Consider the following 56391-nt stretch of genomic DNA (forward strand, 5'->3'; position numbering starts at 1 on the left):
CGGTTCGCTCCAGCCGGTGCGGCGAAGCAGGCCGTAGAGGATCGAAAACAGCAGGAGCGCCGCGCAGAACCACATCGGCCCTGTTTCGGACAGCCACTCGCCGTTCCTGATATGCGTCAGCCATTGATGGCCGAAGCCGCCGTTGCCCCAGGTCCAGGACAGGAAATACTGGGTCAGCGGCCCGATCACCAACATATAGAGCAAGGTCGGCACGCCGAGCCTGAGACATCGATCGCGGACGAACAGCGCAAGGCCCTTCCGGTCATAGGCTGCGGCCGCGAAATAGCCGGCGATGAAGAACAACGCGGCCATGAAGAAGGCCTGCAGGAAGCTTTGATAGACGCCGAAGAACACCGCTGTGCCGAGCCCGCTGGGCGGCCGGTCGACATAATACCAATTGCCGAACGGGCTGTAGGTGTCGCTGGCGTGCATCGAGAGCACGAGGACGATCATCGACCATCTGATGTTGTCGATGAACAGCAGGCGGGACGCACTGCGAACCGGCGCTGCAGCGGTGGAGGTGCTCAGGGAGATGTCAGCCATCGCGCATCATCTCCCCGGTCCGTTGCGCGCCTAGAACCGCGGGATATCCGGAAACGCCAGCTTGCCGGCGTGGACGTGGACGCGGCCGAGTTCGGCACAGCGATGCAAGGTCGGAAACACCTTGCCCGGATTGAGCAGGCCCTGGGCGTCGAAGGCGCATTTCAGGCGCTGCTGCTGGTTCAGATCGATCTCGGTGAACATTTCCGGCATCAGGTCGCGCTTCTCGATGCCGACGCCGTGCTCGCCGGTGAGCACGCCGCCGAGTTCGACGCAGCAGCGCAGGATGTCGGCACCGAACGCCTCGGCGCGTTCGATCTCGCCGGGCTTGTTGGCGTCATAGAGGATCAGGGGATGCAGATTGCCGTCGCCGGCGTGGAACACGTTGGCGACGCCAAGTTGATATTTTTCTGACAGCTCGCGGATGCGTAACAACGCCTTCGGAAGTGCGCCGCGCGGGATCGTGCCGTCCATGCAGAGATAGTCCGGCGAGATGCGCCCGACCGCCGGGAACGCCGCCTTGCGGCCGGCCCAGAACAGATTGCGTTCGGCCTCCGAGGTGGATATCTGGCAGGAGGTCGAGCCACAGCCCAGCGCGATCGCCTCGACCCGCTTGATCAGCTCGTCGACCTCGACCGACGGGCCATCGAGTTCGATGATCAGGAGTGCCTCGACGTCGAGCGGATAGCCGGCATGGACGAAAGCTTCCGCGGCGTGGATCGCGGGCTTGTCCATCATCTCCATGCCGCCCGGGATGATGCCGGCGCCGATGATCGCGGCCACGCATTCGCCGGCGGCCTCGACTTGCGCGAAGCCGACCATCAGCGCGCGCGCCGTCTCCGGCTTCTGCAGGATGCGCACCGTGATCTCGGTGATGACGCCGAGCAGGCCCTCGGAGCCGGTGATGATCCCCATCAGGTCGTAGCCGGAATTCTCCGCCGACTTGCCGCCGATGCGCAGGATCTCGCCGCTCATCAGCACGATCTCGCAGCCGAGCACGTTGTTGGTGGTCATGCCGTATTTCAGGCAGTGCACGCCGCCGGAATTCTCCGCGACATTGCCGCCGATCGAGCAGGCGATCTGCGACGACGGATCTGGCGCATAATAGAAGCCGGCATGCGCGACCGCCTGGCTGATCGCGAGATTGGTGACGCCGGGCTCGGTGACGACGACGCGGTTGTCGAAATCGATCTCGCGGATGCGCTTGAACTTGCCGAGCCCCAGCAGCACGCCATCGGCGAGCGGCAGCGCGCCGCCGGACAGCGAGGTGCCGGAGCCGCGCGGCACCACCTTGATGCCTTCCGCCTGGCAATATTTGAGGACCTTTGCGACCTGCTCCGACGTGTCGGGCAGCACCACGACCATCGGCGGCTGCCGATAGGCGGTCAGCCCGTCGGATTCATAGGCCAGCATCTCGGCCGCAGAGTCGATCACGCCCTCGCCCGGAACGATCGCGCGCAAGGCTGTTATGATTTCGCCGCGGCGATCGAGCACGGCCTGATCGGCCGCCGGCATCATGATGGACATCGGTATTCCCTCGGGAGTTCGCCGTTTGCCGATTTGTTACGACAAATCAAGCATGTCTGCACCTGTTTCGATCACCCGGCCGAAGGTCGGATTGCCTTCGCCACGCCGGCTGAGTTCTCTCTGAGGCAAGCGGTCGATCATGAAGCCTGTCAAAGTTTCGTGGCTTGTCCGGTGTAAGCCGGCCATGCCACAAACGAGTCACACCTCCCGGGACGAAACGAAGAGCACCCCATGAAGATACTGACTTTGAGCGCGCTGGCGGTCGTCACATCGCTGGCTTTCGCATCCTCCGCGCTGGCGCAGGATGTCGCCGCCGGCAAGACCTCGTTCAACAAGTGCCTGGCCTGCCACGCGATCGGTGAAGGCGCCAAGAACAAGGTCGGCCCCGAGCTCAACGGCCTCGACGGCCGCCATTCCGGCAGCGCGCCGGACTACAATTATTCGGACGCCAACAAGAATTCCGGCATCACCTGGAACAAGGACCAGTTCCTCGAATACATCAAGGACCCCAAGGCCAAGATCCCCGGCACCAAGATGGCCTTCGTCGGCATCAAGAACGAGGCCGAGGCCAACAATATCTGGGCCTACATTTCGTCGTTCGACAAGGACGGCAATCAGAAGAAGTAGCTTCGCCTGAAGTCGCGTCCGCCCTGGCACGGATGTCAGGGCGGACTTGCTCTCGCGTCACTCAGCGCGGCAGCAGATTGGTCTTGGCCAGGTCGACCACCTCGTCGCCGCGGCCGCTCATCACGGCGCGCAGCACCCACAGGCTGAAGCCCTTGACCTGTTCCAGCGTGATGGTCGGCGGCATCGACAGTTCCTGCGTCGCGGTGACGACGTCGAGCACAGCCGGACCATTATGCGCCAGCACGTCGCGGATCGCGCCCTCGAGTTCGCCGGGGTCCTCGACCCTGATACCATGAATGCCCATGGCGCGAGCCATCGCCGCAAAATCGGGGTTTTGCAGTTCGACCCCGGTCTCGACGAAGCCGGCGGCCTTCATCTCCAGTGCCACAAAACCGAGCACGCTGTTGTTGAAGATCACGATCTTCACCGGCAGCTTCATCTGCGTCAGCGTGATGAGGTCGCCCATCAGCATGGCAAAGCCGCCATCACCGGACATCGACACCACCTGCCGGCCGGGCTGTGCCGCCTGCGCGCCGATCGCGTGCGCCATCGCATTGGCCATCGAGCCATGGACCCAGGAGCCGATCAGACGCCTGCGGCCGTTCATCTTGAGATAGCGCGCGGCCCAGATCGTGGGCGTGCCGACATCGGCGGTGAACACCGCATCCTCGCTGGCCTGCTCGCTGAGCAGGCGGGCGAGATATTGCGGATGGATCGGCTTCTGGCCCGGCTTGCCGCGCGCGAGATCATCGAGCCCGGCGCGGGCATCCTTGTAATGCGCGAGGCTGGCGTCGAGATGCTTGCGTTCGGTCTTTACGGTGAGCTTCGGCAGCAGTGCGGCGATGGTCTCGCCGACATCGCCGACGAGGCCGAGGTCGAGCTTGCAACGGCGGCCGAGATTTTCCGGGCGGATATCGACCTGCGCGATCTGGATGCCGGTCGGCAGGAACTGCTTGTAGGGAAAATCGGTGCCCAGCATCAGTAGCACGTCGCAGGCGTGCATCGCTGCATAGCCGGAGGAGAAGCCGATGAAGCCGGTCATGCCGACGTCGTACGGATTGTCGTATTCGACATGATCCTTGCCGCCGAGCGCGTGCACGATCGGGCTCTTGAGCGCCTCGGCGAGCTTCATCAGTTCGTCATGCGCGCCAGCGCAGCCGCGCCCGCAGAACAGCGTCACGCGCTTGGCGCCGTTGAGGAGATCGGCCAGCGCCGTCAACTCGGCCTCAGCCGGCCGGACCACCGGCGCAGCCGGCAACAGGCCGGCGTTGGGTGATATCTCGCGTTTCGGCGCTGACTTGAGCGCGACGTCACCCGGAATCACCAGCACGGCGACACCACGCTTGCCGACCGCGGCGCGAATGGCATTTTCCAACATGTAGGGCAGTTGCACCGGATCGGACACCAGCTCGCAATAGTGGCTGCATTCGCGGAACAAGTCCTGCGGATGGGTTTCCTGGAAGTATCCGCCGCCGATCTCGGCCGACGGAATCTGCGCCGCAATCGCCAGCACCGGCGTGCGGCTGCGATGCGCATCGAACAAACCATTGATGAGATGCAGATTGCCGGGGCCGCACGAACCGGCGCAAACCGCAAGGTCGCCGGTGATCTGGGCTTCCGCAGCGGCCGCGAACGCAGCCACTTCCTCGTGCCGAACATGGATCCAGTCGATCGTCTGGCGCTTGCGCAAGGCCTCGGTCAGCCCGTTGAGGCTGTCGCCGACAACGCCGAAAATGCGCTTCACACCGGCCTGAGTGAGCGTCTCTGCGATGAGGTCGGCGACATTGTCGATCCGCATGGGGCTTGTCCTTTTGGTGAGGAGATCCGAAACCGGGAACCGCATGATGTTCGGCGCCACGCGACGGCGCAAGGCTCGCCGGATCACATTTCGCGCCGGCCACGACGGCGCGATCGGTCCACGGTCGCTATTGCGCCGCCGCAACCGGCCGCATCATGCGGCCGGCCATCGTCTCGATTTCGAACACCACGAGATCAGGCGCGGCGTCCTGCACCATGTGGCCGACGCCTGGTAGCACGATGAGCTTCGCGTTCGGCGCGGTGGCGGCAAGCGGACGCGAGTGGATGTCGATCCAAACCGTCTCGTCGGCGTCGCCCGAGATGATCGTGATCGGCGCCGTGATCTCCGAATAGCGCGGCGCCTGCGCGGCGACGGCGGCCTTCAGCGTCACGAGGTCGCGCGCATTGGCGATGAATTCGCGTGGACGCAGCAACAGCGGCGTCGCGGTGTCCTGGACAAAATGATCGGGCATCGCCTGCGGCGCAAATACGCCGCGCGCGCCTGATTCAGCGACCAGATAGCCCAGCGGCAGCGTGATCGTGTAGGCGAGCAGCGGCCCGATCAACGGCGTCGAAATCACCTCATTGTAGAGTCCGACGCCGCCGGTCCAAGGATAGGCGACAGGGGCGAGCAGCACGAGACCTCCGACACGGTCCGGATCGTCCAGCGCCATGCGCAAAGCGAGCGCGCCGGCCCAGGAATGCGCGACCACGATCGCCTTGTCGACGCCGAGCCTGGTCAGCGCCTCCATGATCATCCGGCCCTGGATCGCGGGCGTCGAGTCTTCCACGCGGTCGCGCGTGCTCCAGCCGTGGCCGGGACGGTCGATCAGAATCACGCGGCGGGCTTTGGCCAGCCTGTCGCCGAGCGGATGCTGCATCACGCGGAGATTGGAGCTTGCGCCATGCAGCAGCACGACCGGCGGCCCGGCGGCATCGCGCGGCCCGAGCTCGACGACGTGCAAGACCGCGCCCGACACCTCGATCATGCGGCCCTCGGGCGGAAAGGCACGTTGAATCGGCAGGACGCCTGCCTGGGTCGCCAGCGCCAGACCTGCCAGCGCCAGCACGACGATCACAATCAGCATGGGGGCAATCCTGGGCACCGGGGAGTTACGGCAGCATCAAGGGTCGGTTTCGCGCGCCGGCTGGTATCTCGCCCGGGCATCACCTTGTTGGGACAGCCGATTGCCACTTTTTCCGGTTCGTGCCTGCGGATGGTTTTCCACAATGCGGCCAGCCTGTGGATAGCGGGTTCATACCAGCGTCATTAGCTATTTCCTACATTGTCGGCGCCAATTTCGCCATGAGGCGCGATGCTTCATCGAAGCCGGAACGGTTCCTTGTTCTGTCCACGATATTCACAGGAACCGAGGGTCCAGACGACGAGTTCAACGGGAATATTCGGAGGAGTACCCATGATTTCCGACCCAAGCGAGACGGCCATCGATCAAATCGTGGCAAGCTGCAATGGCGACCTGCGTGGCGCCTTGAAGGCACTGCTGCTCGTCAATGAGCATCTGGAAGCTGAGCTGCAGCAGTTCTATGCGGCCGCAGCCCAGGACAGCGCGCCGCGCGGCAGGTTCCTCCATTAGTGGCTTGAGGCGCCTCAGCGGCTTGAGGCGCCTCAGCGTTCAATGCATCTCGGGTCCTTCGTTGGCGGTCGCCAGCGCCGCGCTCGCGGCGAGCGGTCCGCCATCAGATATCGCGGCCTTCGACCTTTTCGGAGAGCTGCTTGACCAATTCAGGCACCTTCTCGAGATACGGGTCGACCGCGAGCGCCTTGCGGAAGGCATCCAGTGCACGTTTGTCGTCGCCGACCTCCTGCAGGATCATGCCGAGGCCCGCGAGCGCGCCGAAATGGCGGGGCTCGCGGATCAAGACCTGCTGAATGTCTTCGATCGAATGGGCGTAGTCGTTCTTCAGATAATAGAGCGTCGCGCGCCGGTTCCAGGCTTCGATGTAATCGGGCCGCAGCTTGATCACGGCATCGAGCAGCTTCAACGCGACGTCGATGTTCTGGGCGTCGGTCGCGGCCTTGGCCCGCATCATCAGAAGCGCCGCAGTATCGCTTGGTGTCTGCAGCCAGAGCGCCCAAATCCGCGCCTCGACATGGCGGGCGCTGGTTTCATCGGGGGCGGCCTTCAGCGCCCCGAACAGGAAATCCAGCCCGCGGGTACGGTCGGCGGGAACCGTCGGCAGCTTGCTCGGAGCTTCCGGCAGCTTCTTCTGCGCTTTCGGCGGCGGGATGACCCGGGGATCACCTTGTGCCGCGGCGGCGGCCGGCATGGCCAGCAGCACCGCGATCACGATCGCCAGCCGGTTGTTGAGCCCTAGGAGTCTTGATCCCATCGAGGAAGTCTAAACGCACAAAGCCGCGCTGCAAAGCAGCACGGCGTCAAAGAGCTGTGAAAGAGCGCTAGTTCCGGGACCGAAAAAGGCCGATCGGCCTCCGGTCAATCGTGCATCAGCCTTGGCGCGGATCAGCCTTGGCGCGCCTTGAAGCGGCGCTGGACCTTGTTGATCACATAGACCCGGCCCTTGCGGCGGACCAGACGATTATTGCGGTGGCGGCCACGCAGCGACTTCAGCGAGTTACGGACCTTCATGGGACAATCCTGTTAATTCGAAAGGCCCGTGTTGGAGGCCGTGCCTGATCAATGCCCAAAGGCAAAATGGGATTTATCCCGACAAGCGGCCTGCCGCCCGGGACGGGGCGGTTTCTAAGCCATCGGACCGCCAAATGTCAACCGAAACGGGCCGGTCTTCAGCCCGCACAAGCCAGTGGGAACCGGGCGAGCACTCGGGTGTGCCATTGGAATCACAGGAAAAACCGGCGGCAGGGAGATCGACCAGCCCAACCTCCCTGCCGCCAGTGCCACCATCCGCCGGAAGGGAGGTGTCCCGGCGGCACGCCATGGCGGCGCCTAGAACACGGCGAATCGTGCGGTGCCCTGCAGCCGATGCACCGTGTAGAGTTCGGTCTGCCCCGGCGGCGGCCCGAAGATGGCGAACTTGTGCAGGGTCGTGATGCCCTCGGTCGAGATGTTGACGACCTCGGGTCCGGTCAGGCGTACGCCCGGAAGCAACACCGTGAACGATGTCGACGGCCCGTCGATGGTCCGCATCAGGAACACGCTGACCAGCGTGCCGAGCATCGAGGTCTGGATCTGGATCTCGTCGCCGATGAAGGTCTTGGTCTGAGACCCGTCGTGATAGCTGAAGGCCGGCTTCCCCGTGATGCTGGTCGTCGAATAGGTGACGTGAATGCCGTGGCCTGAAAGCTCGTAGAGATTGGGTTCGGTATTGGCCATGATGAAACTCCTTCATATGGAAATGATTAGCAATCAAAAGTTGTATTCTGACACAATCATTACCCCACCCGTATGATCTGCTTCACAGCCCGCGTCCGGCCGAACACGATTTCGCGATGTCCGGGATGACGACGGGACCGCCGCCCCGCCACGTGAAGCTGCTTGCGAAAATAATTATATAGTATAATCAATTTGCCGGACCCAACAATCAAGCCGCCGGGGGAAACCGCCATGCCCAAGCTGAAACTGCCCGATATCGAGAAAGTCGTCGCGATCGACATCCACACCCATGCTGAGGAGCCCTGCGGGATGCATGGCGACGACGGCTATGACGACTTCCAAGCGCAGATGGCGGACTACTTCAAATCGCCGCACAAGCACCCCCCGACCGTGCCGGAGACTGCGGCCTATTACCGTTCGAAGAACATCGCCGCGGTGATCTTCCCGGTCGACGCCGAGCGCGAGACCGGCTTCCGCCGCTACAACAATCACGAGATGCTGGAGATCGCTTCCGAGCATCTGGACGTCCTGATCCCGTTCGTCTCGATCGACCCGCACAAGGGCAAGCTCGGCGTGCGCGAGGCGCGCAAGCTGATCGAGGAGTACGGCGTCCGCGGCTTCAAATTCCATCCGACCATGCAGGGCTTCTACGCCAACGACCGCATGGCCTATCCGCTCTATGAGGCGATCAGTGACGGCGGGGCGATCGCGCTGTTCCACACCGGCCAGACCGGCGTCGGAAGCGGCATGCCTGGAGGCATGGGGATGCGGCTGAAATACTCCAACCCGATGTACATGGACGACGTCGCGGCGGATTTTCCCGACCTCAAGATCATCCTCGCGCATCCCTCCTTCCCGTGGCAGGAAGAGGCGCTGTCGGTCGCGACCCACAAGCCGAACGTCTATATCGACCTGTCCGGCTGGTCGCCGAAATATTTCCCGCCGATTTTGGTGCGCTACATCAACTCGATCCTGCAGGACAAGATGCTGTTCGGTTCCGACTGGCCGGTGATCACGCCGGACCGCTGGCTCGCCGACTTCGCAAAACTCGACGTCCGCGAGGAGATCCGCCCCAAGGTGCTGAAGGCCAACGCGCGGAAGATTTTGGGCATCTAGAGGACATCACGCCATCATCGAAACGGCGCCCGAGCCGCCCGCATTGCCGAGACTGTCGGCAAGGTAGCTGGCAAGCTCGCCGACGACGCGGGAATTGCTACGCCGGCCGTAGGCGTAAACCAGTTCGATAGTTGGCAGTTGCGGCAGTCGCAGGCCGTGACGCACCACGCGCAGCGGTGGCGCCACCAGTGCGCGCGCGAGCACGGTAATGCCCATCCCCTCGACCGCCGCCGACTTGAGGCATTCGAAACTCGGGCTGACGAAGCTGAGGTGCCATGGTCGCTTGTGATCCTTCAGTGCGGCCATCGCGACGCGCCGATAGGCGCAGCCTTCCGGAAACAGGATCAACGGCACCGACTCCTGTGCGCCGGGCGCAAAATTCGGCCCGCTAACCCAGACCAGTTGCTCACGCAGCGCGACGGTGCCGAGCTTCGCACCGGTCTCTTGTTTGAAAAACGCCAAATCGAACTCGCCCCGCGCACAGCGTTTCTGCAGGTTTTCTGACTGGTTGGCTTCGACTTCGAGCCCGACCATCGGATGCCTGTTCTTGAAGCGCGCAAGCCACGCCGTGAAGTCGCGGCCGAAAAAATCGAGCGGCACGCCGAGCTTGACGAAGCCGGAGAGAACATCGTCCGACATCGACGCATAGGCTTCGTCGTTGAGCTGCAGGATCCGCCGGGCGTACTGCACGAGCTTGCCGCCTTCGGACGTCAGCTCGATCACGCGGCCCTTGCGGCGTGTCAGCAGGCCCTTGCCGATTTGCGTTTCGAGCTTGGCGATCTGCAGGCTCACGGTCGACTGCGAGCGGCCGACGCTCTCGGCAGCCCGTGAAATGCTCATCGTATCGGCAACGACCAGAAACGACCGCAGACAGTCGATATCGAAATTCATGCTGCCGCTCCATTATCGAAAATTGCGATATCGATCATTGTTATTATTCATTTTGCCACTTCACCACCGAGCCGTAAAGACGTAGCGCCCGTCTTGCGCATGACCGCGCACGCGGATGGGCCAACCCACGTCAACGCGGGACGCAAGACAATAACCGGCAGGGAGGGGACGATGGTTCGCAACAGCGCCTCGCTTGAGGCTGCGCATGCCTTGGTCAGGCAGTTGATCGCAGAAAAGCTCCGATATCTGGTGCCGATGACGATTATCTTCATGGTCGGCTATATCGGCCTCACGATACTCGCAGGCTTCGCCAGGGGCCTGACGGGCACCAAGGTGATCGGCTCGGTCAATTTCGGCTTTGTGCTGATCGCACTGAACTACCTGCTGTCGTGGGTGCTTGCCATCGTTTACGGGCGCATCGCCGGCGAGGTGTTCGATCCACTGGCCGCAAAGGCCGCGGCAGAAATCGGGGCGCAAGACTGAGATGAGCATCACCCTCGGAATATTTGCGATCATTCTCCTGGTCACACTCGGCATCACATATTGGGCGGCGAAGCGCACCGCCACCACCAGCGACTTTTATGCCGCCGACAGCCAGCTCACTGCCGCACAGAACGGGTTTGCGCTGGCTGGCGACTGGTGCAGCGCCGCGGCGTTCCTGGGATTTACCGGGTTGACCGCGCTGTACGGCATGGACGGCGCATTCTACGCACTCGGTCCGCTGGTCGCCTTCTGCACCGTGCTTTTCCTGATCGCCGAGCCGATGCGCAACACCGGCAAATATACACTTGGCGACGTCATTCGCAGCCGGATGCAATCGCGAACCTCGCTGCTTGCGGCGATCGCGGGAACGGTGGTCGTCAACTTCGCCTATCTGATGCCGCAAATGGCCGGCGCCGGCGCGCTGGTGCGGCTGCTTACCGGCATCTCCTACGACTGGGCCGTGATCTTCGTCGGCGTCAGCATGATCATCTACGTCGCCTTCGGCGGCATGTTGGCCACAACCTGGGTACAGATCGTCAAGGCCGCGCTGATGTTGAGCGCCGGCGCGATCATGCTGGTGCTGATCATGTCGCTGGTGCATTTCAATCCGTTGACACTGTTTGCCGACGCCGAGCGGAAATACACCGCACAATATCTGATGCCCGGCAATTACCTGAAGAATCCGTTCGACCAGGTTTCACTCGGGCTCGGCTATGTGCTCGGACTGGCAGGATTGCCGCACGTGATGACGCGGTTCTACACCGTCCCGGACGCGAAGACGGCGCGGCGCTCCGTAGTCTGGGTCATGTTTCTGGCGGGGGCGTTCTTCGCCGGCACCACCCTGTTCGGGCTGGCCGCCGCGAACTTCGTCGGCCAGGACGTTATCCGCGCTGCGGACAAAGGCGGCAATCTGACCCTGCCGCTGCTTGCGCAATATCTCGGCGGTGGCAAGGGCACTTTTGGCGGTGACTTGATGTTGGGCTTTGTCGCAGCCGTCGCGGTGGCGACCATCCTTGCAGTCGTGTCGGCGTTGACCTTGTCAACGTCGGGCGCGATCGCTCACGATTTCTACACCAACTGGGTCAAGCACGGTCAAGTCGACGGCAAACAAGAGGTTTGGATCGCGCGCATTGCCGCCGTCGTGATCGGGGTGCTCGCCATCGCACTCGGAATCCTGGCGCAAGGCGTCAACGTCGCGGTGCTGGTGATCCTGGCGATCTGCGTCGCCGCCAGCGCCAACTTTCCGGTGCTGATCCTGTCGCTGTTCTGGCGGCGCTTCAACACCGGCGGCGTGGTCGGCGGCATGACCGTTGGCCTCCTCTCCTCGGTCGTGCTGGCGATGATCGGGCCGGCGATGCGCGGCGCCGACGCCTTGTGGCCGCTGGTCAACCCGACCGTGGTATCGTTGCCGCTTGGCTTCCTCGGTGCTTATCTCGGCACGCTGATCGCCGGGCGCGACATCGAGAACGAAAAGCGCTTCGATTCATTCCTGTTGCAGGTTCACACCGGCGTCGTTCCGAAATAGAACGAGGATAACGAAGTCGCCATTTCCCGTAACTAAGCCGCCCGGCCAAAACAAAAAGAGCGCCTGCCATGACCATCAAAGCAATTGTCTTCGACGCCTATGGCACGCTCTACGACGTCCAGTCGGTGGCTGACGTCACCGAGGACGCCTTTCCGGGCTATGGCGATATCATCACGCAGGTCTGGCGCATCAAGCAGCTCGAATACTCCTGGATGCGTACGCTGATGCGGCGCTACCAGGGGTTCTCCGTCGCCACCCGCGATGCGCTGGCCTACACGCTGCGCAGCCTCGGCTTGGAATATGATGAGGCGACCTTCAGCCGCATCATCGACAAGTATCAGCATCTCGATCTCTATCCAGACGCCGTCACCGCGCTCGAGGCGATGAAGGACCGCAAGCTTGCGATCCTCTCCAACGGCAGCCCCGATATGCTCAACGCGCTGGTGCGCAATAGCGGGCTCGACCGTCTGCTCGACGCAACCATTAGCGTCGATGCGAAGAAGGTGTTCAAGCCGGCGCCTGAGGCCTACATGCTGATCGAAGAGGTATTGGGCGTGCCGCCTGCGGAGGTGCTGTTCATCTCCTCCAATCCATGGGACGCCTGCGGCGCAAAGGCGTTCGGCCTCAACGTCGCATGGATCGAGCGGGTGACGCCGGAAGCGATGGCGCTCGCCTGCGTCGACAGCGAGACGGTTGCCCCATTGACGATGTTCAAGGCCCTGCGTACCCAGATGGATGAACTCGGCGTCGTGCCGGATCACCGTATCCACGGTCTCTCCGAACTGCCTGCCCTGGTGTCTGCCAGATCCTGAATTGTAAGGGTCCTGAACAATATGAGTCTCGAGTCCGTCCGTGCCTTCTTCGCCGAGAAGGCACCCGATATTTCCGTGATCGAATCCACAATAAGTTCCGCAACCGTCGTGCTGGCGGCGGAGGCCTATGGCGTCGAACCGGCGCGGATCGCCAAGACGCTGAGCCTGCGTGTCGGCGACCGCGTGGTGCTGATCGTCGCCAGCGGCACGTCACGGATGGACAACAAGAAGGTGAAGGCGCTGTTCGGCGGAAAACCAAAGATGCTCGGCCTCGACGAAGTCGCCGAGATCACCGGCCATGAGGTCGGCGGCGTCTGCCCGTTCGGGCTGAAGACGCCGCTACCGATCTATTGCGACGTGTCGTTGAAGGCCTTCGACGTCGTCGTGCCGGCGGCGGGCTCGACCCACAGCGCGGTGCGCATCACGCCCGACCGGATGGCGGAGCTGACATCGGCCGAATGGGTCGATGTCTGTGAGGTCAGGTCCTAAAGTCAGGTCCTAACCATCATTCGTCGTCATCGTCGTCGGAGGACGGCCGCGACGGCGCGATCGGGACCGGCTGCGCGGCGTGCGGACGCTGTATCGTCTGCGGCTGCGGTGCGCGCGCCATCGGCCGCTGTGGCCGGGACGGCTGCTGCATGCTGGCATTCGACTCGAACACCGCGCGGCAGGAATGACCGAGCAACGCCGTGTTCTGCCGCAGGCAGGCGGTGATCCGGCCGACGTCGGGAATCTGGTCGCTGCACAGGCGCATCACATCGGGCGTGCACGCCATTTGCTGTTCCCAGGTCCCACGCTCTTCCTGGGAGAACGCAGGGGCGGCGAACAGGCCGCCGCCAATCGCGATCGCAAGGCCTAGGACAATCCGCTGCGGTTGCATGACCGGGTCCTTTCATTTGGTTGTGACGAGGGCGCGGTTCCGCACGGCCCACTTGGTGCAAACTGGCCAATGAATACGGCCAAGGATCGTTCGCGCGGACAACTAAATGTGAAGGCAATCGGGGCCGCTACCGCTTCTTCCCCTTCGCAAATTGCTTGGCGAGGAAATCCGCCAGCACCTCGACGCGGGCGGGGCGCGGGCCGCCGGGCGGAGTGACGAGATGCACGGCGCCCTCGGGCTGGTGCCAGCCTTTCAGGATCACCTCGACTTCGCCGCGGGCGATCGCCTCGCCGACGATGAAATCGGGCAGGTCGGCAATGCCGAGGCCGGCGACCAGCGCAGGCATCACGGCTTCACCATTATTGACCCGCAACTGGCCTGCCGGGCGCACATTGGCCTGCTCGCCGGCGGCATTGGTGTAGTGCCAGACGCCTTGCGTCGAGAGATAAGCGTAGCCGAAGCATCTATGCTCGGCGAGATGCATCGGATGGGTCGGCCGGCCGTGACGCTTCAGGTAGGAGGGTGCGGCCACCGTGTAGCGCGGCATGGCGCAGAGCCGGCGCGCGATCAGCGAAGAATCCGGCAGCCGCGCGATGCGCAGGCCCGCGTCAAAGCCTTCGCCGATCAGGTCCACCGTCGCGTCGCTCAGATGCAGGTCAATCGCGACCTCCGGATAGGCCTCCATGAACTCGGGCAACAGCGGCGCCACGGTCTTGATGCCAAAACTCATCGGCACCGCGAGCCGCACCAGTCCGCGCGGCGTGGTCGATTGCGCCAGCGCTTCGTTCTCGGCGGCCTCGCCGTCGGCGAGCAGCCGCGCCGCGCGCTCCGACAATTTCTGGCCGGCATCGGTCAGCGCCAGCCGCCGCGAGGTGCGGTTGAACAGCCGCGCGCCGAGCCGCTCCTCCAGCCGGCTGACCGCCTTGGAGACCGTGGCCTTGGACAGCGAAAGCTCGCTCGCGGCCGCCGCAAACGACCGCAATTCCACGACTTTTGCGAAAATCGCGAGCGCCTCGAAGTCCGGCAGTTTCGGCATGGCCAGTTATCCCGATTGGTCAATACGAGAAACAATGAGTTTCAATAGTTTCTATTTCTATACCAAAGCGGGAGGCATATCCAAGGGCTATCGAAGTTTTGGCAAGCCCGGAAGCCCCTTCCCGCGACGCCGAAACCAAGGAGACGAAAATGATCGAACTGAAACCATTCGCAAAACTCGGCGGTGCCGACCATGGTTGGCTGAAGGCGAAGCATCACTTCTCCTTCGCGAGCTACTTTGACCCTGAGCACGTCAGCCACGGCTCCTTGCGGGTGTGGAACGATGACGAGATCGCGCCCAACTCCGGCTTTCCCGCGCATCCCCACGCCAACATGGAGATCATCACCTATGTCCGCGAAGGCGCGATCACGCACCAGGATTCGCTCGGCAACAAGGGACGCACCGAAGCCGGCGACGTCCAGGTGATGAGCGCCGGCAGCGGCATCCGTCACTCCGAGTACAATCTGGAGCCGTCGAAGACCAAGATCTTCCAGATCTGGATCGAGCCGACCACCAAGGGCGGTCACCCCACCTGGGGCTCGAAGCCGTTCCCGAAGGCCAACCGCTCCGGCAAGCTCGTCACCATCGCCTCGGGCATTGAGGGCGACAAGGATGCGCTGCCGATCCGGGCCGATGCGCGGGTGCTCGCCACCACGCTGAAGGCCGGCGAGAGCGCGGAATATGCGGCCGACAAGGCTCGTCACCTCTATCTGGTGCCGGCAGCGGGCTGCGTGGATGTCAACGGCGTGCGCGTCAATGCACGCGACGGCGCCGCGATCCGCGACGAGGCCACGCTGAAAATCACCGCGCTCGAGGATACCGAGCTGGTGCTGGTCGACGCGGCCTAATCACCTCACCACCATCATGCGCGGACAGACGTCCGCGCATGCCCCATTCGCAAAATCATCTGCCCTGCAAACCCAAAGGAGGCCATCATGGCCAAGGTTCTCGTCCTCTATTACTCCGCCTACGGTCACATCGAAGCGATGGCGAATGCCGTCGCGGAAGGCGCGCGCGAAGCCGGCGCAACTGTCGACATCAAACGCGTGCCCGAGCTGGTGCCGGCCGAAGTGGCAAAGGCCTCATACTACAAGGTCGACCAGGCGGCACAGGTCGCTGAGATCAACGACCTCGCCAATTACGACGCCATTATCGTCGGCACCGGCACCCGCTTCGGCCGGATGGCCTCGCAGATGGCCAACTTCCTCGACCAGGCTGGCGGCCTCTGGGCCAAGGGCGCGCTGAACGGCAAGGTCGGCGGCGCGTTCTCCTCCAGCGCGACCCAGCATGGCGGCCAGGAGACCACGCTGTTCTCGATCATCACCAACCTGCTGCATTTCGGCATGACGATCGTCGGCCTCAACTACGGCTTTGCCGGCCAGATGAAGCTCGATGAGGTCACCGGCGGCGCACCCTACGGCGCCACCACGATCACCGGCGGCGACGGCAGCCGCCAGCCGAGCGAGAACGAGCTCGCCGGCGCGCGCTATCAGGGACGCATGATCGCGGAGACCGCCAAGAAGCTTCATGGCTAAGCTGCATGAGCCCCATGGCTAAGCTCGAAGGCTAGGCCTCATGGCTAAGCTCCGCAGCTAACCGCATGGCTGATGTGATATGGGCGGCATTCTCCCTCGGAGATGCCGCCCTATTTTTGCTGTCAGGCAGGCGGCGACGGACATGGCGATGGTCGAACTTCTCTTGATGGCTCAGCTGGTGCAACGCCCCGTGCAGGCGATCGCACGGCGCTGGTGGTGCAAGAGCCTGTTCCGCGCCACGCGCGGACAGCGCCGTTGCCCGGAATGCACCGCGTCGTGACGTTGCCGTGACGGCGTCGGACCGGTGTAACGCCGCTCCTCCTCCGTGCAACGATTCTGTCACAGACGCGCCGCTGACACCGGAACCAACCAATTCGTGATAAGCATGGGCCCGCGCGCCGGTAGCCAGAGGTTTATCATGACCACCACTCCGAACACCCGTTGGCCCGAACTACCGACCGGGGCGTGGCGTGACACCTGTGCGACGCTGCAGCTCTGGACCCAGATCGCCGGCAAGATCCGGCTGGCGAAGTCGCCCTGGCTCAATCATTCCTGGCACGTCACGCTCTATGTCACCGCGCGCGGGTTGACGACCTCGCCGATCCCGGACGGCGACCGAACGTTCCAGATCGATTTCGATTTCATCGATCACGTCTTCCGCCTATCGACCAGCGACGGCACCGAGCGTCAATTCGCGCTCGTCCCGCAATCGGTCGCGAGCTTCTACGCAGCTGTCATGGCCAACCTGAAGGAGCTCGGCGTCGACGTTACGATTGACGAGATGCCGAACGAACTGCCCGACCCTGTCCGGTTTCCGCAGGATACGCAGCATGCCTCCTACGATGCGGACGCCGTGCACCGTTTTCACCAGATCCTCGTGAACTGCGACCGCGTGTTCAAGCAATTCCGTACCGGTTTTCTCGGCAAGGCGAGCCCGGTGCATTTCTTCTGGGGCAGCTTTGATCTCGCGGTCACGCGCTTCTCCGGCAGGACAGCGCCGCGGCATCCCGGCGGAGTGCCACATTTGCCCGATGACGTGGCGCAAGAAGCCTATTCGCACGAGGTCAGCAGCGCCGGCTTCTGGCCCGGCGGCGCCGCGATCGACTATCCGGCATTCTATTCCTACGCCTACCCCGCGCCGGCGGGCTATCGCAGCGCGCGGGTCCAGCCTGACGCTGCATTCTTCAGCGAGGCGCTCGGTGAATTCGTCCTGCCATACGATGCCGTCCGCACGGCTGCCGATCCCGACAAGGCGCTGCTCGATTTCCTGCAATCGAGCTATGAGGCTGCGGCGATCAACGCAAACTGGGACCGCGACGCGCTTGAATGCGCGCCGGGCCGGCCCGGGGTGGTCAGGAAGTGCTGAGATCGAAGCAAGCGCCGACGTAGTGGGGCGTTGCCGGCGGCTCAATGCCGCTCGCGCGACGGCGGTGACTTGCCGAGCATCTGCTTCAGCCGGGCGGTGAGCTTCGGATAGTGACGCAGCGCCAGCACGGCGCGGTCGCGCAGCGCGTGCGGCCAGCCGCGCCAGCTCAGGGACGCACTGAGATCGACCAGCGGCATCCGCGCCGGCTTGAACCGGCGCTTGTACGGATAATCGCCGATCGAGAGGTCGAATTCCCGCACGCCGTCCTTGTGCAGCGCTGCCATGGTGCGCTCAATGATCAGGCGACCCGGCGAGACGTTCAACCATTTACCGCCGGCATTGCTGATGCGGATCATGACATAGCGCGTGCCGGTGCGGATGCCGAGCAGGGTCGCCACCACCTCCTCGCCTGCGATCAGCGCCGTCAGCACCGCGTAACCGTTGCCGTTGCTTTCGCGGACAAGGCCGCGATAGAACGCGGTGCAATTCTCGCCATTGAGGATGAAGTTGAGCCCGAGGCATGTCATCCGCGAGGCCTGTTGTACCTCCGTGGTCGACAGGATCTTGAGCGCTTCATCGGCATCGGCGGCGATCCTGAAGGCAGCCGAGGGATCGCGCGTAAACACGCGCCAGTTCCGCTCCAGCTCCTTGCGTACGGTCTTGTCCAGCGTGTAGCGCCAGGCGTCGTAGTCTTCGCCGGTCAAGATCGGGTTGCCGTTGAGCGAGCAGGGTCCTGCGGCGTCGAGCACCGCCAGCGGATTGGCCCGGCCGCCGAGTTCGGCGGGCACCTTGCGCAGGCGGACAAGATCCGCGCCACCGGCCGATGAGCGCAGCGCCGAGCGCAGGTCACGCCAAAGCAGACGTGCAGCAGCAGCGTCACGCGGCGCGGCGGGCCCCAGCAGCGGCGCGTTATAATCGGTGAGATCGAGATCGGCGAATTCGACAATACGAATACTGCCCTGCCGGCGGCGGATCAGCGGGAGCAGCGCGGCGCGCTCGCCGGTCACAGCGTCGGTCATGACAGCGATCAGCGGGTCGACGCCGGCAGCCGTCGCGAAAGCGCTGTACCACGATGCATACCATTGCGGATGCTGAAACGCGGTTGGCGGATCGAACGATCCCCAGCGCGCCATCGCCCGCGCCCAATCCGACAACAGTTCGACGCGGAAGCCGATGGCGTGCGAGGATGCCCGCCCACCAAGCTTTCCAACCGTCGTCGTCAACATTGTCATTTTCAGAATCTGCCTGCCCTACGCTGCCTGCGATGCCGCCTTGGGCGGACCGACAATCTTGCCGAGATCAGTCTCGCCGAGACGGAAGTCGACCAGGCAGCGCACGGCGCGCTCGCGTTTCACCCATTTGCTGTCGCGCAACAGCCGCTGCATGACACGCTTCGCGCAGAACGCAGGCCCGTGCAGGCTGCGGCTCTTCGGCGCGTAGCCGAAACGACGGCGCAATATCCCGTTGGCGAGATGGAGGGCCTGGGCGCGCCTGATATCGTCGTTCATGTACGACACCGTCATCGAGATGTTGAAAGTGCCGAGGTTCTCGACACGGTGCGGCGCGTTGAGCGGCCAGTTCAGCATCTGGCCGGGTTCGAGATCGATCACCCGGGCATGCCGGTCGTACCAGGCAGCGTAGGGGATATCGACCTCGGACTGGAATAGCGCGCAGTCCTCGAGATGCTCGGGGCGGATGAAGGGCGGCGTATTCGGATAGATATAGACACGCTTGCGGCCGGCGATCTGAATCAGGCCCTGCCCCGGCAGGTCGACGTGATAATAGACCTGCGCATCGGGCGACGAGATCAGGATGCCGGCTTGATGGGTCGGCATTTCAAATCCCGGGACCTTGGCCGCGACCTCGGCGAACATCTGATCGATCATGTCGTGATAACGGCGATCGATCGAGGAAACCTCGCGCAGGTTCAGCCACAGACCGCCGCGCGAGATCGCCTCGATTACCTGGCGACCGCTGAGCTTGCCGATCTCGCCGTCGCGCCAGATGCGGCTCGATCCCCGGGCACCGGTCATGACCAGGCTGTAATGCTCGCGTGGATAGGTCTCGATCAGCCTAGCGAGTTCATCCAGAGAGAACGCCGGCTGCTCGTGCACGCTGTGCTCGAGCCGGATCGTCTGATGGCTCCACAGTTCGGAATGGGTGTCATCCCATTTGGTGAAAAACCTGCCTGTCGTCACCGTCCCGCTCCTCGCCGTTTCGCTATGCCACCTCTAAGGCCGTCTTCGGCAAATCGACGATCCTGCCGGGACCTGTCTCGTCGAGGCGGAAGTCGATCTGGCGTCGCACCGAACGCTCGCGCTTCACCCACTTGCCGTCGCGCAGCAGCTTCTGCATCACTTGCTTGGCTAAGAAGGTCGGACCACGAATGCTGCGGCTCCGCGGCTTGTAGCCGAAGCGATGGCGCAGCATGCCGTTGGCGAGGTGCAGGATCTGCGCGCGGCGGATATCGTCGTTCACATAGGATACCGTCACCGAGATGTTGACGGTATCGAGATTCTCGACCCGATGCGGCGCGTTGAGCGGCCAGTTCAACATCTGGCCGGGCTCGAGATCGATTACCTGCGCGTGCCAGTCGTACCAGGGCTCGTAGGGGACGTCGACCTCGACGTCGAACAGCGCGATGTTCTCGAGGTGCTCGGGCCGGATGAACGGCGCCGTATTGGGATAGACGTAGACGCGCTTGCGGCCGGCGATCTGGATCAGGCCCTGCCCCGGCAGATCGGCGTGGTAATAGACCTGCGCGTCCGGCGATGAGATCAGGATGCCGGCCTGGTGCGTCGGCGCGTCGAAGCCGGGGACCTTGACTGAGATCTCGCCGAACATCCGATTGATCATGTCGCGGTAGCGGCGATCGATCGCGGTGACGTTGCGCAGGTTCAGCCACAGACCGCCGCGCGAGATCGCCTCGATCACCTGGCGGCCGCTCAGCTTGCCGATCTCGCCCTCGCGCCAGACCCGGCGCGATCCCTTGGGCCCGGTCTTGACCAGGCTGTAATGCTCGCGCGGATAGATCTCGATCAATCTGGCGAGATCGTCCATCGAAAACGCCGGCTGCTTGTGCATGCTGTGCTCGAGCCGGATCGGCCAATGGCTCCAGAGCTGGGAATGGCTGTCATCCCAGTTCGTGAAGATGCTGCCCGTCGTCATTGTCGCGCTCCCGATATGTTGCGCCATTTTATTCATCCGATGTCCCGTTCCGGGACGAGCGGAGGGTTGTTGCGGAGAGATTGGCAAGAACGATGCCGTTGGTGGGTGCGGCCGCTTACCCGAAGCTAATGTCTCGGCGATATGGCTAACGGCAACGCCACCGGATCACGCCGCTGAAATGACCGAAAGACCCCGATACCGGGCGCTGTTCCTCGGCGCTGGACCGCAGATGCAATGCGGCGTCGGACAATTCACGCGCCTGCTGCAGGAGACCATCGAAAAGATCGAGCCTGGCACCAGCACGGCATTAACCCTGACGCAGACCATCGGGACGATCGGCGATATCTGGCGCGCGGTCGGCAGCGCCGAGAGCGTGGTCTGCAGCTTCCCGATCGTGGCCTGGAAGCGGGTGATCGTCCGGCCGCTGCTCGCGCTTGTTTTTGCGCGGCTGCGGCGCCGCAAGGTTGTGTTGATTCAGCACGAATGGGCCGGCCTCAACAGGATGCGCCGGCTGACCTACGTTCCGGCGCTATGGCTGGCCAATGCCATCGTGATGTTTTCGCCGCTGGTGCGGCGGGAGCTTGCCGACGACCGCTTCATGCGCGGCATGGTCGGCAAGTGCGTGCTGGCGCCGCTGCCGCCGAATATCGCAGCGCCGGCCGGAATCGAGGATTCGCAATTGCGGCGACGGCTGGTTGCTGCGCGTGGCGACCGCCAGCTCATCATCGGGCATTTTGGCTCGATCTATCCGGGCAAGCAGCCGAACGGGCTGCTCGAGATCGGCGCGGTCCTGAAGGAGCGCGGGCTGCGGCCGCTGATCGTCTATGTCGGCTCCTTCATCCGCGGCGTCGACAACATCGAGCACAAGTTCTACGCACGCGTCGCCGAACTCGGGCTCAAGGGCGACGTGATCGTCTCCGGCTATGTCGCCTCGGATCACGAGGTGTTCGGCCTGCTCAACGAAGTCGACGCGTTCTGCTATCCGCTGGATGAGGGCCTGACCGCGCGGCGGTCGAGCGTGCTGGCCTGCGTGCAGTCCAGCCGGCCGTTGATCGTAACCGGCCCGGCCCTGCTGGATGAATTCGAACATCATCCGCGCTTCAAGGAACTGATCGACCGCGGCGCCATCCTTCTGGTGCCGCGCGAAGCCGACAGTGCGGCCTATGCAGACACGATCGTCGCGGCGCTCAAGCGGCCAACCGTACACTTGCCGTTTGATTTCGACGGCTGGTGGACCGACGTCGCGAACGCCGTGCGCGCGCAGCTCTAGGTAGGACTTCCGGCCTTCATCCGGAACCGGGCAAGATAATGCAGCCCGAACACCGCGATCAGGAACGTCACCCATGTCGTATCGGCACGATCGAGGAAAAAGCTTTCCATTGACGACAGATAAAGACCGAACAGCCAGATGCGGAGGAACAGCATCGTCAGGGGGCCGTCATTGCCTCCCAGATCCGCCGCCTGGAAATCCCGCAGCGGCTTCACGACGATTGCCGCGATCAGGAGCGCGAGGCCCGGCAGGCCGGTGCCGAGCGCCGTGTCAAGGTAGCCGTTGTGGCTGTGCGAGGCATAACCCGCCCACTCCTTGCCTTCCTGCAGATTCTGGATCGCATCGGTGCCCCAGAACGACTCGAAGCCGTATCCGGTCAGCAAACGCTGATGCAGCGAGTCGAGAGCGAAAGTCCAGATGTCGGCGCGGCCGGTAAAAGAGGTGTCGATCGGCAGCAGGTCGGCGATCCCGGCCAGCGTGTCGCTCATGACGGTGCCGACGCTGAGCAGATTGAGCAGCACTAGCGGAGTCAACAGCAGCAACGCACGCGCCCAGAACGAGCGGATCACCGAGGTGAGCGAGCTCAGCAGCAGGACGGCGCCGCACAACGCAATCGAGCTCTTGCCCTCGGTGAAAAATAGGAAGACCGAGGCCAGCCCCGCCACCGCGATGCCCGACAGCCATCCGCCGGCCCTGATCAGGTAGATGCCGAGGAAGATCAGCATCGCCATCATGGCGGCGGCCACGTTCTTGTGCCCGAACGCGCCACGCCAGTTGCCGGCGAGTGCCGGTTCCTGTGGATCAGTCGCCTGGTGGATCGACAGATGCGGGACCAGCAAGACCCCGAGATAGCAGGTCACGAGCAGGACGAGCGCGGCGATGCTGAACCAGCGCATCAACTCGCCCTGCGACTTCGGCAGCAGCAATATGGTCGCGGTCACCACCACGACAAACACCGTCAGTGAAAGCCGGCGCAGCGACGTGGCCGGATCGAACGACAGCACGACCGTGACGCAGACCCAGCCGGCGAACAGCAGGAACGCCGGTGTCATCAGCGATCTCAGCGCCGGCATGTTGTCGCGCATGGTCAGCACAAGCATCACGGCCATCAGCACGCCGAACAAGCCGTAGAGGAATGCCTCCCTGCCGGTCGTGACGTCACCGACGTAGAAGCTGCTCAGATCCTCGAACGGGTGCAGCGATATCCAGACCAGGAGCAGGATGCCGACGAACATCGGGCCGCGGACGAAATCCATCGCCGGCCGGCGCGAGACTTCCGCGATCAGCGCCCGGCTTTCCGCGGTGATGGGAAAACCGGTCACGACGCGATCTTGGAAGCCGAATAGGGCTGCGGCTCGATGCCGAGAACGGCCAGCGCGCTGCCGATGGCGACCACCATCGGATGCATCGCGATCACCGCCTGCTGCTCTTTCAGGACGATGCGCGTGAAGCGGAACAGCGAGAATGGCACAAGACCGAACATCTTGGCCTTCACGGCCGCACGCGACCAGACCGTTTGCGCCGCCTTGCGCTCGATGTGATAGTTGATCGCGCCGATCCGCAAACCGCGCCGGACGATCCAGCCGAGATTGGTCCGGCTCTCCGGAACGGTCTCGCTGATATCAGCCTCCGTCACCCAGAAGAAGCGGAAGCCGGCGCGGCGAGCCCGCGCGAAGAAATCATGGTCGCCGCCGCCGAGGAAGTTGAAGCGCAGGTCGAAGGCAGGATGCCCAAGCCGCTCGAACACCGCGCGCCGGATCAGGCAGTTGCCGCAGCCATAGATCACAGGGACGGGACCGCTGGTGTGATAGGCCGGCGCAAACGCCGGATGGCGCTTGAGGCCACCCTTGTGCTTGTCATCGAACTTCGGCCACACCGGCCCACCGATGATCTCGGCACCCGTGGTCTCGGCCATCCGCACCATGTGCTCCAGCCAGTCGGGCGAGGCGACCTCGTCATCATCGATCATCAGGAAATTCTGCGCCTGCGGAAACGTCTCGAGCGCGGTCTCGAACGCCGCGTTGATCGCCTGGCAGTTGCCTTGCCGGGGTTCGACGATGCAGACGCCGCGAAGCCGGCCGGAATTGAGGAACTCGGCCGCGACCGGCACGCTTTCGCAGTGTGAGGCATCGTTCTCGACCACAACGACCGCAAAGCGGCGTTCGGTCCGCTGTGCCGCAATCGATTCCAGCGTCAGCCGCAGATGCGTCGGCCGCCGGAAACTCGGGATGCAGATCACGGTCTCGATGGTGAAGTCGAGCGCAGGCGACGCGGTCACCCAGGCACGGTCGGCAGTGGGAAGCTCGGTCGACATCTGCTTGGCCTCCTGGCCTCATCTCGATCCGCGAAGGCGCATCATCCCGGCACGGGTCACAATGGGACATGATCGTCCCAAGATGACCGCCGTAAGCAACAATGCGGATGCGGTTCAAAGGTTACGGCGATCACATGGCAAAATCCGATCCAGTGGCCACACCGGTCCTGGCGATTTCGCCGCAAGGTTAATTTGAAGTCTAATGAAGTGATTTGCCGCGATGGATAGCTGTGCGAACGCGAAGCCCCTGTGATCGGTGACGCCGTTAGCGAGTCCTTAGGGTTAAGAGCGGCCACGCCTGAGCCAGGCACGTTTCGGGTTCCGACTGGCATCCAATTTGCTGATCGACCCATCAATCAGCAATCGATCCGATCACAACAACGCAAAACCGCGTGAGGTTCATCTTGAAAGCGCTCGACCTCGTCTCGCTCGGCACCAAGCACGTCCGCAATGCGCTCTCGGAGGAACTCTATCTCCGCACCGGACGCGACGTCACCCGCCCGGCGTCGATCTTCGCGGAGGTGGTCGAACGCTGCAATTACAAATGCCGCTATTGCGACTATTGGCGCCGCCCGAACTACCGCGAGGAGATGAGCATCGAAGAGTGGCAGCTCGCCCTCTCGAGCCTGAAAGAATTCATCGGCGCCTACCATGTCGAGTTCGCCGGCGGCGAGCCCTATATCAAGAAGGGCTTTCTCGACCTGTTGCGGTTCTGCCGCGAGAACGACATCCACTGGGGCGTCACCACGAACGGCGGCGCCTATCTCAACAAGAAGATCGTGGCGCGGACCGTCGAAGCGCGCCCCTTCAACATCAACATCTCGATCGACTCCACCGATCCGACGATCCACAATTATTCGCGCGGTGTTGAGAACTCGCTGAACGACATCATGCAAGGCATCCGCAACGTGTCCGAGATGCGCCGCGCCGAGGGGCTGGATTTCCCGATCATCATCAAGCCCGTCGTGCACAGGCTGAACTTCCGCCGCCTGCCCGAAATGGTGGACTGGATCCAGCAGATCGGCGCCACCGCGCTGAGCTTCCAGCCGGTCGAGCAGGGCACGCAGGAGGTCGAGGATGAGCTGTGGATCGGCGAAAACGAGATGGACGATCTCATCAAGGTTCGCGACGAACTGCTGCGGCTGAAGCGCGAGGGCGCGCCGATCCTCAACGGCGAGGCGGTGCTGAAGGCCTGGCCGAACCACTTCCGCCGCGAGAAGGCGCCCAAGGAAGTGATGCCCTGCCGGGTTGGCATGCGCAACTACTTCATCCGTTCCGACGGCCGTCTCGAAGTCTGCTGGTTCTTCAAGCCGATCGGCAACGTCCGCACTCAGACCGCGCGCGAGATCTGGTACAGTGAGGAAGCCCGCACCCGCCGCAAGGAAACCATCGGCTGCGACAAGCTGTGCCTGTTCACGTGCCTGGCGCAGCGCACGCTTCAGGACAAGATGAAAATGGGCCTGACCCTGCTGGCCGGCAACAACGCCGCCTGACGCCGCAGCGGAGCGAACACGACAAAGCCCGGTCCGATGGATGGATCGGGCTTTGTTTTGATCTGTCCAACGTCAGGGATCGATCAGCCGGCGAACAATTTCCGGAACAGGCTGGCAGATTTCGGAAATCGTCCGTTGTCAATCTGCGTCGGCCACAATCCATCGACATCGAAATAGGCGGCGTAGGCGATCCCGGCGCGGTTGGCCGCGAACCAGTCGTGCATCAGTTGCACGAACTCGGCATTGTCACCGGCGTGACCGACACCCCACTCGGGATAACTCATCAGCTTGCCGCGCGCGGCGGCGAACTCGCGCTGCCATTGCAGACCGAATGGCGCCTTGAGATACAGGTTGGTCCAGCGCTCCGCCACCGAACCCTCGGATTTGAAATCGTAGACATCGAGCCCGACATAATCGACCACATCGTTGCCGGGATACGCGACGTCGGCCGGCGTATCCTGAGCTCCCCATCCGGGGCACCAGTCGAACTTGAGCTCGCCGGAATGGCGGCGGATGGTATCGACCACGCGGCGAAACGCCCTGACGTAGTCGTCCTCCTGCCCCTTGGCGAACCAGCCCATGCTGGAGATGTTCATCTCCCAGCCCAAACGAATGATTGCCTTGGGATGTGACTGTGCGATCGCGCGCCCGGCCGCCTCGAAGTCGGCATCGTGCAGGCCGCCTGCGACATCGGCGAGCGGTGTCCCCGTGATCGTCAGCGGCACTGACCAGACGACATTGCGCGCCGGATTGAGCTTCTTCCAGAGTCCGGGCACCCAATCGTATCCATGAAAATCCTCCCAGGTGTTCTGGCCGTAGAAGTCGACACCCAGCACGGACGACGGCGGCCGGTTCAGCCACTTCTCCCAGGCCTGCAGCATGTGCTCACGGCCGGTCTCACCCCAATTGACGAACGCGCCTGCGAACCGCGCCGGATCCGGACCGAGCTGCGGCACACGCGACGGCGCGGCCCTCGCGACGGTCAGTGCGCCCGCAGCAAGCGCCGCAAGGCCCAGAGCTGTCCGTCGCGTGATCCGGTTGTTTGCATCAGTTCGCATCGCGTGCTCCGATAAACTTCCCCGTGCCGACCGTACCAAAAGCGGACACCACTGGTTTGATAGATGTTCCGAAACGGACGAATGCCGTGGCCGGCGTGCGATCCACGGCGAGATCGCGCCGGATAACCCGTCCTTGGCCGTGCCTGCTCGCCGGCGTCGACGATGTCGGCTTGACCATTGCAATATCCGGGCAACAGGCGATCCGGCGCGAAAATCGCGCGTTCGCATGGTTACTTCGCATCTGTTAACCGGCGCGTCATGACGACGTTTACCGTTGATTAACCATCAGGCACCGCAGGCCGCACGCCCGAAATGTCCGGCACCGATTTTGCTGAATGACTGGCAAGCACATTTCTGGCGGCCGCGACGTGCCGCCCTGAAACGGTGTTGCCGGAGAGACTCTCGAGATGAACCCTGTCGCGTTGATGACTCCGACTTACGGGCGCGATCTTGAAATCTGCGCGCTGCTTTGCGAGAGCGTGGATCGCCACGTCACCTCTTTCTCCAAGCACTATCTGCTGGTTCCGGACTGCGACCTGTCGCTGTTCGCGCCGCTGGCGAGCGAGCGCCGCGTCATTATCCCGGCCTCCTCCTTTCTGCCCGACTGGCTCCGGCCGTTGCCGCGCATGATCCAGCGCAAGCGCCGCCAGTTCTGGTGGTCGCTGCGCGCCAAGCCGGTGAACGGCTGGCACGTCCAGCAGATCCTGAAGATCGCCGCCGCCATGGCGCTGCCCTGTGAGCGCTTCTGCATCCTGGATTCCGACATCGTGTTTTTCCGCGACCTCGACCTGGCGCAGTTTGAATATCCGAACACGATTCCGCTGCTGAAGATGGACGATGCGGTTACCGCCGACCAGCCGCGCCACTCGCGTTGGCTCGAGACCAGCCACCAGCTTCTCGGCCTGCCGACGCCGCCTTTCCCGGCTCCCGATTTCATCGGACACATCATATTCTGGGACAAGCAGACCACGCGGGCGCTCGCTGAACGCATCGAGGCCGCCACCGGCATGAGCTGGATCGAAGCGCTGTGCAAGACCCGCGAATTCTCCGAATATCTGCTGTACGGCTTCTTCGTGCAGAACAACGCCGCTTCCGCGACGCGTCACACCGTCGTGCCGAAGACGTCCTGCATCAGCTATTGGGACGACCCGACCCTGAGCAAGAACGAATTGAACGGGCTCCTGCTCCGCGCCGACAAGGATGACGTCGCGTTCTCGATCGCTTCGTTCTCCGGCACGCCGGTCGAGACGATCCGCGAGGTCGTCGCCGAGAGCGATGCCATTCTCGCGCCGGCCATCGCCGCTGAACCGGCGGGGGTCGCCGCCCTATGCTGATCGGACAGGCCAGCATCAATCTGACCGCCAACATCCTCTCGGCGTTGCTGGGACTGCTGAGCGTGTTCATCTTCACGCGGCTGTTCACGCCGCATGATTATGGCGTTTACCTGCTCGGAATCGGCTTCGCGTCCGTCATCTCCGTGTTCCTGGTCGGCTGGTTCCGCAACCTGATCCTGAGCGGGCACGCCCGCAACGACGGCACCGATGTCCGCGGCCTCGTCTTGTCCGGTTATCTGATCTGCTGCCTCACCGCACCGATCGCCTATGCGCTGGCACGCGTTGTCGGGCTCGACGTAACAGCCGCGTTGGCGACCGTCGCGCTCGCGGTCGCGATCGGCCTGTTCGAGCTGACCCAGGACCTGCTGCGCGCGCGCCTGCAGGCGCTCTCGGTCATGAGGGCAACGCTGGTCCGCGCGGGCGTTTTGCTTGGCTTCGGCATCGTCGTCGCACTGGTCAGCCCGACCGGCTTCCTGCTGTTATCAGCGGCCGCCGCCGCCTACCTCATCGCTGTTCTCGTCCAGTCGCGCAGCGCCTGGCGCGGCACGACGATCAAGTTCGACCGCGCCGATCTTTCCACACTCGCCCGGACCGGCCTGCCGCTGACCCTCTCGCTGACGCTGCTTGCGATCTCGAGCGTCACCGACCGCTTCGTGATCGCCAACCTGATCGGCGCCGCGGACGCCGGCAAATATGTCGCGGCGCTCGACCTTGTGCGGCAGACCCTGATGATGCCGGCGATGAGCATCGCAGCCGCGTTCTTTCCGATGGCCGTGCAGATCCACGCCAAGCAGGGAGACGCAGCGGTCAAGAGCCACCTTGCCGAATGCCTCGAACTGCTCGCCGGGATCACGCTGCCGGCCTGTCTCGGCTTTGCGGCGATCTCTCCGCATGTCGCCAACATCATCCTCGGCGTCGACTTCCGCGAGGTGGCAGCGCAGATCATGCCTGTTATCGCGGTGGCCGTGATCTTCCAGGTCCTGACACAGCAATATCTGCATGCCGGCTTCCTGCTGTCGGGACGCAATTCCTTTTACCTGATCAACACCGCCGCGATCATCGCCGCCAATTTGATCCTGTCCTACGTCCTGGTCAGCCATTACGGCACGATCGGCGCGGCGTGGGCGCGGCTCGGCGCCGATATCACAGGCTTTGCCAGTGCCCTCGTGCTCAGCCGCTTCGCCTTCCTGGTCCCGATCCCGCTCGGACGGCTGGCACTGATCGTGATCGCAGCGCTCGCCATGGTTCTCGCTGTCGGAGCATTGGACCGCACGCTGCATGCCGCCGATCTCCCGGTCAGCATCGCGCTGATCGGTGCGGGGCTCGCGGTTTATGCCGGGCTGTGCTGGCTGTTCGACATCGCGCGCCTCCGCGGAAGACTGAGGCAGGGCCTGATCATGGCCCGCACAAAGTTTGCAAACGGCAATATTGGATGAGCCAATGACCAAGACCTTTGCGATCGATACGCTTGATGCCCGGATGGTCCAGATCAAGACACTGGCCCCCGTCGTACCAATCCATCCGGAATCGTTGCTCGCGCTGCCGCCCGGCGAGGCCAAGCAGAGCTTGTTGACAGTCCATAGCATCCTCGAAGCCAGGCTGCCGGACGGACCGCTGTCGATCTACGAAGCCGGCGGCGGCTCGACCAGCTACTTGCCGCTCGACGTGCTGCATCGCGCACATGTAACCGTCGTCGATATCGACGAAGATCAGATCCGCAACAACAGCTATGCGCAACGGCCGATCCTCGGCGACATCCAGACCTATCGCTTCGCACCGCACAGCTTTGATCTGATCATCTGCTACAACGTCATCGAGCACGTACCCGACGTCGAGGCCGTGCTGACCGGCTTCTGTACTGCGCTGAAACAGGACGGGCTGCTGCTGATCGGCGCACCGAATCCGAAGTCGCTGTCGGGCATCGTCACCAAATACTCGCCGCACTGGTTTCACGTCTGGTTCTACCGCCATATCCGCGGCGAGAAGAAAGCCGGACTGCCGGGCGAAGCCCCCTTTCCGACCCATTTCCATCCGCTGGTCACGCTCGCAAATCTCGAGGCCTTTGCGGGCCGGCAAGGATTGCAGGTCATCTACCGGAAGAAGTACGAGAGCCCGCGCTATCCCGAGATGCGCCGCCGCAAGCCGATGATCGCCGCGCTGATCGACACCGCAGCAAGGATCATGAATGCGGCGCTGCCCGGCAAGATCGACGTCCGGCGCGGCGACTACCATGTGATCTTGCGAAAGCTGTAACAATGAATGCTCTGTGGTCAGAAGCCAGGGTCAAGGTCAGCCATCGGTTGGCGATGCATGTGCAGGTCGAGCACTTCCGGCTGAACAATGCCTCGCCGATGGTGACGTTCACCTTTGACGATCTGCCGAAGAGCGCCGCAACGATCGGCGCCGATGTCCTCGAGTCCTATGGTTCCCGCGGCACGTTCTACGTATCCGGCGGCCTGGTCGGCCTCGACACGCCGGATTGGGCGAGCGGCAGCGCCGACGACGTGGTCTCGCTGCATCGTCGTGGCCACGAGGTCGGCTGCCACACGTTCTCGCATCGCCGCGCATGCGACCTCGATGAGACGTCGCTGGCCGGCGAAATCGCGCGCAATCGCACTTATTTTCACTCGCTCGACCCGACGATGTCGATCGAAACGTTCGCCTACCCGTTTGGGTACGGCTCTTACGCGCGCAAGCATCAATTGAGGTCCGAGTTCCTTACCTGCCGCAGCATCGTGCCGGGCGTAAATAGCGGCGAGGCCGACCTGCAGTTCCTCCGCGCCATGCCCCTGATCGACCGCCAGATGACCCGTGAACGGATCGATCAGGCTTTCGACGAGGCGCGGAGCACTAACGGTTGGTTAATTTTCTACAGCCACGACGTCGCCGACCGGCCGAGCCTCTATGGCTGTTCGCCCGACCTCATGACCTACGCGCTGGAGGCGGCGGCGCGACGGGGCATCCCGGCGCTGACCATGGCGGAGGCATTCAGATGCGCCCGCGGTTAAACGCTTTGTTTGCCTTTCTGGTGAATAGTCCCTCAATGGGTATGGTTAATTTTTCGTGTTGCGTCTTATTCGCGTTGTCGTCCCGCGCGCGTTGCGTGACCCGTCAAATGACCCCTCAGCCGATGCGTGCAGCCAGTTCGAATGGAAGCTGGGGTTGATGCTGAACTATGACCAGCCGATAGGCCGGGCGAAGCCGGAGCCTCTCCACGCCGCGGCGCCGGCGGGCTTCAGCGTGCTCGACCTGGTGCGGCTGCTGTGGGAGCGCAAGGTCGCGATCGTATCGACTGCCCTGATCTGCGCCTGCATCGCGGTCGCGATCGGCAAGAGCCTGACGCCGAAATACACCGCGAGCGCCCAGCTCTATGTCGACCCGCGCGAATTGCAGCTCGTCGAGCGCGAGCTGACACCGCGCGCCCAGGACGTTTCGGGTCTCTCGATGGTGGTTGAGAGCCAATCGCGCCTGATTACGTCCAACAATGTGCTGCTGCAGGCGATCCGCAACACCGATCTCGTCAAGGATCCCGAGTTCGGTGGCGGCGCCGCGACCAAAGGCATCTTCGCATCGCTGCTCGGCCTGTTCGGTATCGAGCCGAAGGCGACCGCGGAGGAGCAACAGCAGATCGAGATGAACACCCTCGATACGCTCAACCGCCATATCAACGTCAAGAAGACCGACCGCACCTTCATCGTCGACATCGACGTCTGGTCGCACGACCCGGCGAAAGCCGCGATGCTCGCCAACGCGATCTCCAGGGCCTATCTCGCCGAGTCCAAGCAATCGCAGGCCTCCGCCGCCCGCCGCGCCACCACCGACCTGTCCAGCCGGTTGAAGGAGCTGCAGCAGCGGCTCCGCAACGCGGAAGAGGCACTTTCGACCTACAAGGCACAGAACAATTTCGTTGGCTCCCAGGACAATCAGATCAGCGACCAGCAGCTCTCCGCCAGCAACCAGCGGCTGGCCGCGGCACGCGCGCTGACGCTCGACGCCCAGGCCAAGTACGACCAGATCGAGGCCAGCCGCCGTGGCTCGACCGATCCAGGCGCGATTCCCGAAGCGCTGCAGTCGCCGACCATCGCCAATCTGCGTTCGCAATATGCCGATGCCAAGAAGCGGCAGGCCGAACTGCAGGGTGAGTTGGGACCGCGGCACCCGGCGCTGCGCCAGATCGACCAGCAGGTCGAGGACCTGCGCCGCACCATCAAGGAAGAGATCGAGCGCTATGCGCAGGCCGCCAAGAACGACCTGACCCGGGCCCGCGACTTTGAAGCGTCGTTGAACAAGGCGCTGGACGTTCAGAAGCGCCAGAGCGTGCAGATGAGCCAGGCGTCGGTCCGCCTGCGCGAGTTCGAGCGTGAGGTCGATGCGAGCCGCGATGTTTATCAGTCCTTCCTCAAGCGTTCGCGTGAAACCGAAGAGCAGGAGAGTCTCAACACCTCCAGTGCCCGGGTGATCGGCGATGCCACCATTCCGCAGCGCCGCGCCTTTCCGCCGGCGATGAGCCTGCTGGCGATGATCGGCTTCATGTTCGGCGGCCTCGCTGCCGCTGCCTGGATCGTCGCCGCCAATCAACTGACGCCCGGCGCCGATCCGGTCAGGCCCAGGGTTCAGCCGAAGGAGGATACGGTGCCGGAGCGACAGCCCGTCCCGGCGGCGGCGAAACCGTCGGTCATCCCACGGCCAACGGCACAGCCCGCAGTCGGTCTGATCGAGAAACCTGTCATCGCCGAACTGCAGGAGTCCGACGTCGTGCGCACGCTTGGTGGAATCCTGTTCGGCGGCAACATCGCCGACGTCACGCGATTCGGCTGGCCGACCCTGCGCACCGGCACTACCGCGTTCGCGACCACGATGTGGGAGATGTGCGCGGCGCTGGCCAAGAGGACCAATCCGGAGGGCCTCATCGTGGTGGCCCTGATCGGCACCGACGGCGATCATGATCGCAGCGTCGTTGCGCTCAACGTTGCGCTTGCGGCGGCGCGCCGTGGCGCCAGGGTCCTGATGATCGATGCTGATGGCGCAAGCCGTACCCTGTCGAACAAGGTCGCGCATTTCGGCACGCCGGAACCAAGCCGTCTCGGCTGGCTCAGCATCGGCAGCAAGGCCGCTCGCGCGGTCAACACAGCGAACGGCATCACGATCCTGCCGACGATCCATGGCAGCGGTACCAAGGCCGGCGAGGCGATCCGCAAGGCAATCGCCCAGACACGCTCAGCCGGCGGCTACGACCTTGTGATCCTGGACGGTCCCGCGATGCCGTGGAGCACGGCGGAACGCAAGCTGCTCGAGTTTGCCGACGGCCTCGTCGCGGTGCTGCCGGCCGAGCGCGATATCAACGACTGCATGGAAGGCATCATCGCCGCGCTCGGTGGCACGCAACGCAAGCTGATCGGCGTCGTCCTCAACGAGCTGAACCCCGGCATCATCGCCCCTGAGCGCAGCAAGCAATACGCGTGACTGCCGCGTGCATCGGCGATCACTGCCGTCACAGCGGCTTGATCTGCACCTTGCGGAATTTGACCACGCCGGAGCCGTATTGCAGCGCGACGTAGCCGCTCGCATGCTTGGCATCCTGCGCGTCGACGGTCTTCTGACCGTTGAGCGTCACGACGAAGTGCGGACCCTGCGCCGTGATTTCATAGACGTTCCATTTGCCTGCCGCCTTCGGCATCGGATCGACCTTCGCGACGTCGACGATGGCGCCGGTGCCGTAGCTGGGGTCCGGTCGCTTGTCGAAAATGTTGACCTCGTAGCAGCCTTTGCCATCGACCTTCTTGTCGGACTCGCAACGAATGAAGATGCCGCTGTTGGCCTCCTCGTCGACCCAGAACTCCGCCCTGATCTGGAAATCCTTGTAGGGGGTCTTGGTAACGAGATAGGCGATATCCTTGCCGTCGAGCTTGTCCACCACCAACTCACCGTTCTTCATCGTCCAGTTGGCCTTGCCGACCTCGTCCCAGTCGCCCTTCGTCGTGCTGTCGAACAGCGTGACCCAGCCGTCAGCGCCGGACGCGGCGGTGGAAAATTGCAGCGCGGCTGCACCGATCAAAAGACCGGCCGCGAGTGTCGACAAATGCTTCATGAAGGTCGTCCTCCCGTTTGTTTTGGTTGGCGCGCAACCTAGCATCGCCGCGCGCGACGTAAATCCCGTTTTTCATGTTGCAGCTGCGTTTTGCGACGTTCCGGTTGTCGTATGCTCTGGTCACAGATGCGCGAGCGCATCTTGCGCCGCCGGAACGAGAGCGGCTAGCATCGTCATAACGACACGAAGCGCCAGTTGCTGAACGGCGCCAATCCGGCGGGAGGATACGATGACGGCGTCGAACCGATCCTGGCGGTATCTGATGTTGCCGCTCGCCTTTGCCGGCACACTGAGCATCAGCTCCGCCGCCGAGCTCAATCCCGCCGCAGTCACCTACAAGCTGCCGGACCAGATCCCCTGGGGACCGGTGGATGCGCGCGGCGGACAGAGCGCCGTCGTGGTCGGCGATCCCGCGAAGCCCGGATTCTACATGGTCTACACCAAGTGGACCAAGGGCGATCACTTCAGCCACCCGCACTTCCATCCCAACGACCGCTATATCGTGGTGCTGCAGGGCACCTGGTGGGTCGGCTCGGGCCCGAAATTCGACCCCGAGCACGGCACCGTACCGATGCCGGCCGGCAGCTTCGTCACCCATTACGGCAAGCAGGTGCATTGGGACGGCGCCAAGGACGAAGACGCGGTGTTGCTGATCACGGGCGAAGGGCCGGCAACATCGACAGCGGTGGAGCAGAAGTAACGGCCGAGCGCATGCGGCCGTTCGCAGCACGATCGGCGCATTGCACGGATTGAGGGCGCTGATATCATCGAGGGCCATGAGAGGCCGATCGATGCATCCCGCCGCCAAGTTGCAATTTGCCCGCATCGTCGACGAGTTCGTGCGCTGGCGCGCGATTGCCGAACCAGAGCGGCCGCCGGCTCCGGCCTGGTGGTGGGGCCCGGCGTTCGAGATGCGCGACGCCGCCGAGACGCTGCCACCCCGCTGGTGCCGCCAGCTTCGCCTGAATGACGGTGCGAGCTTTGCGGACGGCGCCGCGGCGCTGCGCCGCACACTGGCCGACCAGACCCTCGTGCCCTGGCCTTATGATTTCTCGCGCATGGTGGCATCCACCGATTCCGATGTGCGCGACCTCCACGTGCAGCCGTCAGACGACAGCGCGTTTCCACCCTGAGCCCGGCTCGACATCGGCCGCGGCCGCATCGTCCAGCGCCGGCTGCAGCGGCGGCGAGGCCAATTCCAGTGACGATGTCAGGAGTTCCGCAAGATCGCGCGGCGGCAACGGCTTTGAGAACAGGAAGCCCTGCATCTCGTCACAGGCATGCGCTCGCAGGAACTCGCGCTGCTCGGAGGTCTCGACGCCTTCGGCAATGATAGTCATGCCGAGCGCCTTGCCCATGCTGATGATCGCCTGCGCGATCGCAACGTCTTCGGAATCGTTGGGCAGGTCGCGCACGAAGGAACGGTCGATCTTGATGGTGTCGATCGGGAACTGCTTCATCAGCGACATCGACGAATAGCCGGTGCCGAAATCATCGATCGCAAGCCGAATGCCGCGGTTCTGGATCGCGTCGAGCACGCGGATCGCCCGCGGCACGTTGCGCATCACCATGCTCTCGGTGACCTCGAGCTGCAGCAGCACCGGCGACATGCCGCTGTCGAGCAGCGCCGCGTCGATATCGTCGAGCAGATGCGGATCGGCGAATTGCCGCGGCGAGAGGTTGACCGCCATGGTGACCGGCTTGAGGCCGCGGCGCTGCCACGCCATATTCTGCGCGCAGGCTTCCTTCAGCACCCAGCGGCCGATCGGTACGATCAGCCCGGTTTCCTCGGCCAGCGGAATGAACTGCCCCGGCGTGATCTGGCCGAGTTCCGGGTGGCTCCAGCGCAGCAGCGCTTCGACACCGCTGATCTGTCCGCTCGCCATATCGACCTTGGGCTGATAGTGCAGCGAGAACTGACTGCGCTCGAGCGCCCGGCGCAGCGCGTTTTCCAGCGTCAGCCGCTCGATCGACTGCGCCTTGATCTCCCTGGAGAAGAAGCGGAAGCCGTTCTTGCCGTCCTCCTTGGCGAGATACATCGCCATGTCGGCGTTCTTGGTCAGGCTCTGCACATCAGAGCCGTCGGCGGGATAGGTCGCAATCCCGATCGAGGCCGTGGTGTGACACTCATGTCCGCTGAGCTGCAGCGGCTCACTGAGCGCTGCCAGAAGGACGTTCGCGACGCGCTCCACATCGGATCGTTCCGCGGCCTCCTCCAGGATCACGACGAATTCGTCGCCGCCGAGCCGCGCCACGACGTCGCTGGCGCGCAGCGATCCGCGCAGCCGGTCGGCGATCGCCACCAACAGCATGTCGCCGGCATCGTGCCCGAGCGAGTCGTTGATCACCTTGAAGCGGTCGAGGTCGATGAACAGCACCGCGAACTGCCGCTGGTGGCGGTCCGCCGCTTCGATCGCGTGACGCAGCAGCTCGTTGAACATTTCCCGGTTGGGCAGATTGGTCAGGCTGTCGTGCGAGGCGAGATATTCGATCCGCTCGTCGGCCTTGTTCTTTTCGTCGGTACGATCGAAGCTTTCCAGCGCGAACGCCAGATTGTCGGCGAGGCGTTGCAAAAGCTCGGCGAACTCCGGCGTGAAGGTGTCCTTCTCGGCGGCCACGAAGATCATGACGCCGACGACCTGGCCGCGGACCACAAGCGGAAAGGATGCACCGGACTTCGTCCCATCGAGACGGGCTCTCTCATGGAAGGCCGCCGTGTCCGGATCGGCAGAGTAATCGTTGATGATGCAGGCCTTGCCCGAGCGGAAGGCCCTGCCGCAGCCGCCGCGCCCTTCGGGGTGTGCCTCGTTGATCGAGAGCGTTACCTGGCGTGCGCCCTCCGCGGCCGGTCCTGCGATTGCGACGATCTCGAGATAGTCGCTGGCGGGCTGCGCCAGCGCGATCGTGGTGGAGGTGAACTTGCCGCCGGTCGCCGCCGCCTCGCAGACCAGCCGATACAGCTCGGCGCGGGACTTCGCCCGCATGATCGCCTCATTGGTCGCGCTCAGCGCCGCGAACATGCGCGACAGCCGCTCCTTCTGCTCGTCAGCCCGGGCCTTTTCGTCGACGCGATCGAAATTGCCGAGCGCAAAGGATACGTTCTCGGCGAGCCTCTGCAGCAGCGCCATCATCTCCGGGCTGAACGTGCCGAACTCGCCGGACAGGAACACCAGCGCGCCGATCGCTTCGCCGTTCTTGAGCAGCGGCAGCGCCGCGCCGGACTTGCTGCCGCTGTCGCGGACGACCGGGTAGACATGCGAGTCTGGCCCGAAATCGCTGAGATAGTCGTTGCTGATGCAGGGCCTGCGGGTGCGGATCGCGACGCCGGTCAGGGTCTGACCCTCGGGACGCGAGGCATCGGCCGACAATATCACCTCCCGGGCACGGACGCGGTCCGGACCCGAGGCGGCCACGTTGTCCAGGAAAGTTTCGCCCGGCCGCACCAGCCTGATGGTGGCCGAGATGAACTGGCCACCGACCGCCGCCGCGTCGCAGACCAGGTCGAACATTTCAGCGCGGGATTTCGCCCGCATGATCGCCTCGTTGGTCGCACTCAGTGCGGCAAACATCCGCGTCAGGCGCTCCTTCTGCTCTTCCGTCCGCGCCTTCTCGTCGGCGCGATCGAAGCTGCCGAGCGCAAAGGACACGTTATCGGCGAGCCGCTGCAACAGCTCGGCGAATTCGGGTGAGAATGTGTTGCGCTTGGCTGAGATGAACAGCATCACCCCGACCGGCTCGTCGTCGACCAGCAACGGAAACGCCGCACCGGATCGTGCGTCCTGGCGGTCGATGACATCGCGGAATGCGCTGTCGGCGACATCGCTCAGGAAGTCGTTGTTGATGCAGGCCCGCCGCGAGCGGAACGCCCTGCCGCAGACCCCGCGGCCCTCGGGGCGCACTTCATTGCGCGCGACGTTGAGACGACGCGCGTTGTCTGCGGTCGGCCCCGCGACCGCCATCATTTCCATGAAATCGTCGCCGGGCTTGGCCATCAGAATGCTGGTCGAATTGAAGCCGCCGCCATGGGCCGCCGCCGCGCAGACCAGTTCGAACATCTCCAGACGCGATCTCGCACGCATGATCGCTTCGTTGGTCGCGCTCAACGCCGCGAACATCCGCGACAGCCGTTCCCGCTCGGCGTCAGCCCTGGCCTTTTCGGTGGCACGGCCGAAATTGTCGAGTGCGACCGACACGTTCTCCGCGATCCCTGCGAGCAGCGCGATGATCTCCGCATCCGCGGCCCAGGAATTACCGATGAAGAAGGTGAGGATGCCGACGCTGTTGCCAAACCGGGTCAGGGGAAGTGCTACGCAGGCCATCAGGCCGCTGCCGCGGGTTTTTGCCTGCGACGAGCTGTCCGTTTTCGGGATGTCACTCTGGATGCAGGGCCGCTGGGTCCGGAACGCCTCCCCGCAGATGCCCTTGCCGTAAACGCTGTCCGGATCGGTCGAGAAGCGGGTTTGCGTGATCAGCTCGATCGCCTCGCCGGTGCCGGCGACGGGCTCGAGCCAGTGCGTATCGGGCTCGGCCAGCAGCACCACACTCGCAAAGGATTTGCCGCTGAACACCCCCGCATCGCACACCCGTTGATACAGGTCATGCTCGGTCTTGGCGCGAAGGATCGCTTCGTTGGTCGCGCTGATGGCGCCGAACATGCGGTTCAGCCGGCGCATCGCCCGCTCGCCGCTCTTGCGCGAGGCCTCATGGTCGAAATTGTCGAGTGCAAAGGACATGTTTGCCGCCATGCGCTCGAGCAGCGAGACGATCTCCGCGCCGAGCGAATGCGGCTCGCGCCGCGTCACCATGAAAACGCCGACACAGCGCCCGTTGCAGATCAGCGGCATCGCCGCGGACGCGCCGATGCCGGCGGCGGCCGCTCCGCCGCGCCAGGCCGCCGAACAGGCTTCGTTGACATAGTCGTTGCTGACGTAGGCCTTCCGGGCGCGGAACGCCCGCCCGGCGACGCCCTCGCCTTCGGGTGTGTTGGCGATGATGGAAATGCTGATGCTGCGCAGCCGGGCGACGTCGTCGCCGAAGCCGGCCGCGAATTTCAGCAGGGCGGTATCCGGCTCCAGCAAAAAGACCGTGGCGGCCAGGAAGTCCCCGCTTGAGAAGGCGGCTTCACAGACCTTGCCGTACAGTTCTTCCAGTGATTTTGCATACAGGATCGCTTCGTTGGTGGCATTCAACGCCGCGAATGTACGTCCGATGCTCGACTGCACGATCCCTGAGGCCCCCGGGGCCGCCCCCTTCAATCTGGGCCGGAACCATGCCCGCGAGAGGCCTAAGTCGAGGTTAGTATATCCGGCAAGTTGCGAGTCAAAGTAAACGCTTGACCAACAACGGCGACCCTTTTCCGGAGAATTACGGAGCCGTCTGTGCCAGGCTGAGGCGTCGATGCCAATGGCGGCCAAATTCCGCATCACGACCGCACCCGTTCCGCACTGTGAAATCGACCTCACGAGCACCCTGCTCCCGGTATGGCCGTCCGCATTTTCTGCCCTTGCTCCCCCCGCGGCGCTCTGAAAGCATGATGCCAACTACAGCAAGCAAGACCCGCCCATCACGCGGGCAGACCGGGAGGAAATCCCATGCCGATCGTCCAGGCCGACCGTCTCACGCGCATCGGCGCGGCGCTCTTGAAAGCCGCCGGCGCATCGGAGGAGGAGGCGAACGCCGTCGCCTCCGGCTGCGTCAACGCCAACCTCGCCGGCCATGACTCGCACGGCATCATCGCGATCCCGACCTATATCGACCGGATCAAGGCCGGCCACATCGTGCCCGGCGCCGAATGGACCATCGTGCAGGAGACGCCGACCACCACCGTGATCGACGGCCACTGGGGGTTCGGCTTCCACGTCAACGCCAAGGCGATGGAGATGACGATCAACAAGGCGAAGACCGCCAATGTCGCGGCTTGCACCGTGTTCCGGCAGAGCCATGTCGGCCGGCTTGCGCATTATCCGCTGATGGCGATGCGCGAAGGCATGATCGGGATTGCGGCGGCCGATTCCGGCCGCTCGCCGAAACATGTGGCGCCGTTCGGCGGCCGCGAGGCCCGGCTCGGCACCAACCCGATCTCGATCGCGGTGCCCTCCGATCTCGATGCGCCGTTCTATCTTGATATGGCGACCTCGGCGGTGGCCGCCGGCAAGATCCAACTCGCAGTCGCCCGCGGCGAGACGATCCCGAAGGGCTGGATCATCGATGCCGAAGGGCGCGACAGCACCGACCCGAAGGATTACCGCAAGGGCGGCGCGCTGCTGCCGCTCGGTGGCAGCGAGGGGTACAAGGGTTCGGGCCTTGCCGCGATGGTCGAGGTGCTGTGCGGACTGCTCACCGGCCTCGGCTTCGGCGTCGAGCCGACCGGCCGGCACAACGACGGCTGCTTCATGGCGGTGTTCAACGTCGCGGCCTTCCGACCGCTCAAGGACTTCAAGCGCGAGGTCGCCGACTTCGCCCGCTACCTGAAATCGACCCCGCCGTCGGAGGGTAGCCGCGGTGTGTTCTATCCGGGCGAGGTCGAATTCATCCGCGAGCAGCAGCGACGCAAGGACGGCATCGAGATCGAGGACGCCACCTGGGAGAAGCTGAAGGCGCTCGCCAGCGACTACAAGCTCGCCCTCGACCTTCACTGACACCGGCGCAGCGGCGGCCACGGGAGAACAGCATGACACGGCAAATGGCGATGGTCGGCTTTTTGCAGGCCCAGAACTGCACCAACCTGCCGGGCTCATGGCGCCACCCGGACTCGCGCGACGATTCGATGTCGGCGGATTACTACCAGGAGATCGCGCGCATCCTGGAGGCCGGCAAGTTCCACATGGCGTTCTTCGACGATCGTCTGGCGATGCCGGACCGCTACGGCAACGATCACGCCCACACCGTCGAATACGGCATCCGCTGTGTGAAGATGGACCCGATCGTGGTGCTGACCACGATGGGCATGGTGACCTCGAAGCTCGGCCTCGCCTCGACCGCGTCCACCACCTATTTCGAGCCGTTCGATGTCGCTCGCCGTTTTGCGACCCTCGACCTGATGACGGACGGGCGCGCCGCCTGGAATGTGGTGACCTCGGTCAATGACGGTGAAGCGCTCAACATGGGCCGCGAGCAGCATCTCGAGCACGATCACCGCTACGACCGCGCCGATGAATTCATGGAGGTGGTGCTCGGCCACTGGGATGCCTGGGAAGACGGCTCGCTGCTCATCGATAAGACGAGCGGCCGCTTTGCCGATCCGACCAAGGTGAAGCGGCTCGACCACAAGGGCGCGTTCTTCACCTCGCGCGGCCCGTTCACTGTGCCGCGCTCGCCGCAGGGCCATCCTGTCGTCATCCAGGCCGGCGCGTCCGGCCGCGGCCAGCGCTTCGCGGGACGCTGGGGCGAGGTGATCTTCACCGCCGCGCGCAACCTCGCCAATGCCAAGCAGGGCTATGAAGCCATCCGGGGCGAAGCCGCCAAGGCCGGCCGCGATCCCGACCAGATGTTCCTCTGCAATCTGATCACCCCGGTCGCTGGCGCCACCAAGGCCGAGGCCGAGGACAAGATGGCCGTGATCCAGAGGCTGCCGCTCGAGATCGACGCGCTGTCGCTGCTCGCCGAAGGTCTCAACTTCGACTTCGGCGCCAAACCGATCGACGAGCCGCTGACGACGGAGGAATTGCAGGGCATGCAGGGTATGATCGGCATCCGCGACGGCGTGTTGCGCACCTCCGGCAAGACCAATCCCTCGACCCGCGACTTCATCACCTTCTCCGGCCGTGGGCAGGTGCAGGACGCGATCGTCGGCGGCCCGAAGGAGATCGCCGACCGGCTCGAGGAAATGTTCGTCGGCCGCGGCTGCGACGGCTTTGTCGTCGCGGCAAGCTATGTGCCGGGCTCCTACGCCGATTTCGTCAACCATGTCGTGCCCGAGTTGCAGCGCCGCGGCCTGTTCCACAAGGAATACGCCGGCAAGACGCTGCGCGAAAATCTCGGGCTCAAGCGCCCTGCCGCCGGGGCCTGGAAGACCCCCGCGCAGGCCGCAGAATAGAAGGACATCATCATGCGCTGGCTCAAATTCACTGCCGCAGGCAAGACCTCCTGGGGCCTCGTCGAGGGCGTCAGGGTCACGACCGTCAGCGGCGATCCGTTTGGCGAATGGACCAGGACGTCGCAAACGCATGCGCTCGACGATGTCAAAATCGAGCTGCCGCTGATCCCGCGCACCTTCTACTGCGTCGGGCTGAACTACCTGAAGCATCTGAAAGAGGCCGCCGACAAGGCGGGAACAGTGCCAAACATTCCGGACCGTCCCGAGATCGGCTACCGCGCGCAGAACGCGCTGATCGCCCATGACGAGGACGTCGTGATCCCGGCCAGCGCGACCGAGAAGATCCATTACGAGGGCGAACTCGTCGTCGTGATCGGCAAGAAAGCGAAACATCTCACGGAAGCCAATGCGATGGATTGCGTGTTCGGCTACACCATCGGCAACGACGTCTCCGAGCGCACCTGGCAGAAGGCCGATCGCAGCCTGTGGCGGTCCAAGAACGCCGACACCTTCAAGCCGATGGGCCCGTGGATCGAGACCGCCGTCGATCTCGACACCATGGAGACCGCGATCCGTGTCAACGGCAAGGAGACCGGCCGCTTCCACACCAACGACATGATCTTCGGCATCGTGCCGTTCCTCGTCGAGCTGACCAAATATTTCACGCTGTGGCCCGGCGACGTGATCTGGATGGGCACCGACGGCGCCTCGCCGGATCTGAAAGCGGGCGACGTGGTGGAGATCGACATCACCGGCATCGGGACGCTGCGCAACAGGTTTGTGCGGGAGAAGATCTAACGGCCAACACTCCGTTAGACCCGTCATCCTGAGGCGCTCGCGAAGCGAGCCTCGAAGGATGCGCGGCCGGTGCCCGTACATCCTTCGAGGCTCGCAAGAGCTCGCACCTCAGGATGACGGGGTTGGTGTGATTCACCGTCACCTCCGCGGTGTCATCACCCGCGCATGCGCATGCGGGTGATCCAGTATTCCAGAGACAGTCGTGATTGAGCCGATGGGCCGCGGCGTACTGGGTCGCCCGGTCCCAGTGCGCAATTGCGCACAAGGCCGGGCGATGACACCGTGAACGGAGACGCAGCTTCGCATTCTCGCGACATGATTGGCCCGAGCTTTGCATTTCGTTTGCCCTCTCATCTTGAAGAGGGCGCAGGGAAAGCCGGGTGCCGATCGCACCCATGGGCCCGGTGCAACAAAAAGCACCGGGGTAGGACCACAGGTGTAACCGGGAACTCCCGGCTTTCCCTGCGCGATGGTTTTACGGCTTATACGTGCTCTCCCCGGTGAGACTGGGCTTGCTTGTCACCGCCGTCAGCAGGGACGTTAGTCCTCGCTGATGAGACACCTGCCACTAGGGCGTCAGGCCTGCACGACTTCGCCGTCCGCTTCATGCGCACTCGTCTGTTGCGCAATCCGCGTCCACCGCATCCCACCGCGCGTTCGTGACGTGCGCTCGCCCCTCATTCGGGTGGGACGGGCGGATTCATACACTGAGTTGCCCTTCTGATAAATAGAAATGTTTTTAACGCGAGGGCTTGCGCCGTCGGGCAAATCAGGGCTAAGGGGGCACCGCGCTTCGACCCGGCGCATGGCCCTGCATCTGCCTCGGCGATCAACGGACGTGGGGAGAGAAGCGCCCGAGTGCGTTCTTGAACGGCTTGGCGCGATGATAGACGAACGAAATCATCGATCCGGCCAGGGAACGAGACGACGTGAAATTGCGCAGGCAGGTTTCCTCGACGCGGAACAGCGATTTGTACCCGGTATTTCCGAGCCCGAGGTCGAGGCGATGCAGACCGTGATCGAAGCGGAATTTGATCACACGATAGATCAACTGCATGCCGATCGAGTATTTGCCAAATCTCTGCATGTCGGAGCCGATCAGGACGGCGTGAAACTCGTCCTCGCAGGCCGGCCCGAACAGCACGGCGACCGGCTCGCCGTTGAGATAGCTGACGTATGTCATCGCGTCGCCGGAAGCCAATCCTGCGACAGCATAGTCGCAGTAGAATTGTTCATAGACAGGGTTGTCGAGAAAATCTCCGTCAAATCGGCCGTCGCGGGCGGATTTGAGAAATCTGAATGCGTCGCGAACTTCGGCTTCGGATTGCGCGGGCCGGAGTTCGTAGGAGCCAAAGTCGCGTTCAATCTGCCGCCCCAGCCGTCGAAGCTCATTGGAATATTTCTTGCTGATCGTCTGGCGTTGCCAAACCTCGAAATCGGCGCCGGTTTCGCTATGGTAGGCCGCGTTCTCGTTGGCGCTGGCAACCGTTTTCCTGAACAGTCTGCGGGCGTCGAAACCATCGTGGCGGACCTTGCGGAAGATCAGCAGGTCCGCGACGTCGAGCAGCCGGTCGATCCGGTCGATGACGGATGGATCCGCAGCGAGGATTTCCAGCATCGCCGGATCGGCGACGATGGCGTTGTAGTCGGAGACACCGAAATCCGCGGGCATCAGCATCGACAGCCCCCTCGACCGTTGCAGGACCAGGGGAATGACCGCAAGAAGTTCGTGGTCGAGATTGCGGATCGTCAACGTATATTGCCTGGCCGACAGATGCGGCATCAGCTTGCGGTGGACGGCATCGAGCCATGACGGCGACTGGAAGACTGTCGCGCGCCCGAGGTTGTGAAAGGCACAATATTCGGCTGACCGGAAATCAAATTCAGGCTCAATGCCGATCTGCGCGTCGGTCGGAAGCAAATTTCGGTTAGGCGCCAACATTTGAACCGCCCTTCGGATCCGGCCGGCGACGGCTCATGACAGCAGGCTCATGACAGCGCGAGGCGCCCGTTTGGGCTTTCGGGCGCAATGCGGAAATCCCGGTCCTTAACGACGTCTCCCTCGATTTGCCGGCCCATCTTCTTCCAGAGCAACGCCGCCGCGGCCTTTGGGTAGACGTGCAATCCGCGATCGCTCGTCGAGGTGTTCTGCATTCCGAGCGTACGGCGCAATACTCCATTTCCGTAATTCACCGCGTAGGCGTTCCAGGTCGACCGCGTCCAGTGCTCCATGGTTACGGATATGTTCAAGCAATCATGATTCTCGACCTTGTGCGGCGCATAGAGCGGCCACGTCAGCATCTCGCCCGGGTGAAGGTCGTAAGCGGTCGCGAATTCGTCGAACCAGGCTCGATAGGGCATGTCTTCGTTGGTCTCGCGCAGCAGTATCTTCTCGATGTTCTGCGACGGCATGAAAACGTCCGAGCGCGGATAGACGAACACGCGTTTGACGCCGGAAATCTGCCAGAGCGACTGCCCCTGAATATCAGCGTGATAGGGAACCTTTGCATTCGGCGAAGAGACCAACACGCCGATATTCCGCTTGAACGTCTTGAAGCCGCTCATCCGTACCTCGAATTCCGAGAATATCCGGTTGAGCAGATCGTTATACTCGGGCGCCCAATCCATAATTCGCCGTATGTTCATCCACATGCGGCCCTTCTCGATCGCTTCAATCGCCTGAAGCCCCGAGCTGTCGCCGAGTTCGCCGTAGATTCGCTTGGGCGTCTCTCCATCGAAGCTGATCGATTCGAGTCCGAGGTGCGATTTTGGGCAGCGCTCGATCAGCTTGCCGACGCTCTGCCGTGTGAACAGCTCACTCTCGGCCAGACGGTGCCGAAGCTTGATCGCGTGCTGGCCAAACAGACGCTCATGCTGAGCCTGCCAATCGACGATGATGTCGTGGCTCGTATTCATCGAATTCATTCTTGATGCTCCAGCCGGGCCGACCGCCAAATTCCCGGATTTCAAGATGGCTCAGACGAACCTATGTGTTTTTGCGTTCGCGATAAATGCGACTGACTTTGGTAAACGCGGTTGAGGTTAACGCGAGCAAACAGCGGAATGCTCGCGCCGCGAGTTCCGGATCGTTCAAGTTTTATCTAATCCGTTAAGGGCCTGTCGCAACGCGGCCGTCGACGGCCAGGGGCATCATGCCGGACTGTGAAGTTTTGCTACATAGCCGGTCAACATTATCGCGAATAGTCGCTCGCGGAAAGCAGCCTTACATCCGAGTTGCAAATCAGCAGCACCACCACGCGCACTGGCGTTCGCGATATCACGCCGGCCGTCGTGAGCGGAGAAATGGGATCGATGAAAGCAATCCGTCACACCGTTCTGGCACTCACCCTCACCCTGACAGGCGCCACCTCCATGACCGTTCCATCCCTTGCCCAAACACAAGCCACGTCACCCACGACCACCGGAGTGATGGTCATCCTGACTGTCAAGGCGGGCGTCAAACGCGAACAGGTCATGGCCGTCATGCCCGATGAAATCCGGCAGACCGTACAGCTCTATCTCAATGGGAAGGTTCGCGAATGGTATTCGCGGTCCGATGGGCGCGGAGTCGTCTTCCTGCTGGATGCCAGGGATTCCGCGGAGGCACACGAGATCATGGAGGGTCTGCCGTTGGCCAAGCACGATCTCATGGACCACGAGTACATCGCAGTCGGTCCGCTTCTGCCGCTTCGCCTGCTCATCGCCACCCCCTGAGGTCCGCCGACGTCAAACCGAACCGACTGGTTTCGAACCTCACCGGACCGGATGGACAACCACAAGGGAATCCGCACGTGCCACCGAACTTCAATCTTCCATTCGTCCTCAGCGTCATCGGAGCCTTTCTGACGAGTTCGGTGGTGGCCTACACCTATGTCTGGCCGGCAGTCCGAGCCATGCCGCGCTATGACGCCCTGAGACTTCTCGCAGCTTTCCATGCGTTCAGGTTCTTGGGGATGAACTTCATGGTGGCCGGGTTCGTGTCTTCAGAGTTGAGTTCAGATTTCGGCAGCCAGGTCGGATGGGGCGATCTCATCGCTGCTGTTCTTGCGCTTCTTTCAATGGCCGCACTGTCCTGGCGCTGGTCGATCGCGATTCCGATGGTCTGGATCTTCAACATCTGGGGCACGCTGGATCTCCTGAATGCCTATTACATGGGTGTAACGAAAATCCCGGATCCCGGCCTGTTCGGCGCCGGCATTTATGTTCCGGCGCTTTATGTCCCGCTGCTGCTGGTAAGCCACGTTCTTGGCTTTATGATCCTGTCGAGACCCGCATCGGCGGAGAGAGTGCCGTGATACGCATTCTCAAAACGGCAGCGCCACGCCGGTCTTGATTTCCTTCAGGATCACGTTGGTGCGGACATGGCGGATGCCGGGGATGCGGAACATGAAATCGTCCAGAAATCTATTGTAGGCGTCCATGTCGCGCACGACGACGCGCAAATGATAGTCGGCGTCGCCGGTGGTGGCGAAGCATTCCAGCACCTCGCGGCGCTGCATGACGCGCGCGACAAACTCGTCGACGAATTTCGCGTCGTGCCGCTCGAGTGAGACGTGCAGGATCGCAGACGTCGCGAAGCCCGCCTGCTGACGCGCCACCAGCGCCGAATAGCCGGCGATGACGCCGGATTCTTCCAGCGCGCGGACCCGGCGCCAGCACGCCGACGTCGACATGCCGACCGTCTCGGCGAGCTGCTGGTTGGTGGCCCGGCCATCCTTTTGCAGCTCCGCGAGGATTTTCTCGTCCTGCTCTTCAAGCATCGGCAAGCCTCGTTTTGGTTTAATCTACCGATAATGTTATCTACATGCAATATTCTACCGAACAGGCCATCGATAGAGAAAACATGGGTATGACCTACCAGATGTCCGGGCGTAGCCTCGTCTGATCAGACATTGCAACTCGAGAAATCAGTCATGGGCCAGATGCCGCAGCTCGACGCCTACCAGCTCTCCGATCGCTACACGCGCGAACGCGGCCGCGTCTTCCTCACAGGCACGCAGGCAATCGTCCGCATCGTGCTCGACCAGGCCCGACGCGATCACGCCGCCGGGCTCAACACCGCCGGCTTCATCTCCGGCTATCGCGGTTCGCCGCTCGGCGGCGTCGATCTCGAGCTGTGGAAGATCGGCGAGCGGCTCAAGGAGAGCCACATCGAATTCCTGCCCGCCGTCAATGAGGACCTCGCTGCCACCGCCGTGCTCGGCTCGCAGCAGGTCGAGACCCAACAAGACCGCGAGGTCGATGGCGTGTTCGGTCTCTGGTACGGCAAGGGGCCGGGCATCGACCGCTCCGGCGACGCATTGAAGCACGGCAATGCCTACGGGTCGTCGCCGCATGGCGGCGTGCTGGTGGTGGCCGGCGACGATCATGGCTGCGTGTCGTCGTCGATGCCGCATCAGTCCGACGTCGCCTTCATGAGCTGGTTCATGCCGACGCTGCATCCGGCCGATGTCAGCGAATATCTCGCCTTCGGTGAGTATGCCTACGCGCTCAGTCGTTTTTCCGGCATGTGGGTCGGCTTCAAGGCGATCTCGGAGATCGTCGAATCCGGGGCCTCGGTCGAACTGCCGGCGCCGCGCATCTTTGTGCCACCGGATTTTTCGCCGCCGCCGGGCGGACTGCACTATCGCTGGCCGGACTTGCCGGGGCCGCAGATCGAGGAGCGGCTGGAGGCGAAGAAACACGCGGTCTACGCCTTTGCGAAGGCCAATCCGATCGACCGCCGCATCTACGACGTGAAGGACGCGACCTACGGCATCGTCACGACCGGCAAGGCGCATCTCGACCTGATGGAAGCGCTGCGGCTGGTCGGGCTCGATGAAGCCGCCTGCCGCCGCTTCGGCATCGACATCTACAAGGTCGGCATGGTGTGGCCGCTGGCGCTGCACGACGCGATGGGGTTCGTGAAGGGCAAGCGCGAGATCCTGGTGGTCGAGGAGAAGCGCGGCATCATCGAGAGCCAGTTCAAGGAGTATTTCTACGACTATCCCGGATCAAAGCCGGAGCGGATGGTCGGCAAGCATGACGAGCGAGGGGCGCGACTGATCTCCTGGACCGGCGAATTGTCGCCGCGCATGCTGGCCGACGTGCTGGCGCGGCGGCTCGATCCGATGTTTCCCGAATTGCAGCTCGCCCGCCGCGTCGCGGCGCTCATGCCCGAGCAGGACCGCACGATCGCAGTCCCGGGCGCGACACGGACGCCCTATTTCTGCTCGGGCTGCCCGCACAACACCTCGACCAAGGTGCCCGAAGGCTCCAAGGCACTGGCCGGGATCGGCTGTCATTTCATGGCGAGCTGGATGGACCGCGAGACCTCGTCGCTGATCCAGATGGGCGGCGAAGGCGTCAACTGGGCGGCCTCGTCGAGATTCACCGGCCATCGGCACATCTTCCAGAATCTCGGCGAGGGCACCTATTATCACTCCGGCTCGATGGCGATCCGGCAGGCGATCGCGGCTGGCGCCAACATCACCTACAAGATCCTGTTCAACGATGCGGTGGCGATGACCGGCGGGCAGCCGGTCGATGGCCCGGTCAGCGTGCACGCGATCGCGCATAGCGTCCGTGCCGAAGGTGTGGCACGGATCGCGCTGGTCTCGGACGAGCCGTCGCATTTCTCGCCCGCCGATTTTCCCGCTGGCGTCACCATCCATCCGCGCGAGCAGATGGACGCCGTGCAGCGCGAGCTGCGCGAGATCAAGGGCGTCACCGTCCTGATTTATCAGCAGACCTGCGCCACCGAGAAGCGAAGGCGGCGGAAGCGCGGCACGCTTCCCGATCCGGCGCGTTTTGCCATGATTAACGATCTGGTCTGCGAAGGCTGTGGCGATTGTTCGGTCGAGTCGAACTGCCTCAGCGTCGAACCCAAGGAGACGCCGCTCGGCCGCAAGCGCAAGATCAATCTCTCGACCTGCAACAAGGACTTTTCCTGCCTCAACGGCTTCTGCCCGAGTTTTGTCACCATCGAAGGCGGCAAGCGGCGGGCAAAGACGGCCAGCGGCATCGACCCGATGGCACGTGCCGCGACACTACCGATGCCGGAGTTTTCCGCGCTGGAGCGGCCCTACGATCTGCTCGTCACCGGCGTCGGCGGCACCGGCGTGATCACGGTCGGCGCGCTGGTCGCAATGGCCGCGCATCTCGAAGGGCGCGGCGTCTCGGTGCTCGACTTCACCGGCTTCGCGCAGAAATTCGGTCCGGTGCTGAGCTTCCTGCGGCTCGCGGCTGCGCCCGAGGCGCTGCATCAGGTGCGGATCGACCAGGGTGCGGCCGATGCGCTGATCGGCTGCGACCTCGTGGTGAGTTCGTCGGCGAAGGCGTCCGGTACCTATCGCATGGGCATGCGCGCAGCGATCAATCTCGCTGACATGCCGACTGGCGACGTGGTTCGCTTCCGCGACGCCGACCTCGCCTCCCCGGTCCGTCTGCGTGCGATCGAGCGGGTGATCGGATCAGGCAATCTCGCGGCGATCGACGCCAACGCGCTGGCCGAGCGGCTAACCGGTGACAGCGTTTATGCCAACATCATGATGCTCGGCTTCGCCTGGCAGCAGGGGCTGGTGCCGGTGTCGCTCGACGCCCTGTCGCGCGCGATCGAGTTGAACGGCGTCACCGTCGAGCGCAACAAGCAGGCGCTGGCCTGGGGACGGATCGCGTTTGCCGATCCGGATTTCCTGCCCAAAGCAGCGGACGCTGCGGCCAATACGCCCGAGACACTCGACCAAATGATCGCGCGGCGCGCCGAATTCCTGAAGGCCTATCAGGACGAAGCTTATGCCGCGCGCTATCAGGCGACGGTCGATCGCGTCCGCCGCGCAGAGGCGGCGCTCGGCAGCACGGGGACTGCGCCCCCTCTCCCGCTTGCGGGGGAGGGTTGGGGTGGGGGTCTCTCCGCGAGTCGTATAGCGGAGAGAGCCCCCACCCGTATCGCATCTATCGATGCGATACGGCCTCCCCCGCAAGCGGGAGAGGCGGACCGCACCCGCGGCGAAATCGCATCAGTCAATCAAGACCTCCCCCTCACCGACGCCGTCGCACGCGCGCTGTTCAAGCTGATGGCCTACAAGGATGAGTATGAGGTGGCGCGGCTGCATATGCAGACCGGCTTCCTCGACGAGCTCAAACGCGAATTCGATGGCGACTATCGCGTGCAATATCATCTCGCGCCGCCGTTCCTCCCCTTCGGGCACGATGCGCGGGGACGTCCGCGGAAGCGCGCCTTCGGCCAGTGGATCCAGACGCCCCTTCGGCTGCTGGCACGGCTCAAGGGACTGCGCGGCACGCCGTTCGATGTGTTCGGCTACAGCGCCGAACGACGCTCCGAGCGCGAGTTGGTCACCTGGTACGAAGCTGTTATCGACATGATGCTTGGCAAGCTCGATGCGACACGCCTGCCCGATCTCGTCGCGATCGCAAAAGCGCCGATGGAGATCCGGGGCTACGGCCCGGTAAAGGACACTGCCATCGACAAGACCAAGGCGGAGGTCGCGCGGCTCACCGCGCGATCAGCCTTAGGCCCGAATGACGGCTCAGGAGCCGACCGCCGCGCCGCGCTTGGCGGGTGACATCCAGCCGACCACGACCGTTGCAAGCACGGCGACCACGATGTTGAGCACGAGTGCGCCGAGGCCGACATAGAAGGTGTAGCTGCTGTCGCCGAGCGAGATGGTGGCGAGCGGCTTCAACCCGTTGCTCCACGCCGTCCATGTTCCCCAGCCGATGCCGACGGCCCAGCCAAGCAAGAGCCCCTCGGCGCGGAACCAGACGGTGAACAAACCGAACACCAGCGCCGGCAGCGTTTGCACGATCCAGAGGCCGCCGAGCAATTGCAGGTCGAGCGCATATTGCGTCGGCAGGAACAGGATGAAGGCCAGCGCGCCGACCTTCACCACCAGCGAGGTGATCTTGGCCACCGACGCCTCGCCGGCGTTGCTGATGTCCGGGTTGACGTAGGACTTCCAGACATTGCGGGTAAACAGGTTGGCGGCGCCGATGCTCATCACCGCCGCCGGCACCAGCGCGCCGATTGCGATCGCCGAGAAGGCGAAGCCCGCGAACCAGGACGGAAACAGCACCTTGAACAAGGTCGGCACCACGTCGTTCGGCGACGTCACCTTGATGTTGGCGGCATAGGCCATGTAGCCGAGCAGTGCGATCAGGCCGAGCAGCAGTGTATAGGCCGGCAGCAGGATCGCGTTCTTGCGGATGGTATCCGCGGACTTCGAGGCGAAGATGCCGGTCAGCGTGTGCGGATACATGAAGGCGGCCAGCGCCGAGCCAAGCGCCAGCGTCGCATAGGGCAGATACTGCGCAGGCTTCAAGGTCAGCCCGGTGGCGCCGCCCTTGGCGGCGAAGGCATCGCCGGCGGCGGCGAACACCGCAGCGTAGCCGCCGAGCTTCACCGGCACCACGACCACGGCCGTCAGCACCACGATGTAGATCATGATGTCCTTGACGAAGGCGATCAGCGCCGGTGCACGCAGACCCGAACTGTAGGTGTAGAGCGCGAGGATCACGAAGGCGGCGACGATCGGCAGCTCGCCGGTCAGCCCCATCGCCTTGATCACGACCTCCATGCCGATCAGCTGCAACGCGATATAGGGCATGGTCGCGACGATGCCGGTCAGCGCCACCGCGAGCTCGAGGCTGCGCGAGCCGTAGGCGGCATGGACGACGTCGGCGGCGGTGACGTGGCCACCGGCATGGGCCTTCTTCCACAACACCGGCATCACCGCGAACACAAAGGGATAGACGATGATGGTGTAGGGCAGTGCAAAGAAGCCGTAGGCACCGACGGCATAGACCAGCGCCGGCACCGCGATCACGGTATAGGCGGTGTAGAAATCGCCGCCAACCAGGAACCAGGTGATCCAGGTGCCGAACTGGCGGCCGCCGAGACCCCATTCATCGAGATGCTCGTTGACCGGGCCGGATTTCCAGCGCGCGGCGAAGAAGCCCATCACGGTGACGAGCGCGAAGAAGAAGATGAAGACGGCGAGCGCCGTCCACTCGATCTGACCGGTCATGGCTGTCCCCTCACCGCGTCTCGTCGGGCGTTTGGCTGCGATAGACCAGCCAAATCAGCAGCGAGGAGATCGGCACCCAGGCAAGCTGATACCAGTAGAAGAATGGGAAACCGAACAGCGACGGCTCGGCGAAATTATAGAACGGCACCCACAGCAAGCCGACAAACGGCAGCAGCAACAGAACCCACATGGCGCACTCCCACCCCAAACCGGCTTGATTCGCCGGCACTCTCTGCAAACGATTTAGGAACCGGTTCGTCGTGCATGCAACCGGAATTGCGGTTGCTGCGACGCGATACCAGCAGACGTGATCGTCAACCTCATCCCGCGCTCTACTCCGCCTTGATCCCGGCGTCCAGAATCACCTTGCGCTTGCGCGATAGCATTCCCGTCGGAGAATGTGCTCTATGTCGCCGAACTGCTGAACTGGCGGGTGCAGAAGCTGCTGCTGAAGCCGTAAGGTCTGCGAAGGCGCTTGCTCTCTAACCGTCACCCTGAGGTGGCCGCCTCTTCAGCGGCCCTCGAAGGGCGACGGCCCGACTGAGGCCGAGCATCCTTCGAGGCTCGCTGCGCGAGCACCTCAGGATGACGGGACGAACGGATATCGTAGGACGACGGGTCTTCACGAATACGGATTGATCAGCTTCTGCTGTTCGGTGGCGTGGTGCACCAGGAGGTCGATGAAGGTCCGCACCTTTGCCGAGAGATGATGGCGATGCGGATAGACCGCGTTCATGGTGAGCTCGACCGGGCGGTATTCGGGCAGCAGGCGCACCAACTTGCCAGACTCGAGCTCGTCGCGGACCAGGAATCCCGCCGCCAGATAGACGCCGACGCCCGCCATCGCGGCGAGCTTCAGCGTTTCACCGCTGTTGGAGATCAGATTGCCGGAGACGCGCACCGATGCCGGGGCGCCCTTGCGGTCGACGAAGCGCCATTCGTCGAAGGGATAGTTGACGTGGCGAACGCAGTTGCGCGTCGCGAGGTCCGCGAGTTGCTCCGGCTTGCCTTGCGCCTCGATATATTCATGCGAGCAGCACAGCACGTGCCGCCAGGTGGCGATACGGCGTGCGATCAGAATTGAATCGCGCGGCTGGATCATCTGCACCGCGAGGTCGAAGTTCTCGTCAAGCAGGTCGGCCTGACGTTCGCCGATCATCAGGTCGACCTTGACCTCGGGATAGGTGGCCAGGAACTCGGCGACCGCGGATGAAAGGAACTGTACGATATGGGTGTTGGTGAAGATGCGCAGCGTGCCGCGCGGCACCGACTGCAGCGCGCCCGCGACGTCGTCAGCCTGCTCGATATCGGACAGTATCTGGATGCAGCGGTCGTAATAGGCCTGGCCGACCTCGGTGAGACTGACCTTGCGCGTGGTGCGGTTGAGCAGCCGCACGCCGAGCCGGTCTTCCAGCGACTGAACGTGGTTGCTCACCATCGTGGTGGACATGTTGAGCTTGCGGCCGGCGGCGGAGAAGCCCCCGGCGTCCACGACACGGACGAAGGCGGTCAGACTGGTCAGGCGATCCATATCGCAAGCTCTAGATTGTTCGCTCTGGCTTGATAATGCTTCCTGTTTTATCGGGATTATCACAGCGCGACGGACATTGCATCTTGCCCGCGACACCGGCGCCCTCCCGACGCAGGGCGCCCCAGCTCGTTTCCGAGGATGCCATGTCGACCACCACCTATGTCTCTGATGATGCTCCTAAAATAGGCCTGCGGTCGTCCCGGAAGACGATCAAGCGGGCGGCCCTTGCGCTGGCCGCCGTTCTCGGCGTCGCCGCCGCGGCGGATTTTGGTTACGGCTACCTCACCACCGGCCGTTACCTCGAGAGCACCGACGACGCGTATGTGAAGGCGGACTCCACGATCATCGCGCCGAAAGTATCCGGCTACATCGCGAAGGTGCTGGTCGGCGACAACCAGCCGGTGAAGGCCGGGCAGCTGCTGGCGCAAATCGACGATCGCGACTTCCGCGCCGCGCTCGGCCAGGCCAAGGCCGACGTTGATGCCGCCGAAGCGTCGGTGCACAACCTCGACGCCCAGATCTCCCTGCAGCACCCGCTCATCGACCAGGAGACGGCCGATGTTGCCGCCGCCGACGCCAATTTGAAATTCGCCCAGGAAGAACAGGCCCGCTACGACGGCCTGATGAAGACCGGCTCCGGCACGGTGCAGCGCGCGCAGCAGACCGACGCGGCGCTACGCTCGAACAGCGCGCAACTGCAGCACGCGAAGTCCGGTCTGCTCGCAGCCCAGCGCAAGGTCGATGTGCTGACCACCCAGCGCGCCCAGGCGGTTGCGCAGCTCGCTCATGCGCGCGCCGTCGAGCAGCAGGCCGAACTGAACCTGTCCTACACCGAGATCACCGCGCCGGTGGACGGCACGGTCGGCGCCCGCACGCTCCGCGTCGGCCAATATGTCCAGGCCGGCACGCTGCTGATGGCGGTGGTTCCACTGGATGCGATCTATGTGATCGCCAACTTCAAGGAGACCCAGCTCACCCATGTGCGCAACGGGCAGCCGGTCGAACTCACGGTCGATGGTTTCAACAGCACCAGGCTGAAGGGCCATGTCGACAGCCTGTCGCCGGCGAGCGGGTTGGAGTTCGCGCTGCTGCCGCCCGATAACGCCACCGGCAACTTCACCAAGATCGTGCAGCGCGTGCCGGTGAAGATCGTGCTCGACGACAACAGCCTCATCGGCCTGCTGCGTCCGGGCATGTCGGCCGAGCCTGTCGTCAACACCAAGGCAACGGTGATTGCCGAGCGCGAAGCAAGGAGCCACCTCGCATCAGCCGCGAACCGCGGTGACGGCGACTAGAGCCAAACGATTCTTTCGTAAGGTGGGCACGCTTCACAGACTCCCTCCTCCGCAAGGGGGGAGGGAGCCTGAGAGGCGTGCTCACCTGACGACGGCTAACAACAGAACCCATTGCGCAACACGATTATCAATCGCGGCCGGACAATCCTTCCGGTCTTTCTCTGATTATCGAAATCGACCGCCTAATGCATGCTCCACGGCGTCAAAGTTTACGGAAGCCCCGATGACCGCGCTCCAGCCCACCGCCAATGCAGATGATTTCGATGCGCCTCCGGCGGCGACGCCTGCGCCGGCGGCGATTTCCTTGAAGACCTGGGTCGCGGTGATCGGCGCCAACCTCGGTGCCTTCATGGCGGTGCTCAACATCCAGATCGTCAACGCCTCGCTTGCCGACGTGCAGGGGGCGATCGGTGCCGGCATCGACGACGGCGGCTGGATCTCGACCTCCTATCTGATCGCCGAGATCATCGTGATCCCTCTGAGCGGCTGGCTCGCGCAGGTGTTCTCGGTGCGCAAATATCTCCTCGTCAATG

Annotated in this window: 52 protein-coding genes (2 of these 52 running past the window's edge); 28 read left to right on the forward strand and 24 right to left on the reverse strand. The window is 63.5% G+C overall.

Annotation, left to right across the window (positions count from 1 at the left end; genetic code table 11):
- Together ACP2YO_RS40780 and ACP2YO_RS40785 are read right to left on the reverse strand one after the other, a co-directional pair.
- On the reverse strand, window positions 1-543 hold the start of the coding sequence (locus tag ACP2YO_RS40780; protein WP_426436831.1) for an acyltransferase family protein. It extends 633 nt beyond the left edge of the window; only the first 543 of its 1176 coding nucleotides appear in the window; the start codon lies at window positions 541-543; the stop codon falls past the left edge of the window.
- A 30-nt stretch (window positions 544-573) separates the two neighbouring features.
- Window positions 574-2067 carry an FAD-linked oxidase C-terminal domain-containing protein gene (locus ACP2YO_RS40785; RefSeq protein ID WP_426436832.1) on the reverse strand — a complete coding sequence of 498 codons (1494 nt, stop codon included), beginning with the start codon at window positions 2065-2067 and terminating at the stop codon, window positions 574-576.
- Between the two features lie 231 nt (window positions 2068-2298).
- Between ACP2YO_RS40785 and cycA the strand changes: the two genes are divergently transcribed.
- Window positions 2299-2694: a cytochrome c-550 CycA gene (gene cycA, locus ACP2YO_RS40790; RefSeq protein WP_426436833.1), complete on the forward strand. Its 396-nt coding sequence runs from the start codon at window positions 2299-2301 to the stop codon at window positions 2692-2694.
- 61 nt (window positions 2695-2755) lie between these two features.
- Here cycA and poxB read toward each other — a convergent pair whose 3' ends face one another.
- Both poxB and ACP2YO_RS40800 read right to left on the reverse strand, forming a co-directional pair.
- Window positions 2756-4492 carry a ubiquinone-dependent pyruvate dehydrogenase gene (gene poxB, locus ACP2YO_RS40795; RefSeq protein WP_426436834.1) on the reverse strand — a complete coding sequence of 579 codons (1737 nt, stop codon included), beginning with the start codon at window positions 4490-4492 and terminating at the stop codon, window positions 2756-2758.
- 127 nt (window positions 4493-4619) lie between these two features.
- A complete protein-coding gene (locus ACP2YO_RS40800; protein WP_426436835.1) occupies window positions 4620-5579 on the reverse strand; it encodes an alpha/beta fold hydrolase in 960 nt (319 codons plus the stop codon).
- A gap of 330 nt (window positions 5580-5909) precedes the next feature.
- On the opposite strand from ACP2YO_RS40800, the gene ACP2YO_RS40805 reads away from it, so the two are divergent.
- Complete coding sequence (locus ACP2YO_RS40805; RefSeq protein WP_426436836.1) at window positions 5910-6086, forward strand: hypothetical protein; 177 nt, start codon at window positions 5910-5912, stop codon at window positions 6084-6086.
- Window positions 6087-6189: 103 nt separating this feature from the next.
- Here the strand turns inward: ACP2YO_RS40805 and ACP2YO_RS40810 are convergent, their stop codons facing one another.
- The 3 genes from ACP2YO_RS40810 to ACP2YO_RS40820 form a co-directional block, all read right to left on the reverse strand.
- Window positions 6190-6843, reverse strand: a complete 654-nt coding sequence (locus ACP2YO_RS40810; protein WP_426436837.1) for a tetratricopeptide repeat protein — start codon at window positions 6841-6843, stop codon at window positions 6190-6192.
- Between the two features lie 131 nt (window positions 6844-6974).
- Entirely contained in the window at window positions 6975-7100 is a 126-nt protein-coding gene (gene ykgO, locus ACP2YO_RS40815) for a type B 50S ribosomal protein L36 (RefSeq protein ID WP_002718645.1), read from the reverse strand.
- A 318-nt stretch (window positions 7101-7418) separates the two neighbouring features.
- A complete protein-coding gene (locus ACP2YO_RS40820; RefSeq protein ID WP_426436838.1) occupies window positions 7419-7805 on the reverse strand; it encodes a hypothetical protein in 387 nt (128 codons plus the stop codon).
- Between the two features lie 231 nt (window positions 7806-8036).
- Here ACP2YO_RS40820 and ACP2YO_RS40825 point away from each other — a divergent pair, with 231 nt between their 5' ends.
- On the forward strand, window positions 8037-8921 hold the full coding sequence (locus ACP2YO_RS40825; protein WP_426436839.1) for an amidohydrolase family protein: 885 nt from the start codon (window positions 8037-8039) through the stop codon (window positions 8919-8921).
- A gap of 6 nt (window positions 8922-8927) precedes the next feature.
- On the opposite strand, the gene ACP2YO_RS40830 is transcribed toward ACP2YO_RS40825, so the two are convergent.
- Window positions 8928-9812 carry a LysR substrate-binding domain-containing protein gene (locus ACP2YO_RS40830; protein ID WP_426436840.1) on the reverse strand — a complete coding sequence of 295 codons (885 nt, stop codon included), beginning with the start codon at window positions 9810-9812 and terminating at the stop codon, window positions 8928-8930.
- 171 nt (window positions 9813-9983) lie between these two features.
- Between ACP2YO_RS40830 and ACP2YO_RS40835 the strand changes: the two genes are divergently transcribed.
- From ACP2YO_RS40835 to ACP2YO_RS40850, 4 genes are all read left to right on the forward strand, one after another.
- Window positions 9984-10295 (forward strand): DUF485 domain-containing protein, encoded by a 312-nt coding sequence (locus ACP2YO_RS40835; protein ID WP_426436841.1) that lies wholly within the window; start codon window positions 9984-9986, stop codon window positions 10293-10295.
- 1 nt (window position 10296) lies between these two features.
- A complete protein-coding gene (locus ACP2YO_RS40840) occupies window positions 10297-11820 on the forward strand; it encodes a solute symporter family protein (protein ID WP_426436842.1) in 1524 nt (507 codons plus the stop codon).
- Window positions 11821-11888: 68 nt separating this feature from the next.
- Window positions 11889-12632, forward strand: a complete 744-nt coding sequence (locus ACP2YO_RS40845; RefSeq protein WP_426436843.1) for a haloacid dehalogenase type II — start codon at window positions 11889-11891, stop codon at window positions 12630-12632.
- Between the two features lie 21 nt (window positions 12633-12653).
- On the forward strand, window positions 12654-13121 hold the full coding sequence (locus tag ACP2YO_RS40850) for a YbaK/EbsC family protein (protein ID WP_426436844.1): 468 nt from the start codon (window positions 12654-12656) through the stop codon (window positions 13119-13121).
- Between the two features lie 16 nt (window positions 13122-13137).
- On the opposite strand, the gene ACP2YO_RS40855 is transcribed toward ACP2YO_RS40850, so the two are convergent.
- Window positions 13138-13512 carry a hypothetical protein gene (locus ACP2YO_RS40855; RefSeq protein WP_426436845.1) on the reverse strand — a complete coding sequence of 125 codons (375 nt, stop codon included), beginning with the start codon at window positions 13510-13512 and terminating at the stop codon, window positions 13138-13140.
- A gap of 127 nt (window positions 13513-13639) precedes the next feature.
- The gene (locus ACP2YO_RS40860) at window positions 13640-14548 is read right to left on the reverse strand and encodes a LysR family transcriptional regulator (RefSeq protein WP_426436846.1); all 909 of its coding nucleotides are present in this window, start codon (window positions 14546-14548) and stop codon (window positions 13640-13642) included.
- 149 nt (window positions 14549-14697) lie between these two features.
- Here ACP2YO_RS40860 and ACP2YO_RS40865 point away from each other — a divergent pair, with 149 nt between their 5' ends.
- The 4 genes from ACP2YO_RS40865 (at window position 14698) to ACP2YO_RS40880 (ending at window position 17449) form a co-directional block, all read left to right on the forward strand.
- Window positions 14698-15396, forward strand: a complete 699-nt coding sequence (locus ACP2YO_RS40865; protein ID WP_426436847.1) for a pirin family protein — start codon at window positions 14698-14700, stop codon at window positions 15394-15396.
- Window positions 15397-15483: 87 nt separating this feature from the next.
- Entirely contained in the window at window positions 15484-16083 is a 600-nt protein-coding gene (wrbA, locus tag ACP2YO_RS40870; protein ID WP_426436848.1) for an NAD(P)H:quinone oxidoreductase, read from the forward strand.
- Window positions 16084-16225: 142 nt separating this feature from the next.
- Entirely contained in the window at window positions 16226-16363 is a 138-nt protein-coding gene (locus ACP2YO_RS40875) for a hypothetical protein (protein ID WP_426436849.1), read from the forward strand.
- A 138-nt stretch (window positions 16364-16501) separates the two neighbouring features.
- Complete coding sequence (locus ACP2YO_RS40880; RefSeq protein WP_426436850.1) at window positions 16502-17449, forward strand: DUF5996 family protein; 948 nt, start codon at window positions 16502-16504, stop codon at window positions 17447-17449.
- 41 nt (window positions 17450-17490) lie between these two features.
- Here ACP2YO_RS40880 and ACP2YO_RS40885 read toward each other — a convergent pair whose 3' ends face one another.
- Genes ACP2YO_RS40885 through ACP2YO_RS40895 form a run of 3 tightly spaced genes read right to left on the reverse strand, consistent with a single transcriptional unit; the run spans window position 17491 to window position 20617 of the window.
- The gene (locus tag ACP2YO_RS40885) at window positions 17491-18681 is read right to left on the reverse strand and encodes a GNAT family N-acetyltransferase (protein WP_426436851.1); all 1191 of its coding nucleotides are present in this window, start codon (window positions 18679-18681) and stop codon (window positions 17491-17493) included.
- 18 nt (window positions 18682-18699) lie between these two features.
- The gene (locus tag ACP2YO_RS40890; protein WP_426436852.1) at window positions 18700-19647 is read right to left on the reverse strand and encodes a hypothetical protein; all 948 of its coding nucleotides are present in this window, start codon (window positions 19645-19647) and stop codon (window positions 18700-18702) included.
- 22 nt (window positions 19648-19669) lie between these two features.
- A complete protein-coding gene (locus tag ACP2YO_RS40895; RefSeq protein WP_426436853.1) occupies window positions 19670-20617 on the reverse strand; it encodes a cupin-like domain-containing protein in 948 nt (315 codons plus the stop codon).
- Window positions 20618-20795: 178 nt separating this feature from the next.
- Here ACP2YO_RS40895 and ACP2YO_RS40900 point away from each other — a divergent pair, with 178 nt between their 5' ends.
- Complete coding sequence (locus tag ACP2YO_RS40900) at window positions 20796-21887, forward strand: hypothetical protein (RefSeq protein ID WP_426436854.1); 1092 nt, start codon at window positions 20796-20798, stop codon at window positions 21885-21887.
- Here the strand turns inward: ACP2YO_RS40900 and ACP2YO_RS40905 are convergent.
- Both ACP2YO_RS40905 and ACP2YO_RS40910 read right to left on the reverse strand, forming a co-directional pair.
- Window positions 21884-23209, reverse strand: coding sequence for an O-antigen ligase family protein (locus tag ACP2YO_RS40905; protein WP_426436855.1), 1326 nt, complete (start codon window positions 23207-23209; stop codon window positions 21884-21886). The two genes, ACP2YO_RS40900 and ACP2YO_RS40905, sit on opposite strands and share 4 nt — an antisense overlap.
- Window positions 23206-24201: a glycosyltransferase family 2 protein gene (locus tag ACP2YO_RS40910; protein ID WP_426436856.1), complete on the reverse strand. Its 996-nt coding sequence runs from the start codon at window positions 24199-24201 to the stop codon at window positions 23206-23208. The genes ACP2YO_RS40905 and ACP2YO_RS40910 overlap by 4 nt, the downstream gene beginning before the upstream one ends.
- 404 nt (window positions 24202-24605) lie before the next feature.
- Here ACP2YO_RS40910 and ACP2YO_RS40915 point away from each other — a divergent pair, with 404 nt between their 5' ends.
- Complete coding sequence (locus tag ACP2YO_RS40915) at window positions 24606-25694, forward strand: radical SAM/SPASM domain-containing protein (RefSeq protein WP_426436857.1); 1089 nt, start codon at window positions 24606-24608, stop codon at window positions 25692-25694.
- Window positions 25695-25777: 83 nt separating this feature from the next.
- Here the strand turns inward: ACP2YO_RS40915 and ACP2YO_RS40920 are convergent, their stop codons facing one another.
- Window positions 25778-26752 (reverse strand): glycoside hydrolase family 26 protein, encoded by a 975-nt coding sequence (locus ACP2YO_RS40920; protein WP_426436858.1) that lies wholly within the window; start codon window positions 26750-26752, stop codon window positions 25778-25780.
- Between the two features lie 407 nt (window positions 26753-27159).
- Here ACP2YO_RS40920 and ACP2YO_RS40925 point away from each other — a divergent pair, with 407 nt between their 5' ends.
- From ACP2YO_RS40925 to ACP2YO_RS40945, 5 genes are all read left to right on the forward strand, one after another.
- Window positions 27160-28086 carry a DUF6492 family protein gene (locus ACP2YO_RS40925; RefSeq protein WP_426436859.1) on the forward strand — a complete coding sequence of 309 codons (927 nt, stop codon included), beginning with the start codon at window positions 27160-27162 and terminating at the stop codon, window positions 28084-28086.
- Entirely contained in the window at window positions 28080-29522 is a 1443-nt protein-coding gene (locus tag ACP2YO_RS40930; RefSeq protein WP_426436860.1) for a lipopolysaccharide biosynthesis protein, read from the forward strand. The genes ACP2YO_RS40925 and ACP2YO_RS40930 overlap by 7 nt, the downstream gene beginning before the upstream one ends.
- Window positions 29523-29526: 4 nt before the next feature.
- Window positions 29527-30339 carry a class I SAM-dependent methyltransferase gene (locus ACP2YO_RS40935; protein ID WP_426436861.1) on the forward strand — a complete coding sequence of 271 codons (813 nt, stop codon included), beginning with the start codon at window positions 29527-29529 and terminating at the stop codon, window positions 30337-30339.
- Between the two features lie 2 nt (window positions 30340-30341).
- Window positions 30342-31094: a polysaccharide deacetylase family protein gene (locus ACP2YO_RS40940; RefSeq protein WP_426436862.1), complete on the forward strand. Its 753-nt coding sequence runs from the start codon at window positions 30342-30344 to the stop codon at window positions 31092-31094.
- Between the two features lie 157 nt (window positions 31095-31251).
- The gene (locus ACP2YO_RS40945) at window positions 31252-33549 is read left to right on the forward strand and encodes a Wzz/FepE/Etk N-terminal domain-containing protein (RefSeq protein ID WP_426436863.1); all 2298 of its coding nucleotides are present in this window, start codon (window positions 31252-31254) and stop codon (window positions 33547-33549) included.
- Between the two features lie 28 nt (window positions 33550-33577).
- On the opposite strand, the gene ACP2YO_RS40950 is transcribed toward ACP2YO_RS40945, so the two are convergent.
- Window positions 33578-34174, reverse strand: a complete 597-nt coding sequence (locus ACP2YO_RS40950; protein ID WP_426436864.1) for a 3-keto-disaccharide hydrolase — start codon at window positions 34172-34174, stop codon at window positions 33578-33580.
- Window positions 34175-34403: 229 nt separating this feature from the next.
- On the opposite strand from ACP2YO_RS40950, the gene ACP2YO_RS40955 reads away from it, so the two are divergent.
- Window positions 34404-34874 carry a cupin domain-containing protein gene (locus ACP2YO_RS40955; protein WP_426436865.1) on the forward strand — a complete coding sequence of 157 codons (471 nt, stop codon included), beginning with the start codon at window positions 34404-34406 and terminating at the stop codon, window positions 34872-34874.
- 91 nt (window positions 34875-34965) lie between these two features.
- Complete coding sequence (locus ACP2YO_RS40960; protein ID WP_426443443.1) at window positions 34966-35307, forward strand: hypothetical protein; 342 nt, start codon at window positions 34966-34968, stop codon at window positions 35305-35307.
- On the opposite strand, the gene ACP2YO_RS40965 is transcribed toward ACP2YO_RS40960, so the two are convergent.
- On the reverse strand, window positions 35281-39396 hold the full coding sequence (locus ACP2YO_RS40965) for a bifunctional diguanylate cyclase/phosphodiesterase (protein ID WP_426436866.1): 4116 nt from the start codon (window positions 39394-39396) through the stop codon (window positions 35281-35283). The genes ACP2YO_RS40960 and ACP2YO_RS40965 overlap by 27 nt on opposite strands.
- A gap of 369 nt (window positions 39397-39765) precedes the next feature.
- Between ACP2YO_RS40965 and ACP2YO_RS40970 the strand changes: the two genes are divergently transcribed.
- From ACP2YO_RS40970 to ACP2YO_RS40980, 3 genes are read left to right on the forward strand one after another with little or no spacing between them, the layout of a single operon-like run.
- The gene (locus ACP2YO_RS40970) at window positions 39766-40812 is read left to right on the forward strand and encodes an Ldh family oxidoreductase (protein WP_426436867.1); all 1047 of its coding nucleotides are present in this window, start codon (window positions 39766-39768) and stop codon (window positions 40810-40812) included.
- 32 nt (window positions 40813-40844) lie between these two features.
- Window positions 40845-42209 carry an LLM class flavin-dependent oxidoreductase gene (locus ACP2YO_RS40975; RefSeq protein WP_426436868.1) on the forward strand — a complete coding sequence of 455 codons (1365 nt, stop codon included), beginning with the start codon at window positions 40845-40847 and terminating at the stop codon, window positions 42207-42209.
- 12 nt (window positions 42210-42221) lie between these two features.
- Window positions 42222-43007 (forward strand): fumarylacetoacetate hydrolase family protein, encoded by a 786-nt coding sequence (locus ACP2YO_RS40980; protein ID WP_426436869.1) that lies wholly within the window; start codon window positions 42222-42224, stop codon window positions 43005-43007.
- Window positions 43008-43836: 829 nt separating this feature from the next.
- Here the strand turns inward: ACP2YO_RS40980 and ACP2YO_RS40985 are convergent.
- Together ACP2YO_RS40985 and ACP2YO_RS40990 are read right to left on the reverse strand one after the other, a co-directional pair.
- Window positions 43837-44949 carry a GNAT family N-acetyltransferase gene (locus ACP2YO_RS40985; RefSeq protein WP_426436870.1) on the reverse strand — a complete coding sequence of 371 codons (1113 nt, stop codon included), beginning with the start codon at window positions 44947-44949 and terminating at the stop codon, window positions 43837-43839.
- Window positions 44950-44996: 47 nt separating this feature from the next.
- Window positions 44997-45932: a hypothetical protein gene (locus ACP2YO_RS40990; RefSeq protein WP_426436871.1), complete on the reverse strand. Its 936-nt coding sequence runs from the start codon at window positions 45930-45932 to the stop codon at window positions 44997-44999.
- 378 nt (window positions 45933-46310) lie between these two features.
- On the opposite strand from ACP2YO_RS40990, the gene ACP2YO_RS40995 reads away from it, so the two are divergent.
- Both ACP2YO_RS40995 and ACP2YO_RS41000 read left to right on the forward strand, forming a co-directional pair.
- Window positions 46311-46721, forward strand: coding sequence for a hypothetical protein (locus ACP2YO_RS40995; RefSeq protein ID WP_426436872.1), 411 nt, complete (start codon window positions 46311-46313; stop codon window positions 46719-46721).
- Window positions 46722-46798: 77 nt separating this feature from the next.
- Window positions 46799-47302, forward strand: coding sequence for a hypothetical protein (locus ACP2YO_RS41000; RefSeq protein WP_426436873.1), 504 nt, complete (start codon window positions 46799-46801; stop codon window positions 47300-47302).
- 9 nt (window positions 47303-47311) lie between these two features.
- On the opposite strand, the gene ACP2YO_RS41005 is transcribed toward ACP2YO_RS41000, so the two are convergent.
- The gene (locus ACP2YO_RS41005; protein ID WP_426436874.1) at window positions 47312-47767 is read right to left on the reverse strand and encodes an Lrp/AsnC family transcriptional regulator; all 456 of its coding nucleotides are present in this window, start codon (window positions 47765-47767) and stop codon (window positions 47312-47314) included.
- A 153-nt stretch (window positions 47768-47920) separates the two neighbouring features.
- Here ACP2YO_RS41005 and ACP2YO_RS41010 point away from each other — a divergent pair, with 153 nt between their 5' ends.
- Complete coding sequence (locus ACP2YO_RS41010; RefSeq protein ID WP_426436875.1) at window positions 47921-51571, forward strand: indolepyruvate ferredoxin oxidoreductase family protein; 3651 nt, start codon at window positions 47921-47923, stop codon at window positions 51569-51571.
- On the opposite strand, the gene mctP is transcribed toward ACP2YO_RS41010, so the two are convergent.
- The 3 genes from mctP to ACP2YO_RS41025 all read right to left on the reverse strand — a co-directional run bounded on the left by mctP (window position 51536) and on the right by ACP2YO_RS41025 (window position 54563).
- Window positions 51536-53032, reverse strand: coding sequence for a monocarboxylate uptake permease MctP (gene mctP, locus ACP2YO_RS41015; RefSeq protein ID WP_426436876.1), 1497 nt, complete (start codon window positions 53030-53032; stop codon window positions 51536-51538). The two genes, ACP2YO_RS41010 and mctP, sit on opposite strands and share 36 nt — an antisense overlap.
- A gap of 10 nt (window positions 53033-53042) precedes the next feature.
- Window positions 53043-53222, reverse strand: coding sequence for a DUF3311 domain-containing protein (locus tag ACP2YO_RS41020; protein ID WP_426436877.1), 180 nt, complete (start codon window positions 53220-53222; stop codon window positions 53043-53045).
- Between the two features lie 432 nt (window positions 53223-53654).
- Entirely contained in the window at window positions 53655-54563 is a 909-nt protein-coding gene (locus tag ACP2YO_RS41025) for a LysR family transcriptional regulator (RefSeq protein ID WP_426436878.1), read from the reverse strand.
- 143 nt (window positions 54564-54706) lie between these two features.
- On the opposite strand from ACP2YO_RS41025, the gene ACP2YO_RS41030 reads away from it, so the two are divergent.
- Window positions 54707-55858, forward strand: a complete 1152-nt coding sequence (locus ACP2YO_RS41030) for an HlyD family secretion protein (RefSeq protein ID WP_426436879.1) — start codon at window positions 54707-54709, stop codon at window positions 55856-55858.
- 223 nt (window positions 55859-56081) lie between these two features.
- Window positions 56082-56391 carry the 5' end (the start) of an MDR family MFS transporter gene (locus ACP2YO_RS41035; RefSeq protein ID WP_426436880.1) on the forward strand. Its footprint extends 1304 nt past the window's final position, so only the first 310 of its 1614 coding nucleotides appear in the window; the start codon lies at window positions 56082-56084; its stop codon lies beyond the right edge, outside the window.

Origin of the sequence: Bradyrhizobium genosp. P (genome assembly GCF_049949265.1) — a bacterium.
Lineage (GTDB): Bacteria > Pseudomonadota > Alphaproteobacteria > Rhizobiales > Xanthobacteraceae > Bradyrhizobium.

What these genes read in the sequence shown, in the direction of transcription:
- ACP2YO_RS40935 (WP_426436861.1), top strand. Translation starts at nt 29,527, where the DNA reads ATGACCAAGACCTTTGCGATCGATACGCTTGATGCCCGGATGGTCCAG.
- ACP2YO_RS40895 (WP_426436853.1), bottom strand. Translation starts at nt 20,617, where the DNA reads ATGACGACGGGCAGCATCTTCACGAACTGGGATGACAGCCATTCCCAG.
- cycA (WP_426436833.1), top strand. Translation starts at nt 2,299, where the DNA reads ATGAAGATACTGACTTTGAGCGCGCTGGCGGTCGTCACATCGCTGGCT.
- ACP2YO_RS40840 (WP_426436842.1), top strand. Translation starts at nt 10,297, where the DNA reads ATGAGCATCACCCTCGGAATATTTGCGATCATTCTCCTGGTCACACTC.
- ACP2YO_RS40845 (WP_426436843.1), top strand. Translation starts at nt 11,889, where the DNA reads ATGACCATCAAAGCAATTGTCTTCGACGCCTATGGCACGCTCTACGAC.
- ACP2YO_RS40910 (WP_426436856.1), bottom strand. Translation starts at nt 24,201, where the DNA reads ATGTCGACCGAGCTTCCCACTGCCGACCGTGCCTGGGTGACCGCGTCG.
- ACP2YO_RS40785 (WP_426436832.1), bottom strand. Translation starts at nt 2,067, where the DNA reads ATGTCCATCATGATGCCGGCGGCCGATCAGGCCGTGCTCGATCGCCGC.
- ACP2YO_RS40995 (WP_426436872.1), top strand. Translation starts at nt 46,311, where the DNA reads ATGGGATCGATGAAAGCAATCCGTCACACCGTTCTGGCACTCACCCTC.
- ACP2YO_RS40880 (WP_426436850.1), top strand. Translation starts at nt 16,502, where the DNA reads ATGACCACCACTCCGAACACCCGTTGGCCCGAACTACCGACCGGGGCG.
- ACP2YO_RS40850 (WP_426436844.1), top strand. Translation starts at nt 12,654, where the DNA reads ATGAGTCTCGAGTCCGTCCGTGCCTTCTTCGCCGAGAAGGCACCCGAT.
- ACP2YO_RS40855 (WP_426436845.1), bottom strand. Translation starts at nt 13,512, where the DNA reads ATGCAACCGCAGCGGATTGTCCTAGGCCTTGCGATCGCGATTGGCGGC.
- ACP2YO_RS40930 (WP_426436860.1), top strand. Translation starts at nt 28,080, where the DNA reads ATGCTGATCGGACAGGCCAGCATCAATCTGACCGCCAACATCCTCTCG.
- wrbA (WP_426436848.1), top strand. Translation starts at nt 15,484, where the DNA reads ATGGCCAAGGTTCTCGTCCTCTATTACTCCGCCTACGGTCACATCGAA.
- ACP2YO_RS40885 (WP_426436851.1), bottom strand. Translation starts at nt 18,681, where the DNA reads ATGACAATGTTGACGACGACGGTTGGAAAGCTTGGTGGGCGGGCATCC.
- ACP2YO_RS41010 (WP_426436875.1), top strand. Translation starts at nt 47,921, where the DNA reads ATGGGCCAGATGCCGCAGCTCGACGCCTACCAGCTCTCCGATCGCTAC.
- ACP2YO_RS40860 (WP_426436846.1), bottom strand. Translation starts at nt 14,548, where the DNA reads ATGCCGAAACTGCCGGACTTCGAGGCGCTCGCGATTTTCGCAAAAGTC.
- ACP2YO_RS40805 (WP_426436836.1), top strand. Translation starts at nt 5,910, where the DNA reads ATGATTTCCGACCCAAGCGAGACGGCCATCGATCAAATCGTGGCAAGC.
- ACP2YO_RS40830 (WP_426436840.1), bottom strand. Translation starts at nt 9,812, where the DNA reads ATGAATTTCGATATCGACTGTCTGCGGTCGTTTCTGGTCGTTGCCGAT.
- ACP2YO_RS40920 (WP_426436858.1), bottom strand. Translation starts at nt 26,752, where the DNA reads ATGCGAACTGATGCAAACAACCGGATCACGCGACGGACAGCTCTGGGC.
- ACP2YO_RS40835 (WP_426436841.1), top strand. Translation starts at nt 9,984, where the DNA reads ATGGTTCGCAACAGCGCCTCGCTTGAGGCTGCGCATGCCTTGGTCAGG.
- ACP2YO_RS40800 (WP_426436835.1), bottom strand. Translation starts at nt 5,579, where the DNA reads ATGCTGATTGTGATCGTCGTGCTGGCGCTGGCAGGTCTGGCGCTGGCG.
- ACP2YO_RS40975 (WP_426436868.1), top strand. Translation starts at nt 40,845, where the DNA reads ATGACACGGCAAATGGCGATGGTCGGCTTTTTGCAGGCCCAGAACTGC.
- ACP2YO_RS40865 (WP_426436847.1), top strand. Translation starts at nt 14,698, where the DNA reads ATGATCGAACTGAAACCATTCGCAAAACTCGGCGGTGCCGACCATGGT.
- ACP2YO_RS40925 (WP_426436859.1), top strand. Translation starts at nt 27,160, where the DNA reads ATGAACCCTGTCGCGTTGATGACTCCGACTTACGGGCGCGATCTTGAA.
- ACP2YO_RS40985 (WP_426436870.1), bottom strand. Translation starts at nt 44,949, where the DNA reads ATGTTGGCGCCTAACCGAAATTTGCTTCCGACCGACGCGCAGATCGGC.
- ACP2YO_RS40820 (WP_426436838.1), bottom strand. Translation starts at nt 7,805, where the DNA reads ATGGCCAATACCGAACCCAATCTCTACGAGCTTTCAGGCCACGGCATT.
- ACP2YO_RS40945 (WP_426436863.1), top strand. Translation starts at nt 31,252, where the DNA reads ATGCTGAACTATGACCAGCCGATAGGCCGGGCGAAGCCGGAGCCTCTC.
- poxB (WP_426436834.1), bottom strand. Translation starts at nt 4,492, where the DNA reads ATGCGGATCGACAATGTCGCCGACCTCATCGCAGAGACGCTCACTCAG.
- ACP2YO_RS40990 (WP_426436871.1), bottom strand. Translation starts at nt 45,932, where the DNA reads ATGAATTCGATGAATACGAGCCACGACATCATCGTCGATTGGCAGGCT.
- ACP2YO_RS41005 (WP_426436874.1), bottom strand. Translation starts at nt 47,767, where the DNA reads ATGCTTGAAGAGCAGGACGAGAAAATCCTCGCGGAGCTGCAAAAGGAT.
- ykgO (WP_002718645.1), bottom strand. Translation starts at nt 7,100, where the DNA reads ATGAAGGTCCGTAACTCGCTGAAGTCGCTGCGTGGCCGCCACCGCAAT.
- ACP2YO_RS41030 (WP_426436879.1), top strand. Translation starts at nt 54,707, where the DNA reads ATGTCGACCACCACCTATGTCTCTGATGATGCTCCTAAAATAGGCCTG.
- ACP2YO_RS41025 (WP_426436878.1), bottom strand. Translation starts at nt 54,563, where the DNA reads ATGGATCGCCTGACCAGTCTGACCGCCTTCGTCCGTGTCGTGGACGCC.
- ACP2YO_RS40940 (WP_426436862.1), top strand. Translation starts at nt 30,342, where the DNA reads ATGAATGCTCTGTGGTCAGAAGCCAGGGTCAAGGTCAGCCATCGGTTG.
- ACP2YO_RS40810 (WP_426436837.1), bottom strand. Translation starts at nt 6,843, where the DNA reads ATGGGATCAAGACTCCTAGGGCTCAACAACCGGCTGGCGATCGTGATC.
- ACP2YO_RS40960 (WP_426443443.1), top strand. Translation starts at nt 34,966, where the DNA reads ATGCATCCCGCCGCCAAGTTGCAATTTGCCCGCATCGTCGACGAGTTC.
- ACP2YO_RS40970 (WP_426436867.1), top strand. Translation starts at nt 39,766, where the DNA reads ATGCCGATCGTCCAGGCCGACCGTCTCACGCGCATCGGCGCGGCGCTC.
- ACP2YO_RS40980 (WP_426436869.1), top strand. Translation starts at nt 42,222, where the DNA reads ATGCGCTGGCTCAAATTCACTGCCGCAGGCAAGACCTCCTGGGGCCTC.
- ACP2YO_RS40955 (WP_426436865.1), top strand. Translation starts at nt 34,404, where the DNA reads ATGACGGCGTCGAACCGATCCTGGCGGTATCTGATGTTGCCGCTCGCC.
- ACP2YO_RS41020 (WP_426436877.1), bottom strand. Translation starts at nt 53,222, where the DNA reads ATGTGGGTTCTGTTGCTGCTGCCGTTTGTCGGCTTGCTGTGGGTGCCG.
- ACP2YO_RS40875 (WP_426436849.1), top strand. Translation starts at nt 16,226, where the DNA reads ATGGCGATGGTCGAACTTCTCTTGATGGCTCAGCTGGTGCAACGCCCC.
- ACP2YO_RS40900 (WP_426436854.1), top strand. Translation starts at nt 20,796, where the DNA reads ATGACCGAAAGACCCCGATACCGGGCGCTGTTCCTCGGCGCTGGACCG.
- mctP (WP_426436876.1), bottom strand. Translation starts at nt 53,032, where the DNA reads ATGACCGGTCAGATCGAGTGGACGGCGCTCGCCGTCTTCATCTTCTTC.
- ACP2YO_RS40825 (WP_426436839.1), top strand. Translation starts at nt 8,037, where the DNA reads ATGCCCAAGCTGAAACTGCCCGATATCGAGAAAGTCGTCGCGATCGAC.
- ACP2YO_RS40950 (WP_426436864.1), bottom strand. Translation starts at nt 34,174, where the DNA reads ATGAAGCATTTGTCGACACTCGCGGCCGGTCTTTTGATCGGTGCAGCC.